Consider the following 56,576-nt stretch of genomic DNA (forward strand, 5'->3'; position numbering starts at 1 on the left):
CGGACCAGATGGTGGAGGACCTGATGCCGCTGCCCCGCCAGCTGGTGGGACACGGCGAACTGTTCATGCTCAGGGTCGCGGGCGATTCCATGGTGGACGCCGCCATCTGCGACGGGGACTGGGTTGTGGTCCGCAGGCAAAGCGACGCCGTCAACGGTGACATCGTCGCCGCGCTGCTCGACGATGAAGCCACGGTCAAGACCTTCCGGCAGCGCGACGGCCACACCTGGCTGCTCCCGCAGAACACCCAGTACGAGCCCATCCTGGGCGACCACGCTGTGGTCATGGGCAAGGTGGTTTCCGTACTCCGCTCGCTGTAGCACCGGTCGCAGTAGCCCACGTAAGCTGCGGCAAGAACTCCATTGGCCCCGGGCAGCATCAGCAGCCCGGGGCTTCGCTATGCCTGCGCGCCGGCCAGCCGTTCCAGTGCGGCGACTGCGGTCTTCCGGTCCGTCGTGGGCCAGAACGGCGGCAGCGCGGCGCGCAGGAATCCGCCATAGCGTTCCGTGGACAGCCGGGAATCCAGCACCGCAACCACCCCCTTGTCATTCGTGGACCGGATGAGCCGTCCCGCCCCCTGGGCAAGCCTGATGGCCGCGTGCGTGGCCGATACCGACATAAAGCCGTTGCCGCCGGCCTGGGCGACGGCCCGGGACCGCGCGGTCATCAGCGGATCGTCCGGCCGCGGGAAGGGAATCCTGTCGATCACCACCAGGCGGCACGATCCGCCCGGCACGTCGACGCCCTGCCACAGTGACATCGTGCCGAACAGGCAGGTGTCCGGTTCGTCGGCGAACTGCTTCACCAGCGCCGTCATGGTGGATTCGCCCTGGCAGAGAATGCTCACATCCAGCCGCATGCGCAGGGCATCTGCCGCTTCCTCCGCGGCGCGCCGGGAGGAGAACAGACAGAGTGCTCCCCCGCCGGACGCGCGAATCAGTGACTCGAGCTCGTCGAGCGCCTCTGGCGACGTGCCGCGGCCGGGCTTCGGCAGGTGGCCTGCCACGTACAGGATGCCCTGCCGGGGATAGTCGAAGGGCGAACCCACGTCGACGCCGGTCCAGCTGGGCGCGCCGTCGCCCACCAGGCCCAGGCCGCCTGCGGCGGGTTCGAAGGCGGAGCCGATGGCGAGCGTGGCCGATGTGAGCACGACAGTATGCCCGGCGAACAGGCCTTCCCGGAGCCGGCCGGCCACGCTCAGCGGCGCGATATTGATCAGTGCCGGGGCGGTCTCGTTGGGCGCCGAGTATCCCTGCTGGGGGTCAAACGTGCTGTTCCGTGAGAACCAGACCACCTCGCGGTTTTCCCGCGCGGCGATGAGCCGTTCACACAGCTCCAAAATCACCAGCAGGCGGGACCGCGCAAGCTGCCGCCCGCCGTCGGCCGTTGTGTTGCTGTCCCCCTTGGAATCAGACAGCGCCGCACGGCAGGCCTCACGAAGCTGGTCCACACAGTCCAGCTGTTCATCGTTCAGGCCGTTCGGCAGGAGGCCGCCCGGCACTCCGGCAAGCGCCACCTCGAGGTTGGCGGCCGCCGAGTTGAGGGCGTCAACGGTAATTCCCGTGTGCTTGCGGGCACCGGACGCCGCGGCATGGACCATTGCCACTGACAGCTGCCCCGATACCGCGCCCGTCACCCGGTCCTGGAGTTCGTGGGCCTCGTCCACCACCACGACATCGTATTCGGGCAGCACAGCCAGCCCTTCGAAGGCGCTGACCGCCAGCATGGCGTGGTTGGTCACCACGACGTCGGCTTCCGCGGCGTTGTGGCGGGCAAGTTCGCTGAAGCACTCTTCGGCGAGCGGGCATTTCTGCGAGCCGAGGCATTCCATGGACGTGACGGACACCTGCCGCCAGGCCCTGTCGGTCACGCCGGGAAGCAGCTCGTCACGGTCGCCGGTGGTGGTCTGTTCGGCCCATTCGCGGAGCCGGACCACCTCCTTGCCGAGCTGTGATGAAGGGCCGCCCACCGCCGCGGCGAAATGCGGGACGCTGGTGTCCTCGCCCAGGGAGAAGAGCTGGCCCTCCGAGGGTTCCTCGCTGGGAAAGCCGCCCTCCAGCTTGTGCCGGCAGACGTAGTTGGCACGGCCCTTGACCAGCGCCACCTTTACGGGCCGGTCGAGTGCCGGTTTGAGGCTTTCCAGCAGACGGGGAAGGTCCCGGCCCACGATCTGGGTCTGCAGGGCCAGGGTAGCGGTGGACACGAGCGCCGGCTTGTCGCTCTCCAGCGAGTGGGCGATGAGCGGGATCAGGTAGGCCAGCGACTTGCCGGTACCCGTGCCGGCCTGGACCAGCAGGTGGTCACCCGTTTCGATTGCGCGAGCCACCTGCCGGGCCATCTCATGCTGGCCGGTGCGGCTTTGGCCGCCCATGCCTGCCACGGCACGGTCAAGCAGCTCGACCACGCGCTGCTCGCCGGCCGTGGCATCCGCTGGGGCTGCCGCACCCGCCGCCCCGTCAGTCATCGGTGCTGAAGGATTCCAGTTCAGCCGCAAGGCCTTCCCGGACCATGACCACAGCGCGCGTGCCGCCCTCCTCGTGATCCATGCTCAGGATCTCCGCGTCGGAGTCGTGCAGCTTGCTGATCAGATCGCCGCGGTGGTACGGGACGAGGAGCTGCATCTTGACGTTCGGCCGCGGGATGGAGTCGCTGATCGCCTTGAGCAGCTCGGAGATCCCCTCGCCGGTACGTGCCGAAACCACGACGTGCCGCGGTTCGCGCTGCTTGAGCCGCTCCACCACGAAGGGGTCGGCGGCGTCGGCCTTGTTCAGGACGATGATCTCGGGCACCTTGCGGGCATCCACCTCGGCGAACACCGAGCGCACGGCCGCGATCTGGCCCTCCGGGTCCGGGTGGGACACGTCCACGACGTGCAGGATCAGGTCCGCATCCGCAACTTCCTCGAGGGTGGAGCGGAAGGCCTCCACCAGCTGGGTGGGAAGGGAGCGGACGAAGCCCACGGTGTCGGCAAGCGTGTAGCCCACGCCGTCAGCCGTCTCGGCCTTGCGGACGGTGGGGTCGAGGGTGGCGAACAGGGCGTTCTCCACCAGGACACCGGCGTCGGTCAGGCGGTTCAGCAACGAGGACTTGCCGGCGTTGGTGTATCCGGCGATGGCCACCGAGGGCACCTCATTACGACGGCGGTTGGCCCGTTTGGTCTCCCGTGCCGGCTTCATCGCGGCGATCTCGCGCCGCAGCTTGGCCATCCGGGTGCGGATCCTGCGGCGGTCCAGTTCGATCTTGGTTTCACCGGGACCACGGGAGCCCATGCCGGCGCCTGCGCCGCCCACCTGGCCACCGGCCTGGCGGGACATGGATTCACCCCAGCCGCGCAGGCGCGGGAGCAGGTATTCGAGCTGTGCCAGCTCCACCTGGGCCTTGCCTTCGCGGCTCTTGGCGTGCTGGGCGAAGATGTCGAGGATGAGCGCCGTGCGGTCGATGACCTTCACCTTGACGATGTCTTCAAGGCCACGCCGCTGGGACGGGGCGAGTTCGGCGTCCACCACCACGGTGTCGGCGCCGGTGGACATAACGACGTCCTTGAGCTCCAGGGCCTTGCCCGCCCCGAGGAATGTTCCAGGGTCCGGCTTGGCGCGCCGCTGGACGAGTCCGTCGAGGACTTCCGAGCCGGCTGTTTCCGCCAGCGCGGCGAGTTCACGCAGCGAGTTTTCGGCGTCGGCGAGCGTGCCTTCGGTCCAGAGTCCGGCGAGGACTACGCGCTCCAGGCGCAACTGCCGGTATTCGACTTCGGTGACGTCTTCAAGTTCGGTGGAAAGCCCGGCCGTGCGGCGCAGTGCCCGGCGTTCCTCGAGATCCTGCTGGTCGCCGTCGAACGCGCTGTGCTCTTCGGAGAGCTGCGAGATGGCCTGCGCCTTGCCCAGGACGCCCTGGCTGTCCGTGCGGCTGCCATTGGCAGGCGCGGCATTCTTCGCCGGGATGTCCTTGGCGAGGATCCGGTCGATAACAGCCTGGATTTCCTCAGGACTCATGTCCTGGGCGGCCGGGTCGGATCCTGGGTTTTGCTGATTCGTCATGTTCTCCTTTGAAGGTTCTGCATCTTCAGAATAGTGCTGATTGCCGCCCTTGGCTGCGGTATTCGCGCTGGGCTGACTGCGAGGGGTCATGGAGGTGCTCCTGACATGCCGGCAGCGGAAGACGCTGGACGGCGGGAAGTGGACTGATCGAGTGCTGTGTGGGCTGCGCTGGGCCGTTTGAAGCTGAGCTGTTTCAGCTGAGCTTCTTTAGGCTGCGCCATGGCGGAAGGTGGTACACCTGCATCGCGCGAGTGGGACGCCCCGGGCCGGTACCGGCGGCTGAAAGCCGCGGGCAAAGAAAGCCGGCTACTCAAAAATCAGGAACATGCCCTCTAGGATAGCAGAACACCGTTATCGCTTTTCGCATCCGCCCGGTTTCCCATCAGGCGGGCAGCCCACTAATCTGGCCAGTTATGGAGTCTGCCCATTATTTCAGCGCCTCACCTGCGGGGCCATTCACCCGCAAGCCCCTCACAGTGGAACTGGCCGGTGAAACGCGGAAGCTGCAGACCTCATCGGGCATCTTCAGCCCCGACGGCATCGACAAGGGAACGGCCATCCTCCTGGCCGAGGTTCCCCCTCCCGCACCCCAGGGGAACCTGCTCGACATCGGTTGCGGCTGGGGACCCATCGCCCTGACCATGGCGCTGCGCGCCCCGCACGCGCACGTCTACGCGGTCGACGTCAACGAGCGGTGCATCGCCCTTACCAACGGGAATGCGGAGCTGCTGGGGCTAGGCAACGTCACGGCCAGCACGCCGGACGAAGTGGACCCCGAGATTCGTTTCGACACCATCTGGTCCAACCCGCCGATCCGGATCGGCAAGGATGAACTCCACACCCTGCTGCTGCTGTGGCTGCCGAGGCTGGCGCCGGGCGGTTCTGCATGGCTGGTGGTGCAGAAGAACCTGGGCTCGGATTCACTTCAGCGCTGGCTGGCCGAGGTGCTGGATGATTCCTTCACGGTGACCCGGGAAAGCACATCCAAGTCGTTCAGGATCCTGCGGGTCAGGAAAGCGTCCCGGTAGCAACGATCGTTGCCGGGCCGCTGAGTTCAACGTGCTCGCGGCCGCCGGCAACGGTGAAGAACTTCACGCCCACGACGCCGCCCGGAACCTTTACCTGCCAGGCGTCCGGGGCGCCTTGCCCGGCCCAATGGCGGATGGCCACCGCCGCCGCACATGCGCCGGTGCCGCAGGACTGCGTTTCACCGACGCCGCGTTCGTGGACGCGCATGGTTACGGTGCCCACACCGTCGTGCACCAGAGGCTCCGCCGGAACAACGAACTCGACGTTGGTGCCATTGGCCGGGGTCGGGTCGACGTGCGGGGCGGTGAAGAGCTGGGTGTCCTGGAGTTCGGACAGCTCGGCCAGGGCGACGACGGTGTGGGGGTTACCCATGCTGACCGACAGCGCCGGCCGTGGCACCTCAAGGCCGTCGGCGGTGACCAGCGAGTCCATGGCGCGGGCCGCTGCTTCGTCCGGGAAGATGAACTCCCAGGGGCCCATGTCGACGGCGTAGCCGTCACCTGCGCGGACAATGGTCTTGACCCCGCCGCGGGTGCCGATGGTCAGCGAACCGCCGGCAGGCAGTTCCGCCAGGCCTTCGGCCAGGAGGAAGTGGACAAACACCCGCACGCCGTTGCCGCACATTTCGGACAGCGAACCGTCACCGTTGCGGTAGTCCATGAACCATTCGGCGTCGGGGTTCCCGGCAAGCAGCTGACGGCCCTCGTCCAGGAGCCGGGACGGGACGGCGCGGATCAGGCCGTCCCCGCCGATGCCGCGGTGGCGGTCACACAGCTGGGCCACCTGCTCCGCAGAGATGGCGTGCACGCCTTCCGGGTCAGCGACCAGGACGAAGTCGTTGCCAGTGCCATGGCCCTTGGAGAACCGCAGTCCGCTCAGTGTCGAACCCCCGGTGGTGGCGGCGGGCCGGACTGTTTCTGCAAGGGTCTCATTCATGATTCAAGGTTACCCGGCTGCCGTCGGCGCCAGGAAAACGGCCCGGAGCTCCCGCGCTGGCCGCGGGCGCTGGTCAGGAGGATGCCGGCAATGACAATCACACCCCCTGCTATCTGGGCCATGGAGTAGGGATGCCCGGAGAGGATCGTGAACAGGGCGGTAAAGACGGTGATGAGATTTAGGAACACACCGGCATTGCCGGCCGGGATGACTGTCAGGGCCCGGTTCCAGAGCAGGTAGGACAGCACCGACGGGAAGACCGCGATGAATGCCAGGGAGGTGATGGCGCCCTGGGTGGCTGGCAGGGCAGGACCGCCGGCGGCGAGGCTGAGCGGTGTGAGCACAACAACGGTGATCGCGGCCTGCGCGGCTGTGGCAGTTATCGGGGGCAGCGGCGGGGCCAGGCGTCCGGTGATCGTGTAGGCGGACCATGCTGCAATGGCCGCGATCATGAACAGCTCACCGGCCCCGAATCCCACCTGCAGCAGCTTGCCGGCGTCACCGTTGCTCAGAACGAGGAGCACCCCGATCAGCGCGATCAGAACGCCGCCAACAGCCCTGCCAGTCAGGCGTTCACGTAGGCACGCGGCAGCTGCCAAGGTAATGAGTGCCGGGTTGAAGGCATTGATGAGGGAGGCGCTGAATGGATCCGTGTGTTCCAGGGCCGTGTACAGAAGCAGGTTGTAGCCCAGCAGCCCGAACACGCTGAGCGCGACCAGCCACGGCCAGGCGGCCAGTACCTGGCGCCATTGCGGACGTTCCACCATCTGGGCGATGGCGAGCAGCGGAACCACGGCGAGCGACCAGCGCAGGAGGACGAGGCTAAGGGGGTCGATGCTTTCCACTGCGCCGGCCCCGACAACGTAGTTGCCGGCCCAGAACAGCGTTGCCCCCAGCAGCGAGGCGATCGCAACCGTCAGGGACCGCCGCGAAGCGCGCTTGGGTTTGGTGCCGACGGCGAGGGTCATGTGAGTCTTTCTTCCGGTGTGTTGGTGCCGGCTCAGCGGCAGAGGGCTGCTGCCTTTGCAGCCAGCCCGGGGTCCTGCCAATCCAGCCAGGTGATGCGGGGGTCGGCCCGGAACCACGTCAGCTGCCGGCGGGCAAACTGCCTGGTGGCCACGATGGTTTCCTCGGCTGCCTGCGCCACGTCCGCCTCGCCGTCGAGCACTTTAAGGAACTGGGCGTAGCCCAGTGCGCGGGGCGCGGTCTTGCCCCGGCGAAGGCCTTGGGCGTCCAGCCGTTCGACCTCCGCCAGCAGTCCCCGCTCCACCATCCGGTGGACCCGGACGGCCAGCCGGTCCCGCAGCTGCTCGCGGTCCACCTCCAGTCCGATCTGGATGGCCGGCTGATAGTACTCGCGGGTTGGCATGAAGGAGCTGAACGGGCGGCCCGTCAGCTCGAACACCTCCAGCGCGCGGATGATGCGCCGGGCGTCGCCGAGGCGCCCCGCGGAGACGGGATCCACCGCCTGGAGGCGGTCCAGCAGCGCCCCAGTCCCGGCCTCGGCGTTCTCCCGCTCAAGCCGGGCACGGATGTCCGGATTGGTCCCCGGAAAGTCCAGCACGTCAAGGGCGGCGCGCACGTAGAGGCCGGAACCGCCAGCCAGGACGGCGCGCTTTCCGCGGCGGTGGATATCGGCGACGGCGGCCCTGGCCTGCTGCTGGAAGTCGGACACCGAGGCCTCCTGCGTCACGTCCAGGACGTCCAGCAGGTGGTGCGGTACGCCCCGCTGTTCAGCCTCGGTGACTTTGGCGGTGCCGATGTCCATGCCGCGGTAGAACTGCATGGCATCGGCGTTGATCACCTCACCGTCCAGGGAAAGTGCAAGTTCGACGGCGAGGTCGGACTTCCCCGATCCGGTGGGCCCAACGACCGCTATGACGGGGGGCTGACCCGCCACCGGGTCAGCGGCCCCGCGCCGGGATCGACGGCATGCCGAGCGAGACGCCCGTCCCGCCGCCCCCGCCCGCACCGGGTGCCGCCGTACCCGGCGCAGGGGTACCGCAGGAGTCGGCCTGTGCCCTGTCCCAGGCATCGCCCGCACGGGACCGGCGCAGGGAGTAATCGGATGCGCTGGCCGGATCCGCGATCAGGTGGAAGGCGGCCGCTTCGGTGATGGTGACAGTCACGAGGTCGCCGGGCCTCGGGGCGGGAGCGCCGTCCGGAACCGTGAAGTGGACCAGGCGCTGGTCCTGGGAGCGGCCCGAGAGGCGGTGGGTTTCCTCGGACTTGCGGCCGGACTGGGCGGTGACCATGACTTCGACCTGGCGTCCCAGCTGCTTGGCGTTCTCTTCGGCAGCGATGCGGTCCTGCAGTGCGGTGAGGCGCTCAAAGCGTTCCTGCACCACGGCCTTGGGCAGCTGGTCCGGCAGGTCCGCGGCCGGGGTGCCGGGCCGCTTGGAGTACTGGAAGGTGAAGGCGGTGGCGAAGCGGGACTTTTCGACGACGTCCAGCGTTGCCTGGAAGTCCTCTTCGGTCTCCCCCGGGAACCCGACGATGATGTCCGTGGAGATCGCGGCATGCGGCATCTTGGCGCGGACCTTCTCCAGGATGCCCAGGAACTTTGCCGACCGGTAGGAGCGCTTCATGTCCCGCAGCACCTTGTCCGAGCCGGACTGGAGCGGCATGTGCAGCTGCGGCATGACGTTGGGTGTCTCGGCCATGGCATCGATGACGTCGTCGGTGAACGCGGCAGGGTGCGGACTGGTGAAGCGCACCCGTTCGAGGCCCGGGATCTCGCCGCAGGCGCGCAGCAGCTTGGAGAAGGCCTGGCGGTCCCCGAATTCCACCCCGTACGAATTGACGTTCTGCCCGAGCAGGGTCACCTCGATGGCGCCGTCGTCCACCAGCGCCTGGACCTCGGCGAGAATCTCTCCGGGCCGGCGGTCCTTCTCCTTGCCGCGCAGGGACGGGACGATGCAGAAGGTGCAGGTGTTGTTGCAGCCGACGGAAATGGATACCCAGCCGGAGTAGACGGAGTCGCGCTTGGTGGGCAGCGTGGACGGGAAGACGTCCAGGGACTCGAGGATCTCCAGTTGCGCCTCGTTGTTGTGGCGGGCCCGGTCCAGGAGAGCGGGCAGGGCGCCGACGTTGTGCGTGCCAAAGACCGCGTCAACCCAGGGCGCCTTCTTCAGGATGGTGTCGCGGTCCTTCTGCGCGAGGCAGCCGCCCACCGCGATCTGCATGCCGGGGTTTGCAGCCTTGATAGGCGCCAGCTGGCCCAGGTTGCCATAGAGCTTGTTGTCGGCGTTCTCCCGCACCGCGCACGTGTTGAAAACCACGACGTCGGCCTGGCCGCCGTCGGCCGGTATGTAGCCGGCTGCTTCGAGCATGCCCGCCATGCGCTCGGAGTCGTGGACGTTCATCTGGCAGCCGAAGGTGCGCACCTGGTAGGTGCGGTGCTCAACGGCGTCGCCGGTGGGTTCGTTCTCGGTGCCGGTTGCGGGGGAAGGATAGGTCAGACTCACCCATTAAGGGTAACGGGTGCACTCACTCCCAGTGAGCGGTGGCCTCGCTTGTGCCCTCGTAGTCCTCGGCAGTACCGGCGGCAGCGTCCAGGACCTCGCCCACGACCCGGAAGGCCTGTGCGGGCTGGTACCCCTTCCGGGCGAGCATGGAGGCAAGCCGCCGTGTGGTCTTGTCGCGTTCCGCCCGATCTGTGAGGTCCGTTCCCGGCCGCAGCTTGCGTTGCACGAGATGGCGTGCGGCGGCTTCCTCGTCCTCATCGCTCAGCTGCCGCAGTGCGGAGGCCGCCGTGTCGGCGTCAATGCCTTTTTCCGCGAGTTCGCGACGCAGCGCCCCCTTGGCCAGCCTGCGCGACTGCGACCTGCTCCGGACCCACATGTCCGCGAATTCAGCGTCGTCCACGAGCCGGACCTCTTCGAACCGGTCCAGGACGGCGGCGGCAACATCCGCCGGTACGTTGCGTTCGGCCAGCTTGCGTTCCAGCTGGAGCCGGCTCTTGGGTGACGCGGTCAGCTGGCGCAGGACGATGGCGCGTGCCACCGACGCCGGATCAGCTTCCCGGTCCTCGTCAGGCTCCGGGCCGGGTCCTGGAGTGCCGGGTCCTGGAGTGCGGTCCCCTCCGGCCTTTACGAAGGCCGAAGAGGACCGGCGTTTGTTAGAAGCCGTCAACGGCCTTCAGCTTCGGTGAGGCCTCAGCATCGGCGGCGGGCTTGGTTCCCACGCCGAGCTTTTCTTTGATGAGCCGTTCGAGTTCAGCGGCGAGTTCGGGGTTGTCGCGCAGGAAGCGGCGCGAGTTCTCCATGCCCTGGCCGAGCTGGTCGCCGTCGTACGTGAACCAGGAGCCGGACTTCTTGATGATGCCGTGCTCCACGCCCATGTCGATGATGCCGCCCTCACGGGAGATGCCCTGGCCGTAGATGATGTCGAATTCGGCGACCTTGAAGGGCGGGGCCATCTTATTCTTGACGATCTTGGCCTTGGTGCGGTTACCGACGGAGTCGGCGCCTTCCTTCAGGGTCTGGATGCGGCGGACGTCGATGCGCACGGAGGCGTAGAACTTCAGCGCTTTACCGCCGGTGGTGGTTTCCGGCGAGCCGAAGAACACGCCGATCTTTTCGCGCAGCTGGTTGATGAAGATGGCGGTGGTCTTGGTCTGGCTCAGCCGTCCGGTGATCTTTCGCAGGGCCTGGCTCATGAGGCGTGCCTGCAGGCCGACGTGGCTGTCGCCCATGTCGCCTTCGATTTCCGCGCGCGGCACCAGGGCTGCCACGGAGTCGATGACCACGATGTCCAGCGAGCCGGAACCCACCAGCATGTCCATAATCTCCAGGGCCTGCTCACCGGTGTCCGGCTGGGAGACGAGCAGGGCGTCCGTGTCCACGCCGAGCTTGGCGGCGTACTCGGGGTCAAGGGCGTGCTCGGCATCGATGAAGGCAGCGATGCCGCCATTGCGCTGGGCGTTGGCCACGGCATGCAGGGCGACCGTGGTTTTACCCGACGATTCCGGGCCATAGATTTCAATGACACGGCCCCGCGGAAGGCCTCCAATTCCCAGCGCGACGTCCAGTGCGATGGAGCCGGTGGGGATGACCTCGATGGGAGCGCGGGTTTCGTCGCCCAGCCGCATGATCGATCCCTTGCCGAACTGCTTGTCAATCTGTGCGAGCGCTGCTTCAAGCGCTTTTTCACGATCCGGGGCTGCCGCCATGGTTCACACCTCTAATGCTTTCTCGCTTTGGAGGGGCCTGTGCGGCCCTTTGTCTGTCATCACCGACGCTAGCGCCACCCGCTGACATTGTTGCCGGGCAGGCGCGCGTATGTGGATAACCCGCTGCCAAAAAGCATAGTCGCACCCGAACAGATATTCGAACAATCGGTCGGCGTGTCAGCGGCGGGGTCGAGTTTCTAGACCAGGTCTGGCCCGGACTGGCGTGGTTTGATGTCGCGGCCAAGGCGGCGCTCCTCAGGGACGTCCTGCACATCGCACACCGCCAGCCAGATGTCGCGGGGGTTGACGCCTGCGGCCAGGGCCTGGGCTGCCGTCCGGCCGCCGACTCCCGCAAGGACGAGGGAGCCGCCCAGCACGCGCGAGTAGCCGGAGCCGAATTCGTCGTCCATCAGCCGCCAGAAATCACTAATCCTCACGAAATAGAGTCTCTCACGGACGCTCGCTCTAGAATGGTTGCCATGAGCAACCCCGCTGAAGCCCCCGGAGTCGCGGTCCCCGTCGAGGACACGCTTGATACGGCACTGACCAATGTGGAGCATCAGATCAGCATTTTCTGGCGCCGGGCGCGGTCCGTCTCCCAGCAGCTTTCCCGCGAAGTCCACCCGGACATGGAGCCCGCCGCCTACGGCCTGCTCACCGTGATCCGGAAGAACGGGCCCATCCGGCTCACCGAACTTGCCTCCTGCATCGGCGTCGGCAAGCCCTCCGTCAGCCGGCAGATCGCCTTCCTTGAGAGCATCGGCCTGGTGGTAAAGGAAGCCGACCCGCTGGACGGCCGGGCCCAGACGATCCGGCTCACGGACGAGGGCGAAGCGAAGATGCACCAGGTGCAGGACGCCCGGCGGCAGGTGTTCCGCGAACGGCTGGGTGAATGGCCGGTGGAGGACCTCGAGGCACTGGCTGCCTACATGGCCAAGCTCAATGCCACCTACGAACGCGACGGCTTTCCCCGCGACGGCGCCTCCTAGCAACTAGCGACGGCAGGCCAGGAAAGGCTGGCTGCGCGCGCCCGGCCCAAATCGCAGGGCACAGTGAAATTCCAGGGCACAGCGACTCAAATCTCAGGGCACAGCGAAGGCCTCCGGCACAGTGCCGGAGGCCTTTGCTGCAGTTATGTGGTCCGGCTTACCGGATTTTACTAGCGGGCCGAGAGCAGTTCCGTGGCGAGCTCGTTGTTAAGCTCGCTGCTCAGGTCACGCTCAAGGTCACGGCCGTAGCGCTGGGAAAATTCCTGCGGGACGGTGTCCGGCACGGCAACGCCTTCAGCGACGGCCACGCGGTCGCTGACCTCGCGAAGCATGCTGGAAAGCGGAACATCCAGCGCCGAGCAAATCGAGGACAGGAGTTCCGAGGAAGCTTCCTTCTGGCCGCGTTCCACTTCACTCAGGTAACCCAGGGACACCCGGGCGCTGTGCGAAACTTCGCGGAGCGTACGCCCCTGACGCTGGCGGACATCGCGCAGGACATCACCGATTTCGTGACGAAGTACAACCATCTTGCGCTCCTTCTGTTCGCTCTTGGCCTGATCGGCGAGGCCCACGTCCTTCCAGCGGACAACGCCGTTTACGGACACGGGCTGCTTTACCATCTGTATCGCCTTGCTCCCTCATGGTTCCGGTTCACTGTGACGCAAACCGCATATGTTCTCTTCATCCTAGGCGCCTCCCTCAAGGAGAGGCGACACAATGTGACAACTATTCGGAATCGCTTTTTGTTCCCAGCAACCTTACTGTCGGTAGCTTAGCGCACTCGGCGGGCCATCCGCGGGTAAGTCGGCGGGCAGCCGGAGGGTCAGCTCAGCGCGTTCAAGGCTTCCTGCAGGCGCTCCAAAGCAGCGCCACAGGCCAGCCCGCGAATCTCTGCCCGCGTGCCCTGGAAGATGTAAGGGAAGGCATGCGCACCCTCCGCAGTAGCCACGCCCACGAAGACGGTCCCCACGGCCTTGCCGTCATGGGCGCCAGGGCCCGCCACGCCGGTGGTGGAAACGGCGAGGTCTGCGCCGCATACCCGCCGCGCCCCTTCCGCCATGGCAGCGGCCACCGCCTCGTCCACTGATCCGACCGTGTCCAGCAGCTCCTGGGGAACGCCAAGAACGTCCCGCTTCACCGTGTTGTTGTAGGAAACCACACCACCCTGCAGCATGGCCGACGCGCCGGGAGTGTCGGCCAGGACGGCGGCGACCATTCCCGCGGTCAGCGACTCCGCCGTGGCGACTGTGACGCCACGGCCTACGGCCGCCGCTACGGCCTCTCCGGCGATCCGGTGCAGATTCGTCACAGCTGGCCCTCCTGCTTGGGCGTGTCCGGGTTGGAAACGTCACTGTTGGAGGCGTCCTGGGCCCGCCTGCGGAGCCCCTCCGACCTGACCTTCAGGGCCTGGACAACGTATTCGACGCCGGTCCAGACGGTGATCAGCACGGCCGCCAGCATTACGGCAAGGGCTACCCAGGTGAGCCAGGGCGCAATGGTGGCCAGCGGCAGAAGGTAAAGGAAAATCGCGACGGTCTGCACGACGGTCTTGAGTTTGCCGCCGCGCGATGCCGGGATGACGCCATAGCGGATCACGAAGAACCGCAGCGCCGTGATTCCCCATTCCCGGACCAGGATTACCAGGGTGATCCACCAGGGCAGCTCGTTCAGGAGGGACAGCATGACCAGGGCGGATCCGGTCAGCAGCTTGTCGGCAATGGGGTCGGCGATCTTGCCGAAGTCGGTGACCAGTCCCCTGCTGCGGGCGATGTCGCCGTCGAGCTTGTCCGTGTAAATCGCGACGGCGAACGCCGCCACGGCGGCCCAGCGCCACCCGCTCGACTCGCTGTGCAGGCCCGGGGCGTCGGCGATGAGGAACCACACAAAGAAGGGCACCAGCACAATGCGGAGCATCGTGAGGATGTTGGGGAGATTCCAGATCCCGGAGCTGTTGGAGCCGGCCGCGGCCGCTTCGGTGCTAGTCACCCTTCTAGGCTACGGGACTAGCGGCCGGTGAGGGACCAGGCGTCCTCGGAGCCGTCCTCGTCGTCACCGGAACTGTCGGCGCCGTCGTAATAGTCGACGCTCTGGGTGCGGTTGTCCAGGTCGGCGGCAACGAGGTCCTCCGCGTAGCCGCCCTGGGCAATGTTGGCGTTGGCGTTGTCGCTCAGCGCCGCAGTCTGCGAATCAGCAGCGGCCGGCGCCTCCTGGCCCTTCATCGCAGCCAGCACGGCGGCGAGATCGTCCGGCTTGACCAGCACGTCGCGTGCCTTGGAGCCTTCCGACGGCCCGACGACGCCGCGCGATTCGAGCAGGTCCATGAGGCGGCCGGCCTTGGCGAACCCCACGCGGAGCTTGCGCTGCAGCATCGACGTCGAGCCGAACTGGGTGGTGACCACCAGCTCCGTGGCCTGCAGCAGCACTTCGAGGTCGTCCCCGATGTCGTCGTCGATCTGTTTCTTCTCGGCTTCGGGTGCGACGTCATCCCTGTAAACGGCCTGGAGCTGGCCCTTGACGTGCTCAACCACCTTGTGGATCTCGGATTCGCTGACCCAGGCGCCCTGCACACGCATCGCCTTGGAGGCACCCATCGGCAGGAAAAGCGCGTCACCCTGCCCGATCAGCTTCTCCGCCCCGGGCTGGTCCAGGACCACCCGGGAGTCCGTCACCGAGGACGTGGCGAACGCCATGCGCGACGGCACGTTGGCCTTGATCAGGCCGGTGACCACATCGACGGACGGGCGCTGGGTGGCGAGCACCAGGTGGATCCCGGCGGCACGGGCCAGCTGCGTGATGCGGACAATGGAATCTTCGACGTCGCGCGGTGCCACCATCATCAGGTCGGCAAGCTCGTCCACGATCACCAGGAGGTACGGGTAGGGCCGGATGACGCGCTTGGAATCCACCGGCGGCTGGACCTTGCCGGCACGCACTGCCTTGTTGAAGTCGTCGATGTGCTTGAAGCCGTAGTTGGCGAGGTCGTCATAGCGGGCGTCCATCTCACGGACCACCCACTGCAGCGCCTCCGCGGCCTTCTTGGGGTTGGTGATGATGGGCGTGATGAGGTGCGGCACGCCTTCGTAGGCGGTGAGTTCCACACGCTTGGGGTCCACCATGACCATGCGGACCTCGTCCGGGGTGGCGCGCATCAGCAGCGACGTGATCATGGAGTTCACGAAGGAGGACTTACCGGCGCCGGTGGCACCGGCCACGAGCAGGTGGGGCATTTTCGCGAGGTTGGCCACGACGTAGCCGCCCTCCACGTCCTTGCCGACGCCCATGACCATGGGATGGTCCGTGCGGCGGGCGTTCTGGCTGCGCAGCACGTCACCGAGCGATACGGTCTCACGGTCCGTGTTGGGGATCTCGATGCCGATGGCGGACTTGCCCGGGATGGGGCTGAGGATGCGCACGTCGCTCGAGGCGACAGCGTAGGAAATGTTCTTGGACAGGGCGGTGACCCGCTCCACCTTGGTGCCGGGGGCCAGCTCGATCTCGTACCGGGTCACGGTCGGGCCGCGGCTGAAGCCGGTCACCGTGGCATCGACGTTGAACTGCTGGAGCGTGTCGGTCAGGGCGGCCACGACGGCGTCGTTGGCTTCCGTGCGCTCCTTGGGAATTGAGCCGGGCGTCAGCACATCCGACGACGGCAGTGTGTAGGTGACGTCGCCGGCGAGGGACAGCTGCTCCGTGCGCTGCGGGATCGGCGTGGGCGCCGGTGCGGGCGCCACCGGCTTGGAAGGCACGTGCACCGCAGGAGCCGCCGCGGGTGCACCGGCCGCGCCGGGCATGCCCGGGGCGACGAGCGGGATGGCTTCCGTGGCGTTCTCGGCGTCGGCGCCCTTGGCGCCGAGTCCCTGGGCGGCCTTGATCTTTTCGACGGCGATCTCTGCCTGGGTGGGCCGCCGGACTCCGGGGGCCACAGCGGGCGGTTCCTTGCCGGCGGCCGGTGACGCGTCGTCGTCGTCGATTACGGCATGCTCAAAGGCTTCGTCCCCGACGTAGCCCTCCAGCCGGGGGTCGGCTTCCTCATCCTTGCCAAAGAGGCGCTTGCGTTTCTTCTTCGGTGCAGGCGGGGTGTTCTCGTACAGGTAGCTGCGGTCGTGGACGTCACCGCCGTTCTCCTGGAGGTCGATGCCCATCAGGTGCTCATAGGCAGCGCGGAGACGCCGCGGAATCGCACTGAACGGTGTGGCCGTGACAATGAGCACGGACACGAAGGCCAGCAGCCCGTACAGGACCACCGGGACAGCGGGGTGAATGGCGGCCAGCGGGGAGGCCGCGAGGAACCCCAGCATGCCTCCGGCCTGCCGCAGTCCGTCGAAGCCCGCACTGACTGTGGGCTGGCCGCCCACGATGTGGGCGATGCCGCAGCCGGCGAACGTCATGATGAGGAAGCCGATGCCCACGCGGTTGTTTCCGCGGCCGTCGACGGGCTGCCGAAACAGCCTGCAGGCGCATACGAAGAGCATGAGCGGAAGGACCAGGGACATCCAGCCGAAGGTACCGTTGACTACGGCATAGACGGCGTCCGGGAACCAGCCGCGCAGACCCCACCAGGCGAAGGTGGCGATGAAGATCGCCAGCGCCAGGTTGAACAGGGCGGCCCCGTCGCGGCGGTCTTCGGGCGCCACGTCGCTGACGTCCTGGCCGATGCGGCGCACTCCCCCGCCCACCACGTGGCCGATGCCCAGCCAGGCCCCGCCGGCCACCCGCAGCAGCCAGGGCTGCCGGTGTTCGACGGCGGGAAGCTGGCGTGTGCGGGCACTGCCGCCGGACGATCCGGCCCGGCCGGATTTGGCTGCGGACGAACCGCTGCGGCCGGTGGATGCGCCCGATTTACTGCTGGGGGTTCGTTTTGGCGCGGGGGAAGTACGAGTGGCCATATCTGCCACGGTACTCCACCGCCGCGGCAGAACCGCGGATTTCCCGGCCTGCGGGGGCTGTGTTCAGGTGCACCCAGCCCCCGGAACCGCCCTTAGGCCTCCAGGACCACCGGGATGATCATGGGGCGCCGGCGGAGCTTCCGGTTGACCCAGGTGCCGATGACGCGGCGGACGATCTGCTGCAGCTGGTGGTTGGTGTGGTCCGCGTTGCTGAGCACAGCCTCCTCCAGCGCGGCATTGATCTTGGGGATGATGTCGTCAAAGACCGAATCGTCCTCGGCGACACCGCGGGCGTGGATTTCGGGGCCGGAGACCACCTTGCCGGTGGCCCGGTTGATGACCGTGATGATGGAGATGAAGCCTTCATCGCCCAGGACGCGGCGGTCCTTAAGGTCCGCGTCGGTGATTTCGCCCACGCTGGAGCCGTCCACGTACACGAAGCCGACCTCGACCTGGCCCACGATGTCAGCCTGGTGGTCGCGGAGATCGATCACGGTGCCGTTGTCTGCCAGCAGGACGCTGGCAGTCGGTACTCCCGATTCCTCTGCGATCCTGCCGTTGGCGATCAGGTGGCGGGTTTCGCCGTGCACCGGCATGGCATTCAGCGGCTCGAGGATGTTGTAGCAGTAGAGCAACTCCCCTGCCGCGGCGTGGCCGGAGACATGGACCTTGGCGTTGCCCTTGTGGATCACGTCGGCGCCGAGCTTCAGCAGGCCGTTGATGATGCGGAAGACTGCGTTCTCGTTGCCGGGAATGAGGCTTGACGCGAGGATGACGGTGTCGCCCTGGCCCACCACCACGCGGTGATCGCCGTTGGCCATGCGGGACAGCGCGGCCATGGGCTCGCCCTGGGAACCGGTGGACATCAGCACCACCCGGTTGTCCGGCAGCGTGTCGATGTTCTTCAGGTCCACGAGGATGCCATCCGGCACGTGCAGGTAGCCGAGCTTGGCGGCGATGGCCATGTTCCGGACCATGGAACGCCCCACGAACGCGACGTTGCGGCCGTGCTTGTACGCGGCGTCGAGGACCTGCTGCACCCGGTGGACGTGCGAGGAAAACGACGCCACGATGATCCGCTTGCTGGCCTGGGCGAAGACCCGGTCCAGGGTGGGGCCGATCTCCTTCTCCGCGGTGGTGAATCCCGGGACGTCGGCGTTGGTGGAGTCGGACATGAACAGGTCCACGCCCTCTTCGCCTAGCTTGGCGAAGTGCCGGAGATCGGTGATGCGGCCGTCGAGCGGCAGCTGGTCCATCTTGAAGTCACCCGTATGCAGCACGGTGCCGCCGGCAGTGCGGATGAAGACCGCCAGGGCGTCGGGGATCGAGTGGTTGACCGCAACGAACTCGCACTGGAAGGGGCCGAACTGTTCCACCTGCCCCTCTTTGACGGACAGGGTGTAGGGCTTGATCCGGTGTTCCTGCAGCTTGGCCTCAACCAGGGCCAGGGTCAGCTGCGACCCCACGAGCGGGATGTCGCTGCGGAGCCGCAGCAGGTACGGAACGGCCCCGATGTGGTCCTCGTGGCCGTGCGTCAGGACGACGGCGGCGATGTCGTCGAGCCGGTCCTCGATGTAGGAGAAATCGGGCAGGATCAGGTCAACGCCGGGCTGGGTTTCCTCGGGGAAAAGGACGCCGCAGTCGACAACCAGCAACTTGCCGTCGATCTCGAACACAGCCATGTTCCGGCCGATTTCGCCGAGCCCGCCCAGCGGAACAATCCGCAGGGTGCCCTGGGGAAGGCGGGGAGGCGTAACGAGGCCGGGGAGGGCTACTTGGGTCATAATGCACTTCTTTCCAGACGGAAGAGTGCCGGTCTCAGTCCGTCAGGAAAAGACCAGCCCTCCTTCCGCCAAGTCCTCGCGGATGGTTTCGATCTCGGCTTCGTCCGGCTCCACGAGGGGCAAGCGGACAATCGAGTTGGGCAGGACTCCCTGCCACTTAAGAATTTGCTTCGCGGCAACGGCACCTTGGACGCGGGTCATCGTTGCGCGCACTACCGGCTCCAGCTCGAAGTTGATCTTGCGGGCGGTTCCGAGGTCGTTCGCGTTCATCGCGTCGATGAGCTCCCGGAAGCGGCGGGTGGCGACGTGCGTGGTGACACCCACGAGGCCAACGGCGCCCATGGCCATCCACTGCAGGGTCAGTCCGTCGTCGCCGGAGTAGAAGGCGAGGTCGGTCTCGGCGAGCACGCGGGTGGCTGCAGCGAAGTCGGCCTTGGCGTCCTTGACGGCAACGATGTTCGGGTGCTGGGCCAGACGGATCATGGTGTCCGGGGCGATCGCGATGGAGGACCGACCCGGGATGTCATAGAGCATGACGGGCAGGTCAGTGGCGGATGCGACGGTCTCGAAGTGGGCCCGGACGCCGGCCTGGCTGGGCTTGTTGTAGTACGGCGTGACGATCAGCAGGCCGTCGACGCCCAGCTTGGCGGCTTCCTGGGACAGGTGCACGGAGTGGGCGGTGTCGTTGGTACCGGTGCCGGCGATGACGGCGGCACGCCCGCCAACGGCTTCCATCACGGCGCGGAACATTCCGAGGTTTTCCTCGTCGGTGAGGGTGGACGTCTCGCCGGTGGTGCCCGTGACGACGAGGCCGTCGCAGCCGTCGTCAACAAGCTTGGTGGCCAGTTCCGCGGCCTGCTGGTAATCGACCTTGCCGTCCGTCGTGAACGGGGTGACCATGGCGGTCAGGAGGGTGCCCAGAGCAGGAATATTCGCGGAAGTGTCAGCCATGGGAAAAACGTTACCTTGTCACGTGCAGGTTAGGACAATGGCCGCCGCGTGATGAGCGTCAAATTGCGGCGCGGACGCCCGCGGCGGCCTGTGGAGAGGGCTGGCCGGAACCGTCCTTTCCTGCCCTTCCCAGGCGGAGTCTTCGTGCCCTTCCCAGGCGGACTCTTCCTACCACTCCCAGACGGGGTTTTCCTGCCCCTCCCAGGCGGAGTCCGCGTTACGCAGGGTCTGCCCCAGGCAGGGTCTGGGGCAGGTAGCATCTGCCTCAGGCGGGTTCTGGCCCCGAGCAGTATCGCTCCACGGCCGTTTCCCGCAGCGATTCGGCCCACAATGCGAGGCGCTGGGCGGCGCGGACGTAGTGGAACAGCTCCGTGGGCGTCAGCGCGTCGACATCCGTTTCGGACAGCCGGCGAGCCAGCTCCGCACCGGGCGCCTGCGCAGACAGCGCGACACCCTCCCGGCCCCACTGGACGTCCTCGGCCGGCTCCCCTGCCACGAGCTGCCGGAAGAGGTAGTCCACCACGCCGGGACTCATCGCCTTGAGCGGATCACCTTTGGGCGCGTCAGCCACCGGCGAGTCAGCCCTGGGCAGACCAGCCTTGGACGAATGAGCTCTGGGCGAATGAGCCTCGGACAAACCAGCCTTGGACGCATCAGCCTCGGACTGTTGGCGCCGACCGAGCGCGCGCCCTTCCAGCTGGTGATCTGCCGCACGCCCGGATGACTTCTTCATGCCGAAATTCTATTCGAACATATATTCGAATACAAGACTTCGTCAGGGCCCGATGCTGGCGGCTTCTCCGGGCACGGAGCCCAAGGTCGCCGTGCCAATGTGAGACGATCACATCATGACCTCGCGGAGCACGGCTGCATCGTCCAAAACAGCGAAGGGGCCGGCGTCAGGCGTCCGTCTTGCTGGAATAGATGCTGCCCGCGGCCTCGCCCTGCTCGGCATGATGGCCACGCACCTGCTCCCGACCTTCGAGCCCAATGCCGCCCTGACCCCGACCTGGGTGGGCCTGACGTTCTCCGGCCGCGCTGCCGCCCTGTTTGCGGTGCTGGCAGGAATCGGCCTCGCCCTCTCCACCGGCAAGCAACAGCCTCTTGACGGACCGGCACTCACGGCTGCGCGCCGCGGCATCGCGATGCGCGCCCTGGTGATCGCCGTCGTCGGGCTCGCTCTCGGCGGACTCGACGTCAACGTGGCGATAATCCTGGTGCACTATGCGGTGCTGTTTCTGTGTGTGCTGCCGTTCATCGGGCTGCAGCTGAAGGCCCTGTGCGCCTGGGCAGCGGGCTGGATCCTGCTTTCCCCGCTCATTGCCTTCCTGCTGCGGCCCTGGCTCATGGCGCCGGATCCGCCCCTGCAGCTCAACCACAACCCCGGCTGGGAAGACCTCACCACCCCGGGACAACTGCTTGGCGAACTGTTCCTGACCGGGTACTACCCGGTGTTCCAGTGGATCTCGTATCTGCTCGTGGGACTCGCCATCGGCCGGCTCGCCCTGACCAAAGCCATCGTTCCAGCGTTCCTGTTGCTCGGCGGCATCGTGGTGGCGGCCTTCGCCAAAGTCCTGGGCACCGCGGCGATGGAGCAATGGGGCGGCCGCGCCGCCCTGCAGGACATCCTCACGGACCCCAACTATCCGCTGGACAGCCTCCTGCAAGTGAATCTGGCCGGCGTCCGCCAGGAAGGGTCCTGGTGGTGGCTGGCCAGCAGTGCACCCCATTCCGGAACCACACTTGATCTGCTGCACACCAGCGGCGTGGCGGCAGCCGCCGTCGGCCTTTGCCTCCTGGTGGGCCGGCTGGGACAGTGGCTGGCTCTGGATCTGCTGCTTCCGCTGCGCGGAGCCGGCGCCATGCCGCTGACGCTGTACACCGCCCACGTGTGCGTCGTGGCGTCGTTCCACCTCAAGCCGTTGCCCGTGGGCTGGACCGAGGACGGGATGTACTTCGCGCACGCGGCGCTGGCCATCGTGATCGGGATGGTTTTCGCCGTCCTCAAATGGCGCGGTCCGCTGGAATGGCTCGGGCACGCCGCGAACCAGGTAGGACGGCACCAGCCGGCAAGGGTTCGCTAACGCAGGGCGGCCGGTCGGGAGCGTGACCAACCAACGGTGTTAGTACACCTAGCGGGCCACCGCGTCCCCGGAGGCGCGGAACAGGCGCACGGCATCGCGCATGGACGAACGTGCACGCTTCCGGTCACCGGAGGCGTCATAGGCGCAGCTGAGCCGGAACCAGGACCGCCAGTCGTCCGGTGCCGCTTCCGTTTCCGCGCGGTACTTCTCGAACTCCTGGTCCGCGGCGGCGCGGATGATCCGGCCGGCCGGCGTGCGGGGCAGGTTGTCCTCCGGCAGGCCGCCTTCGGCCTCAAGCACCCGTGCCATCTGTTCGGTCCGGGCGCCAAAGAGAAGTTCCCGGATCAGTGCCCAGGCGCCGATTACCGGCAGCACGAGATATGCAGCACCGATGGCTTTGGCTACGGGCTCGGCGTCCGTCAGCAGCAGAACGGAGCGCTGGAAGGACACCACAAGATAGAAGACCAGCAGCAGTGTGACCGCGCCCACCCAGATCTTGGTGCGGTTTGCCTTCAGCCAGCCAAGAAGCGGTTTCACTGCCTTACAGCCCCAGGTCCAGGTAACCGTCCAGACCCACCGTGAGTCCGGGATGCGCTGCAACGCTCCGCACGCCCAGAAGAACCCCTGGCATGAACGACGCCCGGTCGAAGGAATCATGGCGCAGCACCAGCTGCTCCCCCGGGCCGCCCAGCAGGACTTCCTGATGGGCCACGAGCCCGCGCAGCCGGACGCTGTGGACACGCACGCCGTCCACCTCACAGCCGCGGGCACCGGCCAGTTCGGTCGTGGTGGCGTCAGGGCTGGGACCGACGCCGGCCGCCTCGCGTTCCGCTGCCACCAGCTGCGCGGTGCGCACCGCGGTACCCGACGGCGCATCCACCTTATCCGGGTGGTGGAGTTCGATGATCTCCACAGATTCAAAGTACTTGGACGCCTTGGCGGCAAACGCCGAAGTAAGCACGGAGCCCAGGGCGAAGTTGGGTGCAATCAGCACCCCGACCTCCGGGTGGCCGGCCAGCAGGGTCTCCAGCGACTCCAGCCTGCCCAGGTCCCAGCCCGTGGTGCCCACAACGGCGTGCATGCCGTGTTCGACGGCGAAGCGGACGTTCTCCTCGGTGCTCTCCGGAACGGTGAGGTCCACGACGTACCGGGCACCGGCGTCGACCAGGGATTCGAGGGAGTCACCGCGTCCCAGCGCGGCGACGAGCTTCATGTCGGGAGCGGCCTCCACAGCTTTCACGGCCTCGGCGCCCATGCGCCCATTTGCGCCCAGAACGGCGACAGGAAGTTGTTGGGTCATGGGTTCAACACTACCGTTCGCCCGTGGGCCGGACGGAACCGGAGCACATGCGTTACCTCACGCTGAGTGTGTGCCCAGAGGCCCTTATTCCCCGGCCCCGACCCATTCCACGGTGCCGTCGCTGAAGAACTGTTCCTTCCAGATCGGCACCTGGGCCTTGACCCGGTCCACGAGCTCGGAGCACACCGCGAACGCCTGCCCGCGGTGGGCGGCGGATACAGCGCAGACGAGCGCCGGGTCACCGATTTTCAGCGGGCCCACCCGGTGCGCCACCCAGATCCGCACCGGCGGGGTCCCTCCCGCACCGTCAGGCTCCTCAGTTCCCGCCGCTTCGGCCTGTTCGGCCACCAGCTTCGCCACAAGGTCGTCCAGCACCTTCGCCGCCGTCGGGTGGGCACTGTAGCTGAGCCGGTCCACCGGCTTGCCGCCGTCGTGGTTCCGGACCACGCCGCTGAAGCTGACCACCGCGCCGGCGGTATCCGATTCCACGGCGGCGATGGCCTGGTCCACGGAGATGGGTTCGGTGCTGAGCACCGCGTGTACTACTTCGAACGATGCCTCAGTGGCCATGTCCGCCCTCCAACTGGTCGCACAGGTGCCCGATCACCGGGTCCAGGACGGACAGGCCGTCCATGACACCCTTGGGTGATCCGGGCAGGTTGATGATGAAAGTCCGGCCCGCCGAACCGGCATGCCCCCTGCTGAGCATCGCGTGAGGCGTCTTGGCCGTTCCGTATTGCCTGATGCCTTCCATGATGCCGGGAATTTCGCGGTCCAGCAGCGGCAGCGTCATCTCCGGCGTTCGGTCATCCGGGCTCAGGCCGGTGCCGCCGCTGGTGATGACGACGGCGGGTTCCTGGGTCAGGAGCGCCCGGATGGCCGCCCCCACGGGCTCGCCGTCAGGCACCACCATGACGGGATACGGCACGAAGCCGTGTTCGGTCAGCCAGTCGGTGATGACTGGTCCGGTCTCATCCCGGTAGACGCCGGAGGCCGCGCGCGTTGACGCGATGACGACGCCGGCTTTGCGCCCGTGCACCTCGCCGTGGACGTGTGCCGCCCTGGCGTTGGGGTTGGGTGTGCTCACAGGGCCCAGTCCCCGCTCTTGCCGCCGCTCTTGGCCAGCACCTTGATGTCGGTGAGGACGGCGTGCTTGTCCACGGCCTTGATCATGTCGTACACACTCAGCGCTGCCACGGAAGCGGCCGTCAGGGCCTCCATTTCGACGCCGGTCACGCCCCGGGTTTTGACGGTGGCCAGGATGTCCACGGTCTCGGTCCCGAGCTGAAAGTCGACCGTGACTTTGGAAATCGGCAGCGGGTGGCACAGCGGGATCAGTTCAGGGGTTTTCTTTGCCGCCATGATCCCTGCAACGCGGGCCACGGCCAGGGCGTCGCCCTTCGGCAGGCCGCCGGTGCCCAGCAGCGCCAGGACCTCGGCAGTACTGTGGACCGTCGCCGTGGCCGTGGCCTCGCGCGTGGTCTCCGGCTTTTCCGAGACGTCCACCATCTGGGCGGTGCCGTCGCGGCGCAGGTGCGTCAGGGCGCCGTGGTCATTTTCTGCAGTCACAGCATCCATACTTCCACTTCAGCGCCCTCGTTAAGAACGGCGGTGCCGGCAGGGACGTGCACAAGTGCGTTGGAGTGGGCCAGCGCCTGCACCAGGTGGGAGCTTTCTCCGCCCTGCAGCCGGACTGTTCCGTCGCCCTGCAGCGACCCGCGGCGGACCTGATGCTTGCCGGCCGGGGAGGACAGCGGCTGCGCCAGCCGGGCCCGGACCGCGGGCCTGGGCGCGGGTGCACCGAACAGTTCCCCGAGCACCGGCCGCAGAAACATCTCAAAGGAAACGAGGCAGCTGACGGGGTTGCCCGGAAACGCCAGGAGGGGAACGCCGTCGAACCTTCCCAGCCCTTGCGGGCCGCCTGGCTGCATGGCCACGTGCCCGAATGTTACGTCCTGGCCGTCCATGGCCTGCCGCACCACCTCGTACGCCCCCTTGCTGACTCCCCCGGTGCTGACAATGAGATCCACGGCAGAAGTGTGGCTTCGCAGCAGCGCCCGCAGGGCCTCCGGGCTGTCGGCGGAAATGCCGGCCCTCGTCACGGCCAGTCCCGCCTGCCGCAGCGCGGATTCCAGGAGGGTGCCGTTGGCATCGTAGATCTTGCCGTCGCCCAGCGGTTCCCCGGGTTCCACCACCTCATCGCCGGTGGTGACCAGCAGGACGGACAGCTGCTTGTGAACCAGGACTTCCGGCAACCCCAGCGCGGCCAGCAGGCCCAGCTGCGCCGGACCCAGGCAGGTGCCTGCGGCCAGGGCCTGCTGGCCGGCTGCGATGTCGCTTCCGACGGCGCGGACAAAGGTCCCGGCGGCCGTGGCCGGCAGTCTCACCTCGGCCTCTTCGCCGGCGGCCGGAAAGACGGAGGGTAAAGCCTGTTCAATGGGTACGACGGCGTCCGCCCCGGCGGGCAGCATGGCACCGGTCATGATGGGGACAGCGGTGCCCGGCTCCAGCGGCGCAGGACTTGCGCCCGCTGGTACCGGAGCCGCGACGCGCAGGCTCGTGCCGCCGTCGGGCACGTCCCCGGAGCGGATGGCAAAGCCATCCATCTGCGAGTTGGGAAACGGGGGGAGGCTCAGCGGCGCCGTAATGTCTTCGGCGAGGCCGCGGCCCAGGGCCTGGACCAGCGGCAGCAGCTCGGTCCGCTCCCGCGACAGCAGCGGTTCGAGGAGCTCCCTGACCGCCTGCCGGTGATCCGCGACGCTGCGGTGCGTGCTGTGGTCACCGGTGCTGTGCCCGTGCTTGCCGGCGCCCGCATCAGGGGCGGCGGCGAAGGGCTCGGCAGAAGGTACGGCAACGTCGCCGTGTGGCTGCGAATGGCTGTGCATGGTCCGGCCTTAGGTGGGCTACGTTTTCACGTCCACTCTAATGGTGTGCAGGCCCGTGGCACCGTCCGGAGCCACCGAGCGCCGTTCCTCGATCTGCACAGTGCCTTTCAGGTCCGTCGCCCGCACCTGGACCTCGTGCTCGCCGGGCTGCAGGTCAAGGCCGAGTTCCCACTGGTACCACGTGTCCACTGAGATGCCCGGGGCGAGCCGGGCCGGCTGCCAGTTCCCCCGGTCCACACGCAGCTCCACCTTCCCGACACCGGTGTGCTGTGCCCAGGCCACGCCGCCGAACATCACGTTCCCGGCCGGTACCGAGGCGCCGTTGCGCGGCACATCGATCCGGGATGACAGTTTGATGGGGCCACGCTCCGACCAGCCCCGGGGCGTCCAGTAGGCAACGTCGTCGGCGAACCTGGTGACCTTGAGTTCGGTGAGCCACTTTGTCGCGGAAACGTACCCGTACAGCCCGGGGACGATCATGCGCACGGGGAAGCCGTGTTCGAGCGGAAGCGGTTCGCCGTTCATGCCCACGGCGAGCAGCGCATCACGCCGGTCGGTGAGCACTTCCAGCGGGGTGCTCGCCGTAAACCCGTCCGAGCTCCGCGACAGGACCATGTCCGCCTCCGGTTTGGTGCCCGCCATCGCCAGCAGCTCCCGCACGGGCCAGCCCAGCCAGCGGGCGTTGCCGATCAGGTCGCCTCCCACCTCGTTGGACACGCAGGCGATGGTCACGTGCCGCTCGATCAGGGGCTTCGCCACCAGGTCCTCGAAGGTGAGCGCCACGTCGCGTTCCACCAGGCCGGTGACCTTGAGCCTCCACTCGCGGGAATCAAGCACGGGAACGGACAGTGCCGTGTCAATGCGGTAGAAGTCGGGATTCGGCGTGACCAGCGGGGCAACTCCTGCCAGTCCGATGTCGGCGCCGGCCGGAATGGGGGGTGCCGGGGATTGCGGCACGGGCAGCCGCAGGGCCCGGCGGACCTCGTTGACGCCGGCGGCTCCGCCACGCCAGCGGGTAACGACGGCGCCGCCCACCAGGACGCCGGCGGCGGTGCCTCCCAGCATTTGGAAGAAGCCACGGCGGGCCGGTGCTTCCCCGGTACCGCCGGCTTCCCCGGCACCGCCGGCACCGGCGGCAGCCAGCCGCCTGACCAGCTTGAGCAGTACGGCGATACCGATGCCGGCTGCCAGGAAGGGAAGGACGACGGCGGTTGCGGTCACCTGGGCGCGGGTCAGGACCGCGGCCAGGCCCACGATGCCGAAGACCGCAAAGACAGCGACACCCGCGAAGCGCCGGCGCAGTTCAAGGACGCCTGCCGCGGCGGCGATCACAGCGATGGTCAGCGCCATGCCGGCCAGCAGGGCGAGCTTGTCCGCCGTTCCGAAGAGGGCAACAGCCCAGTCCTTGACACCCGGCGGGACCGCATCGATGACGGCGCCGCCAAGGGCTGTCACCGTTGACAGTGAGGGACTGATGAAGCCCGCAACGAGTTCGCTGGCGATGACTCCCGTGCCTGCTGCCACCGCTCCCGCAACCGCTGCCCACAGGCGCCAGTGCCCGCCTGGCTCATGGGACCCGTTCACCCTTCCAGCATAGATTCGCCGGCGTTTTCCGGCACCGGTGTCCTCCCCGCTGTCCTCCCGCGGTCTGCCGCATTTTGCAGCCCTGCGGCCCCGCGCCAGTCACCAGGCGGGACGGATGTGATCGGCGGCCCGCGGTGGCGTAGCCTGAATTCATGAGTGTTCAGCTTGGCATCCCGCAGTTCCGTGAAGGAGGCGCACCCGTTACCGGTTCGCAGCCCCTCCCGGCTGCCGGTCCGGCCGGGGTTCCCGCCCGCCCGGCTGACGCGCCTGCCGGCCTCGCGGACCGGTACGGACGCCGGGCCACGGATATGCGGCTTTCGCTCACGGACAAGTGCAACCTGCGCTGCACCTACTGCATGCCCGCCGAGGGGCTGGAGTGGCTCGCCAAGCAGGCGGTCATGACGGCCGAGGAAATCGTCCGGATTGTGGGCGTCGGCGTGAACCTGCTGGGCGTGCGCGAACTGCGCCTGACGGGCGGCGAGCCGCTGGTGCGGGCCGACCTGGTCGACATCATTGGCGCACTGCGGCAGGCACACCCCGAACTCCCGATCTCCATGACGACGAACGGCGTGGGGCTGGACCGGAAGGCTGCCGCCCTCAAGGCCGCCGGCCTGACGCGCATCAACGTCTCCCTGGATTCGCTGCATGAGGAGACCTTTGCCAAGCTGACCCGCCGCCCGTTCCTGGACCGGGTGCTCGCCGGGGTGGATGCCGCCTGGGCTGCCGGCCTGGGCCCCGTGAAGCTCAACGCCGTCCTGATGCGGGGCATCAATGACACGGAATCGCCGTCCCTCCTGGCCTGGGCGCTGGAGCGCGGCTACGAACTACGCTTCATCGAGCAGATGCCGCTGGACGCCGACCACGGCTGGACCCGCCGGAACATGATCACCGCGGCCGAGATCCGCGAACTCCTCTCGGAGGAGTTCGTGCTGAGTCCGGACCCGCGTGCCCGCGACGGGGCACCGGCGGAACGCTTTGAAGTACGACGCCGGACGGCCGGTTCCGCTGGTCCGACCGGTGCCGCTGTGCCGGCCGGTGATTCAAACAGCCCGGTGCTGGGAACCGTGGGGATCATCGCCTCGGTCACCGAACCGTTCTGCTCCGACTGCCGGCGGACCCGCATCACGGCCGAAGGCAAGATCATGAGCTGTCTCTTCTCCCGCGAGGAGTTCGACCTGCTCGGCCTGCTGCGGCAGGGCGCCAGCGACCAGCAGCTCGCCGAACGCTGGCAGGATGCCATGTGGCTGAAGCCCAAGGCCCACGGCATGGACCACGTGGGACTCGACGCTCCGGACTTCGTCCAGCCGGACCGCAGCATGAGCGCCATCGGAGGCTAATCCTTGAACGTAAGATACTTCGCTGCCGCACGCGCCGCGGCAGGCGTGGATGAAGAGCGCTTCAAACTCCCGGCCGGATCCACGGTGGAGTCCCTGCTGGCCGCAGTACTCGACGTCGAACGCCCGGAACCTCCGGCCGGTACGCCGTCGCTGGAGAGGATCCTGGCCCGCAGCAGCTTCCTGCTGAACGAGGTGGCCGTCCGTGACCGGGCCACCGTGTTGGCCCATGGCGACGTGGTGGACGTTCTGCCGCCTTTCGCCGGCGGCTAGCCCCACCGGGTCTCCCACAACCCTCCCTCACGTTTCGTCACCTCAAACCCAACGCTCTATCACTTTTCGCCGCCTCAAGCCCAACGCACTTTCAGAAAACCCGACAGGACGTGAGGAAGCGTCTGGGAAAACCCGACAGGACGTGAGGAAGCGTCTGGGAAAACCCGACAGGATCTGAGCGTGCGGTCTGGCGTCTAGGCCTCGGAGTGGGTGGTACCGGCAGGTGCCGGGGCCTACCATGGCACTACCTCGCCGTTCACCGCGCGGATGGGCCGCGCCGGGAATCAGGCCGAGGCAGGTCAAAGGAGACCGGAAATGTTCGCCCTGCAGATTGAACACGCCGTCAAGGACTTCGACATGTGGAAGGCGGTCTTTGACCGTGACCCCGCGGACCGGGCAGGCTCCGGCGTCGTGGCTTACCGGATCGGCCGCCCCGTTGAGGACGAGAAGTACATTGTGGTGGAACTCGACTTCGAGCGCCGCGACCAGGCTGAGGCGTTCCTGGCCAAGCTGCGTTCAAGTGTGTGGGACTCCCCCGACGTCGCGCCTGCACTTGCGGGTTCCCCGCAGACCCGGGTCATCGAGCTGGTGCGCTGAGCGCACCGCCGGGTGCGGAGCTGGCTCAGGCGCGGCGGCAGACGGAGGTCAGGAATGGCTGGAAATCCTGGGCCTCCCCCAGCCGCAGCTCAGCTGTGTGAATCAGCACGCCCTGGTCAACCCGGAACGTGTGCCGGGCGGCGCCGCGGTCGCTGTGCCGCTCCACCGTGAGCGTCGAGTCGTGCCAGACACCGCGGGCCGGCGCTGCCGGTGGCCGGCCCATGCTGTCGACGTAATACCAGAGTGTTTCGTCGTGGTCGGGGTCCACGGTGAAGACCCCATGGCCCTCGAAGTGCGTGCCGTCTGGTTCGGTGTGCCGGTAGGACTGGACGACGGCGAACCCTCCGGCCGCGCGGGTGAAAGTCACCTCCGCCGCGGCGGTGCGTGCCGGACCCCACGGGGACGCGGCCAGTTCAGTGGTTCCCAGCCATCGCCCGACGAAGATCTCCAGCGCCTCGTGCGCCGTACTTGGTTGGGGCGCGGAGCCCTGCTGCGGCTGGTCCACTGTTCCCTCCGTAGGTTCAGAGCCCGAAGGTTTCCGATTCGTCAAAGGGTCCGACCACCGTCACGGTCCGGGGTGCCGCGGCCAGTTCACTGGCCAGCTCCTGGACCTGTTCCGCGGTCACGGCCTTGATGAGCCGCAGTGTCTCGTCGATGTCCTGGTATTCGCCGGAGACCAGTTCGGCACGGCCCAGCCGGGACATGCGGGAGCCGGTGTCCTCCAGGGCCAGGACGATGCCGCCGCAGAGCTGCCCCACCGCCTTGCGGAGCTCGTCGTCGGAAATGCCCCCGGCGGCGAGGTTGTCCAGTTCGGCGCCGAGGAGCTCCAGGACCTGCCGGACCTTCGTGGGCGTGCAGCCTGCGTACATGCCGAAGTATCCGGCGTCGGCGTAGGACGAGGCAAAGGAGTAGGTGGAGTACACGAGGCCGCGCTTCTCGCGGATCTCCTGGAACAGCCGTGACGACATCCCGCCACCGAGCACCGCGTTCAGCACGCTCATGACGTAGCGGCGTTCATCCGTGGCCACGATGGTGGGGCAGCCCATGATGATGTTGGCCTGCTCCACAGGCCGGGTGACCACGTGCAGCCCCGCGGTCCCGGTGATCTGTGCCCGCTCGGTGGAGCGGCGCTCCACCGGAGCCGCCCCCGGCTCAAGTGACCAGCCGGCCGAGTGGAGGGCATCCACCACAAGCCGGCAGACGACGTCGTGCTCCAGGCCGCCGGCGGCGGTGATCACCAGCTCGTCCGGGCGGTAGTAGCGGCGGTAGTGGTCCCAGACGGAGTCGCGTGCGACGGCGCGGATCGCCTCCGGAGTGCCGCCGATGGGGCGGCCGAGCGGATGCGTGCCGAGCACCGCGGCGACGAAGTGTTCGTGGGCGACGTCCGTGGGGTCGTCGCTGTCCATGGCGATTTCCTCGAGGATGACGTCCCGCTCCTGCTCCATCTCCGAAGGGTCCAGCACGGCGCCGGTGATCATGTCGGCGATGACGTCGATGGCCATGGGCAGGTCTGTGTCCAGCACGCGCGCGAAGTAGCAGGTGCTTTCCTTCGCGGTGGCGGCGTTGGATTCGCCACCTACCTCGTCAAAGGCGGAAGCGATCTCCAGGGCGGTCCGCCTCTTGGTCCCTTTGAACAGCAGATGCTCAAGAAAGTGCGTCGAGCCGTGCTGCCCTGGGGCCTCGTCGCGGGAACCGACTCCCACCCAGAACCCGATGGTGGCTGAACGCTGCCCCGGCATGGCCTCAGTTAGGACGCGCACCCCGCCGGGGAGCACCGAGCGGCGGACTTCCGAACCGCCGTCGGCTCCGTGGATCAGGGTGTCGCCGGGGTGGTTCTGCTCCAGCGGCAGGGGTACGACAGTCATCAAGGCCTTTCGGGAAGCGGAGCCAAATCTGCCTGCAATCGTACCAGCGGGCCCCGCCGTCGGCGTGGCTCCGGGGTGGGCTGTTTTGCCGCCGCAAGCGGGGTTTGGGAGCGGGTTAAAGGGGGCGGGGCCGGTGGTACAACCAACGGCCCCGCCCAAATCGGTTCCGGCAGCATGCAGCTGCCGAAGTCTGGAACTACTCGGAGGCGTCCGAGCCTTCTGCCGGAGCCGAAGCGGGAACGCGGTCGGCTTCGCCGGCGCCTTCCTCTTCAGCAACCACGGGCGACAGGGACAGCTTTCCGCGGTCGTCGATCTTGGTGATCTCGACCTGGATCTTCTGGCCCACGGAGACGACGTCTTCCACGTTGTCCACGCGCTTGCCGCCGGCGATCTTGCGCAGCTCGGAGATGTGCAGCAGGCCGTCCTTGCCCGGGGTCAGGGACACGAACGCGCCGAAGGTGGTGGTCTTGACGACCGTGCCCAGGTAGCGTTCGCCGACCTCAGGAACCTGCGGGTTGGCGATGGCGTTGATCGCGGACCGTGCTGCGTCGGCAGAAGGGCCGTCGGTGGCGCCGATGTAGACGGTGCCGTCGTCCTCAATGGAGATGTCGGCGCCGGTGTCTTCCTGGATCTGGTTGATCATCTTGCCCTTGGGGCCGATGACCTCACCGATCTTGTCCACGGGGATCTTGACGGCGATGACGCGCGGAGCGAACTCGGAGAGCTCATCCGGGGTGTCGATCGCGGCGTTGATGACCTCGAGGATGTGCAGTCGGGCCTCGCGGGCCTGCTTCAGCGCTGCTGCCAGCACGGAAGCCGGGATGCCGTCGAGCTTGGTGTCCAGCTGGATCGCCGTGACGAACTCGGAGGTACCGGCCACCTTGAAGTCCATGTCACCGAAGGCATCTTCGGCGCCGAGGATGTCGGTCAGAGCGGCGTAGCGGGTCTGGCCGTCCACCTGGTCGGAGACCAGGCCCATGGCGATGCCGGCAACAGCGGCCTTCAGCGGAACACCGGCGTTGAGCATGGACAGCGTCGAGGCGCAGACCGAGCCCATGGAGGTGGAGCCGTTGGAGCCGAGGGCTTCGGACACCTGGCGGATAGCGTACGGGAACTCCTCGCGGGACGGCAGCACAGGAACGAGCGCGCGCTCGGCCAGGGCACCGTGGCCGATTTCGCGGCGCTTCGGGGAACCGACGCGGCCGGTCTCACCGGTGGAGTACGGCGGGAAGTTGTAGTTGTGCATGTAGCGCTTACGCGTTACCGGCGACAGCGAGTCGATCTGCTGTTCCATCTTGAGCATGTTCAGCGTGGTGACGCCCATGATCTGGGTTTCGCCACGTTCGAAGATGGCCGAACCGTGCACGCGGGGCAGAACCTCGACCTCGGCGGTGAGCTGGCGGATGTCCGTCAGGCCACGGCCGTCGATGCGGATCTGGTCCTTGAGGATACGCTGGCGGACCACGTGCTTGGTCACCGAGCGGAAGGCTGCGGACAGCTCCTTCTCGCGGCCTTCGAACTGTCCGGCGAGGGAGGCAACAACCTCGTCCTTCAGCTCGTCAGCGGCGTTGTCGCGCTCCTGCTTGTCGGCGATCTGGAAGACAGTGGTGAGCTTCTCGGTGGCGGCGGCCTCGACGGCGGCGTAGACGTCGTCCTGGTAGTCCAGGAAGACAGGGAACTCGACCGTGGGCTTGGCGGCGCGGGCAGCCAGATCCTGCTGGGCTTCGCAAAGAGCCTTGATGAACGGCTTGGCAGCCTCCAGGCCCTCGGAAACGACCTCTTCGGTGGGGGCGGTGGCGCCCTGTTCCTTGATGAGGTTCCAGGAGTTGTCCGTGGCTTCGGCCTCAACCATCATGATGGCGACGTCGTCACCGGCAACGCGGCCGGCAACCACCATGTTGAACACGGAGTTCTCAAGCTGGGAGTGCTTCGGGAAGGCCACCCACTGCGAACCCTGCTCGTCGGCGACGAGGGCGACGCGGACGCCACCGATCGGGCCGGAGAACGGCAGGCCGGAGAGCTGGGTGGACATGGAGGAGGCGTTGATGGCCACGACGTCGTAAAGCTCGTCCGGGTTGATCGCCAGGACGGTGACGACGATCTGGACCTCGTTGCGCAGGCCCTTGACGAACGCGGGGCGCAGCGGGCGGTCCATCAGGCGGCAGGCCAGGATGGCTTCGGTGGAAGGGCGGCCTTCCCGGCGGAAGAACGAGCCCGGGATGCGGCCTGCGGCGTACATGCGCTCTTCGACGTCCACCGTCAGGGGGAAGAAGTCAAAGCCTTCACGCGGGTGCTTGCCGGCGGTGGTGGCGGAGAGCAGCGCGGTGTCCTCGTCGATGTACACCATGGCTGCGCCGGCTGCCTGCTTGGCAAGACGGCCGGTTTCAAAGCGGATTACCCGCTTGCCGAAGCGGCCATTGTCAATGACTGCTTCTGAGAACTGGATTTCGGGACCCTCCAAGAGAGTCACCCCCGTTTCTTTTGTAACGGAAGTCCAGCCGCATCAACCCAGTCCAGCATCTGTCTACTGGCCCTGCACCCGGTCATCGATCGAGACCCACGGGCCGGCTTCAATCAGCGAAGCTTCCCGGGGATCACTACCGAGGACCGCGAATGCGTGATGCGGTTGATCCTCCTGTTTAGTTTTTATGTACTGAAGAGGCGGCCCGTTCCGGGAGGAAAGGGCCGCCCCACACAAGACTAGCGGCGCAGGCCGAGACGCTCGATGAGCGAACGGTAGCGGGCGATGTCGGTGTTCTTCAGGTAGGTCAGCATGCGCTTGCGGCGACCAACCATGGCCAGCAGACCGCGCTGGGTGTGGAAGTCGTGCTTGTGCTCCTTCATGTGCTCAGTCAGATCCTTGATCCGCTGAGTCAGAACCGCAATCTGGACCTCCGGCGAACCGGTGTCGCCCTCGGACGTTGCGTATTCCTTGATGATGGACTGCTTTACGGCGGCGTCAAGTGCCACAATAACTCCTAGAGATGTGCCGTGAGGCCCGAGTCAGAAAATCACTGCCGGGGGTGCCGGAGCGGACTTCCACAGAAGATTCCGCATAAGACAGGACCCAGCAACCACGGACTGCAGCCGGATCCACCGCTTAGTTTACCGGCCGTATTGCAATCTTGTCGAAACGGCCACGGGGCGTCTCAGGCCTCAGGGAGCAGGTCCCGGATGGCCGCCATGCCACGGTGGAGCTCGGCAAAACCGGTGCTCAGCGGCGAAAGTCCGATCCTGATGCCCTGCGGCGCCCGGAAGTCCGGAATGACATCGCGCTCCCACAGCGCCGCGGTCACCTCACGGAAAGCGGCATGGTCAACGGTGATGTGGCCTCCGCGGCGCTCCGGATCCCGCGGCGTGGCCAGCCGCGCCCCGGCCGGCGCCAGCCAGGCGTCGTGCAGCTCCAGCGCGTAGGCAGTGAGCTGCCGCGACTTTTCCCGGATGGCGGCCATGCCGGCCTCTTCAATCAGGTCCAGGGTGCCGCGCATGGCGATCATTCCGAAGATGGCCGGCGTGCCGCTCAGGAAACCCCGGATACCGGCGGCCGGTTCATAGCCGGGTCCCATCTCGAACGCGTCCTTCCGGCCCATCCATCCCCAGATGGGCTGCGCCAGTCCGGGCAGGTGCCGGTCATTGACGTAGGCGAAGGCGGGCGATCCCGGTCCCCCGTTCAGGTATTTGTAGGTGCAGCCCGCGGCAAAGTCCACGCCCCAGGCATCCAGCTGCAGCTCCACGGACCCGGCAGAATGGCACAGGTCCCAGACCACCAGCCCGCCGGCGTCGTGCACGGCCGCAGTGATGGCGGGCAGGTCCGCGAGGTAGCCCGAGCGGTAGGCCACGTGGCTCAGGAGGACGACGGCGGTGGCCGGCCCCACAGCCTCCCTCACCTGTTCGAGGTGGACCCCTGAGGCGGGATCCGCCTCGATCCAGCGCAGGGTCAGGCCCTCCTCCTTGGCGATGCCCTCGACGAGGTACCGGTCGGTGGGAAAGTTGTCCGTGTCCACCACGATCTCCGTCCGCGCCGGATCTCCGACGGCGGCCAGGGCCGCCCGGATCAGCTTGTACAGGACCACGGTGGTGGAGTCGGCGATGATGGTCTGGCCCGCCGCGGCGCCGAGCACCGCCCGCCCCAGCTGGTCGCCGATGGCCTGGGGCAGTTCCAGCCATTCCTCATCCCAGCCCCTGATCAGGCGCCCGCCCCAGCCCTCCTCGATGAAGGCGGATATGTCTCCTGCGGTCCGTTTGAGCGGCCGGCCCAGGGAGTTGCCGTCAAGGTAGGACAGCTCGGTCTCCGCGCCGACGAACAGGTCCCGGTAACGGGCCAGCGGGTCGGCGGCATCAAGGCGGGCGGCTTTTTGCAGCAGGGCGGTCCCTGCTTCGGTAGTCACTGTCCAATCTCCGTGCGCACGGCGAACAGCTCCGGAAAGAACGTCAGCTCGAGGGCCTTTTGCAGGAACGCGACTCCGGAGGAACCGCCTGTTCCGGTTTTCATGCCGATGGTGCGCTGCACGGTCCGCAGGTGGCGGAACCGCCACAGCTGGAAGTTGTCCTCCAGGTCAACCAGCTCCTCGCAGGCCTCGTAGGCGCCCCAGTTGGCGGCGGCGTTCTCATAGATGTGTTTGAAGAGGGGCACCAGGGCTGGCTCGAACTCGTGCGCCCGGGTCACATCCCTGTTCAGCACCTCCTCGGGAACATCGAAACCCTGGCGGTGCAGGTAGGCGATGAACTCGTCGTAGATGCTGGGCGCATGCAGCAATTCCGTCAACATGGCGTGGGCCTCGGGATCGGACTCGAAGACGGGCAGCATCTTCCTGTTCTTGTTGCCCAGCACGAACTCGACGGCGCGGTACTGGCTGGACTGGAATCCGGACGAATTGCCCAGGAAGCCGCGGAATTCCGCGTACTCGGTGGGTGTCAGCGTGGCCAGCACGGACCACTGTTCAGTGAGGGTCTTCTGGATGTGCTTGACCCGCGCGATGCCTTTCAGGGCCGACCCGAGGTCGTCTTCACGCAACCACTGGGAAGCGCTGCGGAGCTCGTGGAGCACCAGTTTCAGCCAGAGCTCGGTGGTCTGGTGCTGGATGATGAACAGCAGTTCGTCGTGGTGTTCCGGGACGCTGACGGGCTGCTGGGCGCTGAGCAGCGTGGGCAACTGGAGGTAGGACGCGTAGCTCATCCGGGAGCTGAAGTCGCGCACAATCCCTTTGTCCAGTTTCCTGGTGTTCTTCTCTACCGTCACAGCGTCGCCTTCCTTGCCAATACTGTGTGCCGCGGGACCGCGTGGGGCGGGACTGCGGGGTGCGGGTCTGCGCCGTGCAGCCGGTCAGCGCTTAAACAGGATGTCGTGCGTCTGCAGGACGTCCTGGCGCATCTGCTCCACAAGGGCTTCAGGCCCACGGTACGCCACCATGCCGCGGAGCCTGGCCACGAACTCCACGACTACTGTCTGGTCATACAGATCGAAGTCCTCGATGCGTTCTTCGGGCCTGTCGATGACGTGCGCCTCCACCTGGCGGCTCACGCCGTCGAACGTGGGGTTGGAGCCAACGGAGATGGCGGCCGGCCAACGCGTTCCGGCCTCATCCACGAGCCAGCCGGCGTAGATGCCGTCGGCGGGAATCAGTCCGCTCGCATCGCTGGAGAGGTTGGCGGTGGGGAATCCCAGATCCCGGCCGCGCGCCGCGCCGTGGACCACCTCGCCCCGCATCCGGTGGGAGCGGCCCAGGACCGCGGCGGCGGTGCCGACGTCTCCCTCGCGCAATGCCTCGCGCACCCAGGTGGAGGAACAGCGGCGGTCCGTCCCGCCGTCGTCATGCAGCGGAAAACCCTCGGAGCCAAACTCGCTGATCACCAGCACTTCGAACCCGAACTTGTCCCCCAGTTCCTGCATGGTGTTCAGGTCGCCGGAGTTGCCCTTGCCGAAGCGGGTGTCGTGGCCGATGACGACGTGGCTCGCGTGGAGGCTGTCTACGAGGACCGAGCCAACGAACTCTTCGGGCGTCAGGCTGGCGAGTTCCAGGGAGTACTTCATGACCAGGATGGCGTCGAGGCCCAGTTCGCCCAGAGCCTGGAGTTTATCCTGCAGCCCCATGATCAACTCGGGGGCACTTTCCGGCCGGTGGACCACTGCCGGGTGGGGATCGAATGTCACGGCGACCGACTTGGCGTTGTTCAGCCGCGCCGTCCTGATGAGCTGGGACAGCACCTGCTGATGGCCGCGGTGGACGCCGTCGAAATTGCCGATAGTGACAACGGAAGGACCAAAGTCTTCGGGGACCTCGGTCGGATCATTCCAGATGTGGACCATCAACCTCGCCTTTTACTGCCTGCCAGAAATTGCTCCCGGCGCACTCCGGGCCGGAACTCTCTAAGGTTACCCGCAATCCCTGCCTGTCACGGACGGCAGGGACGGATGGCCGGCACGGACGGCGATGAGCGGCCGGGCGAACGGCAGTGCGGGCCTACCGCCAGCAAGTATGCCCGGTTAGGATGCAAAGGCACCGGCCCGGGCGCGTTGTCCTGGGCTTTCTCGAACGTCAAGGCAGGAACGCCCGCTTGGATGAGCGGGCCGGAAGGAGCCATGCCATGAGCGACATCCAGGAGCTTTTGGGACAGATTCCTGTCCAGCAGATCGCCTCCATGCTGGGGACAGATACGGCGTCCGCACAGGCCGCCGTCGAGGCCGCGGTGCCCACACTGCTAGCCGGAATGCAGAGCAACGTCCAGGCGCCGGACGGTGCAGCGGCGCTGGAGTCCCAGCTGGCCAGGCACCGGAACGGACTCGCTGATGGCGGCGTGGATCCGTCGCAGGTGGACACCCAGGACGGTGAAAAGATCGTTGGCCATGTCTTCGGCGGCCAGCAGGACCAGGTGGCGAACCGGCTGGCCGGAACGGCAAACCTCGGCGGAGTCGGCGGGGACCTTGTCCGCAGGCTGTTGCCGATCCTCGCCCCGATCGTCATGTCGTACCTGGCCAAGAAGGTCCTCGGCGGCGGCCAGGGTTCCGCCGGCCAGACATCCCCGGCTGGCGGGATTGACCTGGGGAGCATCCTCGGAGGAATCCTGGGCGGCGGGCTGGGGTCCGGCGGACCCGGTCCTGGCGGACCGGGCGGCGGGCACGGTTCTGGCGGCCTTGGCGACATCCTGGGCGGTATTCTCGGTGGCGGTCCGCAGCCCCGGCAGTCCCCGCCGGCAGCACAGGGCGTGGAACCAGGCACGCTGCCCGCGCCGACGGGCCCGCGGACAGTGACGCCCGGCGAGCTGATCGAGGTGGACCTGCCCGACGAGAACCGCTAGCTTCGGGATATCAGCGGGACGGAATCAAACAGCGGGGGCCGAGGGCCGCCGTCGATACAGCCAAATGAGGCCCAGGACGGGCAGGATCAGCGGAACGAAGGCATAGCCGCGGCCAAAGGCGGACCACACGGTTTCGTGGGGGAACTGCACGGCGTCGAACAGGCTCAGCGCGCCCACGATGATGACGCCGACCAGTTCCACCAGGACGGCGACCAGGGAAACCTTGAACCACGTGCGGCCAGCCTTTGCCAGCGACACGGTGGCCACGACGTAGACCACGGCGGCGAAGGCGGACAGCAGATAGGCCAGCGGGGCCTCGGAGAACTTGGTGAGGATCTGGTAGCCGGCCCGTGCGGTGGCTGAGATGGCAAAGATGGCGTAGACGGCGATGAGGAGCCGGCCGGGACCGGTGTTCCTCGTGTTGCCGGGGCGCTGGCCGGTGTGTTCGGACGTTTCAGTCACTTTACGTGCTTCTTCCACTTCAGTACCAGATCTGATTCATGCGGGCGGCCATGACGAGGGCGGTAACTCCGACGGCGGCCAGGACAAAGTTGCTCCAGCGGGTCCGTTCCAGAATGGACCAGTACACGGCCGCAACGGGCAACAGAAGTGCGGTGGCCAAATAGCCCCAAAATTCCCAGGCCTCCCCGGCGATCTGCTCCCCCGCGATGACCCGCACGATAGAGCCCAAGAGATAGATCAGCAGGGCCAGTTCGACGGCGGCCACCGAGAGGATGGTGATGTCGTTCGGGGCCTTCTTCATGATGCCCGCCGCCACGCAGATGATGGTGGACAGCAGGCCAACGCCCAGGATGATGTAGAAAAAGGCGTCCAACGCTAGGCCCGCCCGCCGCTGTCGGCACGCGAACCGTTAGGGACGCCGGCCCCTGCGTCGGAACTGCTGGATGCGCCGGAACTGTTGGAGACGCCGGGTCCCGTCCCCGGGGCGAAGACCAGCACAGGTTTGGCGAAGCTTCCGCTGTCCGCGAGTAGCGCCACCAGCGAACCGTCCGGCGCGAACGCGGCCGCGGGCTTCTCCGCCGTCGCCGCCCCCGGTGTGCCGGCAGCGGCGCCGGCCGCGATGCGCCGGCCGAAGGAAATCTCCGTGGTTTCGTCTGCACTGAGCTCGCGGTTGGGCATCAACGCCCTGGCCGCCTGGGACATTTCCAGGACTTCGAGGTCTTCGGCGAGCTGCTCGAGGGTGCGGGCCTGGTCCAGCGAGTATGGGCCCACATTGGTCCGGCGCAGCGCAGTCAGGTGGCCACCGACGCCGAGCGAATTTCCAAGGTCCCGTGCCAGGGCACGGATGTATGTGCCCGACGAGCATTCAACCGTCACGTCGATGTCCACCACATCCGTGTCGTGCCCTGCGGCGTGGTCCCGGCGGATTTCGTGAATGTCGAAGCGGTGGATGGTGACCGGCCGGGCAGCCAGCTGGACGTCTTCCCCGGAACGGACACGGGCATAGGAGCGCTCACCGTTGACCTTGATGGCACTGACGCTGCTGGGAACCTGCTGGATCTCCCCCGTCAGGGAGTCCACTCCGGAGCGGATGGCGTCCTCGGTCAGGGACGCTGCGCTGGTCCGGCTCACCACTTCGCCTTCGGCGTCATCGGTAATGGTGGATTCCCCCAGCCGGATGGTGGCCGTATAGGTCTTGGACGTGCCCACGATGTACGTCAGCAGCCGGGTGGCCTTGTTGATGCCGAGGACCAGCACGCCCGTGGCCATCGGATCCAGTGTGCCCGCGTGGCCCACTTTCCGGGTGCCGGCGATCCGCCGCATCCGTCCAACCACATCGTGGCTGGTCCATCCCTGCGGCTTGTCCACTATTACCAGTCCAGAAAGCACGCCTATCAGTATATCGGCGACGGGGAGGGGCCCTGGGCGGCGGCGCCATCGGAGCCGCCGCTGCGTCCGGCATAGGATGGCAGTCATGCCCGAGCTTTCCGCCCACATACGCGACGTCCCCGTAAACCAGATCCGCGAGATCACCGAGGCCGCGTGGCGCACCCCCGGTGCGCTGATCCTGAGTATCGGGGAGCCCGGGTTCCCGCTCCCCCGCCACGTGCTGGATGCCGGAATCGCCTGCCTTGACCGCGACGAGACCAACTACACTCCCAACGCCGGCTTTCCGGCGCTCCGCGAGGCTTTCGCCGCAAGGTTCCGCGAACTGTCGGGCGCAGACATAGGAGCGGACCGTGTTTACGTGGTTGATGGCGCACAGCAAGGCCTGCACTTTGCCATGAGCCTGCTACTGGCTCCCGGTGACGAGATCCTGATTCCCAATCCCGGCTATCCCACGTTTGCCATGACCAGCCGGCTGCTGCATGCCGTGCCCGTGCAGTATCCCCTGTATCCCGCCCACGATTTCCAGCCGCGCATCGCGGACATCGAGGCGCTCATCACGGACCGGACACGCGTGCTCGTGCTCAACTCGCCGTCGAACCCCCTGGGCGCAGTCCTCCGGGAGGACCTGACCCGGGAACTGGTGGAGCTGGCCCGCCGGCACGACCTGTGGATCATCTCGGACGAGTGCTACGAGGCCTTCACCTACGACGTTCCGCACGTGAGTCCTGCCCGGTTCGACAGCACCGTTCCCGGCGAGGCCCGCGTCTTCACATCGCTGACGCTTTCCAAGACCTATGGGCTCACCGGGCTGCGCATCGGCGCCCTGGTCTGCCCGCCCGGTCTGGAGCAGCGCATGAACAACGTCATGGAGGCCATCGTCTCCTGCGTGGCATCGCCGTCCCAGTACGCGGCGCTCGCCGCCCTGACCGGCCCCCAGGACTACGTGTCGCAGGCCCACGCGCACTACCGCGCCAACCGTGACGCCGCATCCGCTGTGCTGGCAGAGAAGGGCATTCCATTTCTCAGTGCCCAGGGCGCGTTCTACCTCTGGGCGGACGTCTCGCACGTGAGCGGCGGAAACGTCAGGGCCTGGGTGAAGCAGTTCCTCGCCGACGCCGGTGTCTCTTTTGCTCCCGGAACTGCTTTTGGTTCCATCGGCGAGGGCTGGATCCGCATAGCCCTGTGCGGGGATCAACGCGAATTGGTCGAGGGCGTGGGCCGGTTGCCCCGCAGGCATCCGGCTCCGTAGAGGGTCTCTAGTTTGCTTTGGTTTTAGTAGTCGGCAGCGGGTTTAGTAGTTGGTCCGTTCGGCGTTGCTGCGCCACGCATCGAATGGGCTGCCCGACGTCGGAACCGGAGTGTGGCTGACCGGCAGCAATTCCGGCCGGGAGCCATCGAAGTACTCATAGAAGACGGCGTCGTCAAAACCCGCCGCTGCTGCACCGTGCCTGTCGGCCGCGAAGTACACCCGGTCAATCCGCGCCCAGAGGGCGGCCGCGAGGCACAGCGGGCATGGCTCGCAGCTGGCGTAAAGGACTGCGCCACTCAGGTCGAAATTTTTCGTCTCAGCAGCGGCAGTGCGGATTGCCACCACCTCGGCATGGGCGGTGGGGTCGTTGTCCCGTGTGACGCGGTTGACCCCTTCGTGGACGGTGCCGTCGGCCGTGACCACCAGTGCGCCGAAGGGTCCGCCGCCGGCCGCGACGTTCCGTTCAGCCAGGGCCACCGCCTCGGTCAGGTAGCCGGTCACGTCTGCAGCTGATGGGTGGGCGCGCATGGTCTGATCATAGCCAGCCCGACGGGTGTGGCGGGACAGGTTTGCCCCCCGCATTCCGGGAGCCGGTGGGCAGTAGCTCACCGCCAGCCTGATTGTGAGGACAACGGATCCCTTGCATGTTCTCGCCGGCGCCCTTCATTCCCGGTGGGGGCGTGATCTGAAGTATTGGTTGCGGCGGGGTTTACGCCCCCGGTCGAGTTCTGGTGGTGGTTTGAACCAGGGGACTTCGTTGGTGACTTCGATGGTCCAGTTTTCCTTATGGATCAGGTGGTGGTGATAGCTGCAGAGGAGGACGCCGTTTGCGGTGCTGGTGGGTCCGCCGCGTGACCAGTAGGTGATGTGGTGGGCTTCGCACCAGGGTGCGGGCATGGTGCATTGCGGGAACGCGCAGCCTTGGTCGCGGGCCATGATGGCTTTGCGGATGTGGGGCGGGAAGATCCGTGAGGCGCGGCCGACGTCGAGGATGCGGCCGCCGGTGCCGAGGACGACGGGGATGAGGTCGGCGTCGCAGGCGATTTTGCGGATCGTGGCCGGGTTCACCGGCCCGCTGAACGCGAACAGGGCTGTGCCGTCGCCGGTTCGGGCGGCGTTGAGCGGACCGGCGGAGGCTGGCTGCAGATCCTGATCGCCTTGGGCCCACTGTGTGTCCAGCGCTCCTTGGAGACTGGCGGTGCTGGGCTGGCCCAGCCATTGCTCGACTCTGGCGAGCAGGTCGCGGTAGTCGATGGTGACCAGGATCTGCGGGCGGTGCCGCCGTTGGCGGGCAGGGCGTCGGTGGTGAGGGCGGTTTGGCAGGCGCCGACGAGCCCGTCGAGGCGTTTCTGCCCCTGCGACCGGTGATCCAGGTCGATTTCCGGTACACCCGGGCTGTCCCACCGGGCAAGGACAGCATCAGCATCCGCCGCCCCGCTGGTCCCGCCGCCGCCGCGCCGTCCCGCCGCCGGCGCCGTGGCTGCCATTCCCGCCATCGCCGTCGCTGCCATTCCCGTCTGCGTGTTCCGGGGCCGGGGTGCGGGGGTTGGTGGCGGTGTTCATGGCGGTGGTGAGGGTTTCGAACTGTTCGGGGGTGGCGAAGATTTCCAGGTGGTGCAGGCCGTGTTTGGGGCGGCGGATGAAGGCGCCCTGGATCTGGCGGAGCGCGGGTTCGGAGGGTTCGGGGCCGTCCTGGTCGATCGCCTCGGCCCAGTGCCGGGCGACGCGCGTGACGAAGTCGGCGTCATTGTCGATCGCCGTTTGAGTGAGTTCGTGTTCCATCGCGGCGGTGCGGGCGGGGGTGGTGAAGTGCCGGGCCCGGTCCAGGGCGAGGGTGATCGTGGTCGCGGCACGGGAGCTGACCTGGGCGGTGCTGACCGCCGTCGCGAGTTCCCCGTAGCGGGGCGGTAGCTGTTGGCCGCCGAATCCTGCCCTGGGAAGGATGGAGTCGGCCAGGGTGAGGCGGCGGCGGGCCTCGCAGGCGCTGATGCCCAGCCTGGTCCGAAGGAAATCCACGGTATTCCGGGAACCATCAGCATTGGGGTCCGCATCCGGGACGGGAACGGCGTCGGGGACCAGGGGTGCCGCGGCGGCGGTGAGGGCCGCGGTGCGGGACCTCTCCACGGCACCGGCGGCGACTACCTGCAGATGCTCCACCCTCCGGGAGAGCCGCTCCACCGCCGTCATCCCCCGAGACAGAACCCAACCCACCGGCACCGGGCCCTAAGGCCCGGTTCCCGGTGAATCCCCCCATGGCTTCCATAGACCGAGTCTGGACTGGGGGTCTGACATTTTTCGCCGCGTCATCCGGCGTCCAGCCCTCGGAAGCACTACCGTCGGGAGCCGCTCCGGTGAGCCAGCCGCCGCCGTCGATCCCTGCCACGGAGCCTGACCCACCGGCACCGGGCCCGACGGCCCGGTTCCCGGTGAATCCCCCAATGGCTTCCATAGACCTATTCTGCTCAGGGGGTCTGACAGTAATGATGAAATTGGCTTGTGCTGCCGGTGTGGCTCTGGTTCTGACTGACGCCCCCCGCGAAGGGTTTGTCTTGAAAATGATTTGTCCGGCCGTCGGCACAGGCTGCAGTAAACGCGGCGGCCAGGTGGACATGACCTCATAGGAGCCTGCTCGAAGAATCCCATTACTGTCTTGTCTGCCCACCCGGCCGGCGTGCCCCTTTGTGTCCCCACCGCACGCAACGGAAGGCAGGGCTAGCTTCATCATGGCAAACCAACATCTGAAAGTCATCGCCGGGATCGACACTCACGCCGACACCCACCACGTCGCAATCATCGACGAGACCGGCAGACACATTACGGACAAAGAGTTTCTCGCTGTGGGTTCGGGCTACCGGAGCATTGCGGCCTTCATCATCGGGTTCGGCCAGGTCATTGCCGCCGGGGTGGAAGGCACCGGCAGCTACGGTGCCGAACTCGCCCGTGTCCTGACCGGGGAAGGCATCCGGGTTCTGGAAGTCATGCGCCCGAACCGGCAGGGACGCCGGCTCAGGGGCAAATCCGATCCCCTGGACGCGTACCAGGCGGCCGAGGCTGCGCTGGCCGGCCGGAACGTTGCAACACCAAAATCCAGGGATGGCGCGGGTGGAATCCCTGCGGGTCCTGCGCGCCGAGCGGGCAACGGCCATGCGCGCCCGGGTAGCGGTCATGACCCAGATCAAAAGCATCCTCACGGCAGCACCCGAGACGCTCCGGGCCAAATACCGGCACCTGACCCGCGCCGCCATGATGGCCGCCCTGGAGAAAACCCGCCCCGCAGGGGACATGACAAAACCCGTGAACGCCACCGCGGCCGTGCTCAAACGCCTCGCCATCCGTTACCGCGCCTTGGATCAGGAAGTGGCCCGTGATCGACGCCGAGCTCGACGCGATCATCAGAATTCATGCCCCGATGCTCCGCGACGTCAGGGGCGTAGGAACGGACGTCGCCAGCCAACTGCTGGTTACCGTCGGCGATAACCCCGAACGGATCACCTCTGAAGCCAAATTCGCTGCCCTCGCGGGTGTCGCGCCGATACCGGCTTCCTCAGGAAGAACGACGCGGCACCGGCTCAGCCGCGGTGGTGACAGGCAGGCCAACAAAGCCATCCACCACGTCGCCCTGGTCCGGATGAGAACCGACGCCCGTACCAGGAACTACGTGGCTAAGCGCCAGGCCGAAGGCAAAAGCACCACCGAGATCATCCGGTGTCTCAAACGCTACATCGCCCGCGAAATCTACGACCAAATCATCCATCCGCATCCGGCACCGGACGCCGGGTCACTTCGCGTACTGCGCAAGACCAAGAACATCACCCTCCAAGCCGCAGCGGACAGCCTGCACGTCTGGCCCACCTCGCTCTCCCGCCTCGAACGCGGAATTACGCGCAACGACGAGTTCTACCAACGGTACGAAGACTGGCTCAACTCGCCGTCCGCAGAAACCGCAAAAACACCTTCTGTGTTGCGGATCCGGCCGGCTGGCGCCTAGAAGGGGCACGGACCAACGGTGACCGGGCTCGGCGCCCCGCGACCCCTGCAGTAATGACCGGGGACGCTCTGGGGTCAAGGGCGGCCGGAGGCCGTCGCGCAGCGATCGATAGACCCTTGACGCCACTAGGCAGTTCCCCGGTCACCCCTGTCACGACGCGGGGCGCCGAACCGTTGACACCAATAGGAGCATCATTATTAGTCCCCGCATTGGTGACGTCCCCGCCCAGCCGGCCACCGCCGTCGTTCCCGGAGATGGAAGCCAGCCCACCGGCACCGGGCGGCCCGGTTCCCGGTGAATCCCCCGATGGCTTCCATAGACCAAGTGTGAGCCGGGGGTCTGACGTTAATGGTCTGACATTCTTCCCCGCCGGCGCCGATGGCTCCCATAAGTCCTTGGTAAGAGCACTTGGAGAGCATCGGCCCATCGACAGGCTCCGAAGGCGGGCCTAGAATACGCGCGTCGGGGGACCCGATTTTCGGACCACATATCGGTCTCAATGTTCTGGATGCGCACCATCGACATTGGAGACGGTATGGAAAAGCAACGAGCATTTTTGGCGGCGGTCGCGGCTGCCGCACTCCTGTTGTCGGCGTCCCCGGCGGGCCATGCAGCCCCGGCCGGCGACGCGAAAGGGAGCCAGCCCGCACCGGTTGTGCTTGCGAAAGGCCTCTTGAGTCCGCTCCACCTCAGCGACGGCCAGGACGGTTCCGTGCTGGTCAGCGAGGAATTCGCGGGGCGGCTGACCAAAATCGCCCGGGACGGCAGCAAGTCGGTGGTCTACCGGGATGCAGCCTGGGATGTGGCTGGCACCGACCGCCGCGGCCGGACCATCTACATCGCCGAGAGCCAGGGCGCCGGCCCCATGGATCCGAGGCCCTTGGCCGGACACATCAGGAGCATTGACGCCGACGGCAAGCAACGTACCTTCGGCGACCTGGCCGCCCTTGAGACGAAGCACAACGCCGACGGCGGCACCAGCTTCGGTTTCAAGAATCTCCCTGCCGCCTGCGCTGCAAAACTGCCGAAGGACGTGCCCATCTCCTACAAGGGCCAGATCGATTCGCATCCCTATGGAATCGACGTCTATGGCAGCACCATCTACGTTGCCGACGCCGGAGCCAACAGCATCGTTTCGGTCGACGTGAAGTCAGGTGAGGCTGAGACGGTTGCCGTGCTGCCGGCCCGGCCGCACACCTTCACCGCCGCGGAGGCTGCGGCCCTCAAACTTCCGGGCTGCATCGTCGGGCACACCTACCGGTTCGAGCCGGTACCAACCGATGTTAAGCGCGGACCGGACGGCTGGCTGTATGTCTCCGTGCTGCCCGGCGGTCCGGAGGACCCGGCACTGGGAGCCCGCGGAGCTGTGTTCAAGATCAATCCGGACAACGGCCGCGTCAAGCTGTTTGCCGACGACGTCATGTCACCGACCGGCGTGGACATGGACGACGACGGGCACGTGTATGTCGCGTCCCTGTTCGGCAAGGGCGTGCTGAGGCTGTCTGCCCATTCCGGCAAGCAGACGGTGGTGCTTCCGGGTGTGCTCACGGCCGACGTCGACATCAGGGGCGAAACCGTCTATGCCACGGTCAATTCCCTGCCGGTTCCGAATGCGGCACCGGACGGCCGCGTCGTGAAGATGCCGCTGGACGACTGATAGAGGAGATGTTAAATGCAAGGGCGCGGCAGGACCGTAAAGATCCTGCCGCGCCCTGGGCTCTGCCTGATGGCGCAGGTTCTGCCCTGCAGACCGGGAAGGCTAGTGGTTCCGGTCCTCATCGATTGAGTCGCCGTCCACCAGATCGAGGTCCTCTTCGTCGAAGTCGTCTTCGTCGATTTCCACGTCCGGCTGGACGTCGCTCTTGTACGGGTCGGCCTCGCCCGCATGCTTGGCGTTCCGTGCCAGTTCGGCCACCTCGGCGTCGCGCTGCTTCGCCGTGCGGAGCAGCTCCTCGAGGTTGGACGCATTCACGGGGATCTGGTCCGCCACGAACTCAAGCGTGGGGGTCAGCCGGGCAGTGATGTTCCGGCCAACTTCCTGCCGAAGCACGCCCTTGGCCTTCTCCAGCCCCTTGGCGGCATCAGCCTGCACGGCCTGGTCGCCGAACACGGTGTAGTACACGGTCGCATGCTGCAGGTCGTTGGTCACCCGGGCGTCGGTAACGGTAATCCCCTCAAGCCGGGGATCCTTCACCTTCCGGCCCAAAGCCTCAGCAACAACAACCTTAATCCGCTGCGCCATCTTGGCAGCGCGTGCCGGATCAGCCATTTTTACTCCTAGAAAAATTTGAGGGTACGACGGCGGCACAATAGCTGCGTCGACCGTAGCAGTTATCTGCCACGCACCTGAGGCGAGTCTACGACGCACCCGTTGGATTTTTTGCGGCGGCGTGGGAGGGCATCCAAGGTGGCAGCAGAGGGCCCCGATGCGGGCTTGCGAGCATTGGAAGGCTGACTCCGCTGCCGAAGCTGGGTGACCGACGTCGTTAGACGTAGGCCACCCAGCGAAGGGGCGGGGCCGCCGGGAAAACCCAACGGCCCCGCACTTCGGAACGCTAAACCGCCTTAGACGCGCGGCTTCTCGCGCATCTCGAAGGTCTCGATGATGTCGCCTTCAACGATGTCGTTGTACGAGCCAAGTCCGATACCGCACTCGAAGTCCGTGCGGACCTCGGTGACGTCGTCCTTGAAGCGCTTGAGCGTCTCCACCGTGAGGTTGTCGCCGATGAGCTTGCCGCCGCGGCTGATGCGGGCCTTCGTGTTGCGTCGGATGGTACCGGTGCGAACGATGGAGCCTGCAATGTTGCCGAACTTGGAGGAACGGAACACTTCGCGGACTTCGGCCGTGCCAAGCTGGACCTCTTCGTACTCCGGCTTGAGCATGCCCTTGAGGGCCAGCTCAATGTCATCGATTGCGGAGTAGATGACGGAGTAGAAGCGCATGTCCACGCCTTCGCGGTCTGCCAGTTCGGCAACCCGCTCGGCAGGCTTGACGTTGAAGCCGATGATGACGGCGCTGTCGACGGTCGCCAGGTTGACGTCGTTCTGCGTGATCGCACCAACACCGCGGTGGATAACGCGGAGCTGGACGCCTTCGCCGACATCGATCTTGAGCAGCGCGTCTTCGAGGGCTTCCACGGCACCGGACACGTCACCCTTGAGGATGAGGTTGAGGGTGTCGATCTTGCCTTCGGCGACGGCCTGGTCGAAGTCTTCCAGGCTGATGCGCTTGCGGCGCTTGGCGAGCTGGGCGTTGCGCTCAGCGGCTTCACGCTTCTCGGCGATCTGGCGGGCGGTACGCTCGTCGGCGGTCACCAGGAAGGTGTCACCGGCGCGCGGCACGTTGGACAGGCCGAGGACCTGGACCGGGCGGGACGGCAGTGCCACGTCGAGTGCTTCGCCGTCCTCGTCGAACATGGCGCGGACGCGGCCGTGGGCCGTACCCGCCACGATCGTGTCGCCGACAGCGAGGGTACCGGACTGCACCAGGACGGTGGCCACGGAACCGCGGCCCTTGTCCAGGTTCGCTTCGATGGCGATACCGCGGGCGGCCTTGTCCGGGTTGGCCCGCAGGTCAAGCGCGGCGTCAGCGGTCAGCAGGACAGCGTCGATCAGCTCGTCAATGTTCAGGTTCTGGCGGGCAGAGACCTCAACGAACATGGTGTCGCCACCGTATTCTTCGGGAACCAGGCCGTACTCGGTGAGCTGGCCCTTGACCTTGTCCGGGTTCGCGCCTTCCTTGTCGATCTTGTTCACGGCCACGACGATCGGCACGTTGGCCGCCTGGGCGTGGTTGAGGGCTTCAACGGTCTGGGGCATCACGCCGTCGTCCGCTGCCACAACCAGGATGGCGATGTCCGTGACCTTCGCACCACGGGCACGCATGGCGGTGAACGCCTCGTGACCCGGGGTATCGATGAAGGTGATGTCGCGCAGCGCACCCTCATGCTCGTGGCTGATCTGGTAGGCACCGATGTGCTGCGTGATGCCGCCGTGCTCGCCGGCAACGACGTCAGAGTTACGGATGGCATCCAGCAGGCGCGTCTTACCGTGGTCAACGTGGCCCATGACGGTGACTACCGGAGGACGTGCCTCAAGCTCTTCGTCACCTTCGGCCTCGAGTTCGGCTTCGACGTCAATATCGAACGTGCTGAGCAGCTCGCGCTCCTCATCCTCCGGCGAAACAACCTGCAGCTTGTAGCCGAGTTCCTCGCCGAGGAGTGCAAAGGTGTCCTCGTCCAGCGACTGGGTTGCCGTTGCCATTTCACCGAGGTGGAAGAGCACGGTAACCAGCGCGGCGGGGTTCGCCTCGATCTTGTCAGCAAAGTCCGTGATGGACGAGCCACGGCGAAGCCGGATAACAGTGTTGCCGTCGCCGCGGGGTACGCTCACGCCACCCAGCGACGGTGCGCTCATCTGCTCAAGTTCCTGGCGCTTTGCGCGCTTCGACTTGCGCTGCTTGCCGCGGCCAGCGCCGCCCTTGCCGAACGCACCCTGGGTTCCACCGCGACCGCGGCCACCCTTGCCGAAGCCACCGCCGGCCGGAGCACCGCCGCCGCCACCGGGACCGCCGGTTCCGGGAGCGCCGGGACGGCCGGGGCCGCGTCCGCCGCCACCGGGACGGCCGGCACCTGCAGGTGCTGGACGCTCGGTGCGGTTAGGCATCATGCCAGGCGTGGGCCGGTTTCCGCCGGCGCCCGGACGGGGACCGCCGGGGCGGGGTCCGCCTGCACCGGCTGCCGGACGCGGACCGGGCGTAGCGCCCGGACGCGGAGCACCGGGGCGGGGTCCGCCTGCACCGGCTGCCGGACGCGGACCGCCGGGACGGTCGGCGTCAGTGCGGCCGCCGCCGGGACGGGGCATGCCCTGGGACGTGGCAAACGGGTTGTTGCCCGGGCGCGGCGGACGTTCGCCGTCTCCTCCGCGGCCGCGGGGCATGCCCTGGGACGTAGCGAAGGGGTTGTTGCCGGGGCGGGGGCCACCGGGACGCGGAGCGCCGCCCGGACGTGCGGGGGTCTCAGCCTTGGGCGCGGGACGGGCTCCCGGCTTGGCACCGGTGGAGGGTGCAGCAGGCGTTCCGGCAGCGGGAGCTGCCGGGGCGGCGGGAGCTGCAGGCGCCTCCGCCTTGGGGGCGGGTGCCGGAGCGGGCGCCGGGGCCGGAGCGGGTGCCGCAGCCTTGGGTGCAGCAGGACCGGGAGCCGGCGCGGGACGGGATTCGGCCGGCTTGGCCGGGGACTTGGGTGCAGCTACGGGCGCTTCGGACTTCGAAGCGGCGGCAGCCGGGAATGCGTTGCGGAGTTTCCGCACCACGGGGGCCTCAATGGTGGATGAGGCGGAGCGAACAAATTCGCCCAGTTCCTGCAGCTTGGTTACTGCATCTTTGGAAGTGATACCGAGCTCTTTCGCGAGCTCGTGTACGCGGACCTTGGCCACATTTCTCCTGTCTCGGTCCGCACCGAGCCAGGCACGAACCGTCTACTTCTTACTGCGGGCCCCCGCTGCTGTTACAGCTGAAAGGCCCATTGCAGAGCGCAACAAAGTTGTCATCGTTACGCACTCATCGCTGGGAACTCATCGGGTTTCCATCAGATTTCTGACCCGCTTTCAGGTTGGACGGTTGGTACTGCAGACGCCGGGACATCCGCAGCGTGCGCTCCTGCCGTTATCCGGCGTTCGACGGCGGCGGTTCCGGTTGACCCGTTGAGGGCCCTTCCGAAGGCTCGCCGCTTGACCGCCAGGGCCAGGCACGCTTCGCTGGGGTGCAGCCATGCACCCCGGCCAGCCATCCGGCGTCGTTCATCCACTACGACGGCGGACGAACCGCCGGCGTCGGAGACGAGCCGGAGTAACTCTGACCGCGGCCCCTTTTTCCGGCATCCGATGCAGGTACGCTGCGGCTGATTCCCGACATGTTGCACGTGTGCCACTTCCGAGTATCTTCCTGCCTGTACCTATCTGCCTGCCCGGCCGCCTGCCTCTGCCTTTCGGCAGGACCCGGCGCCCGAACACGCTGATGCCGGCCGCTAGGCGCGGCCAAGTTCTATTCTAGCCCCTCACGGGCCTTATACCCGAAACCGGAAACCGGAACTGCCCGCCACAGGAGCTGACAGTCCGGTCGGCATCAGGTGCTGTGCCGGATGGTTTTTCGGCCGTTCGGCCACGCCTCCTAGCCGCGGGGAGCGGCGGCGTCGGAGACGATATCGATGCGCCAGCCCGTCAGCTTGGCGGCAAGCCGGGCGTTCTGGCCTTCCTTGCCGATGGCGAGTGAGAGCTGGTAGTCCGGAACCACAACGCGGGCCGAACGGGTTGCCTCGTCGGTGATCGTGACGGAATTCACGCGCGACGGCGACAATGCGCTGGCGATGAACGTTGCCGGATCCTCGCTGAAGTCAACGATGTCGATCTTCTCGTCGTTCAGTTCGGTCATGACCGCCCGCACGCGCGAGCCCATTTCGCCGATGCACGCGCCCTTGGCGTTGATGCCCGGGGTGTTCGCCTTGACCGCAATCTTGGTGCGGTGCCCGGCCTCGCGGGCCAGGGCGACAATCTCCACGGAGCGGTCGGCGATCTCGGGGACCTCCAGTTCGAAAAGCTTCCGAACCAGGCCCGGGTGCGAACGGGACAGGGTGATGGACGGGCCCTTGGTACCGCGGTGCACGTCGATCACGTACGCGCGGAGCCGGTTCCCGTGAATGTACTTCTCCCCCGGCACCTGTTCCGGCGGCGGAAGCAGGGCCTCCACGGTGCCGAGGTTGACCTGGATCATGTGCGGGTTGTTGCCCTGCTGGATCAAACCGGCAACAAGCTCACCCTCGCGCCCCTTGAACTCGCCCAGGACGTTGTCGTCCTCAACGTCGCGCAGCCGCTGCAGGATGATCTGGCGCGCGGTGCTGGCGGCGATGCGGCCAAACCCGGCCGGCGTGTGTTCGAACTCGCCGATCGGTGCGCCGTCGTCGTCAATCTCGGTGGCCCAGATGGTCACATGGCCGCTCTTGCGGTCCAGCTCCGCCCTGGCCTTCTCAAAGGCGCCCGGCGACTTGTGGTAGGCAACGAGCAGTGCCTGCTCGATTGTGGGGATGAGGAGATCCAGCGGGATTTCGCGCTCACGCTCCAGGAGTCTCAGCGCGCTCATATCAATATCCATCAGGCCTCCTCAGAAGGTCCATTGTGCTCAGTTTCCAGACCGGCCTCGTCGAGGCGGCTGAACTCAATTTCGACTTTTCCGCTGCGGATCTTGTCGAAAGGAAGTTTTACGGGGTCGCCCTGCCTGGGCTTCATACCCTTTTTCACGGCGATTTCGGGGACGATGGTCACGCCGGCGTCGTCGACGGAACTGATCCTGCCCGTGACATTCTCATCCTGGATCACGTTCACGGTGACCATGCGGCCACGGGCGCGGTGCCAGTGCCGGGGCTCGGTCAGCGGGCGCCCCACGCCGGGCGATGAGACCTCAAGGTCATAGGGCCGGCTGTCTGTTCCGGGGTCGTTGTCCAGGATGTCGGAAAGTTCCTTGGAGATGTCCGCAATGACGTCAAGGCTCACGCCGCCCGTTTCTTCCTGCGGCAGATCCACCACTACGTGGACTATCCGGTTGGAACCTGCAATCTGGATGGCAACATCCTCCAGGTAGAGGCGGTGGGACTGGACCGCGGGCTCCAGTAGCGACCGAAGGCGTTCAGCCTCGGGATTGTGGACAGCCGCGGCTTCAGCCTTTCCCGCGCCGGTCCGGTCTGATGAAGTCGTGGCTTCTGCATTACTCACGATGCCGGCCGCCTCCCGATAGATGATGTTGTGACTACTAGCGTAGCGATTTTCCGGGCGCCTTGGTGCACGGACTTCCTCCCGGCCGTGACAACATGGTCTGTTGTGAATGACGACAGCGGGCGAAAAAGAAGGCCGGGCAATTATCTCCGGTATGCCCTGCTGGCACTCGCCGCGTTCCTGGTGCTGAGTCTCGGTTTTGCGCTGATTCCGCGGGAATCACCGGCACCTGCAGCCCCATCGTTCTCCGAGCAGGCACGCACCGCTGCCCTCGCCGAAACCCTGGATTTGAGGGCTGCCAGCCAGCAGCTCGCGAACGGATCGTCCGGTGCCCGGCGCCAGCTGTTTTCGCACGCTGTGACTTTGCTGACTACGCAGGCAAGGGCGCTCCTTCTGCCGGGCGGCGACACCTCCAGCCCTGCGGTTGGGACAGGTTCGGCGCCCGGCGCCAGTTCAGCGGCCGGCGCGTCCGGAACCGCCGGCCCGTCCGCCGGGGCGCCCGGAACCGCCAGCGCGTCCGCCGGGGCAACATCGGCACCAGCGCCCTCGGGCACGGCAGCACTGCCGGCGCTGGTCACCGCGCTGTCCAAGAGCGGCAAGGAACGCCTCCTCCACGCCGAGAAGGCCGACGGCGGGATGGCCCGCCTGCTTACGGCGGTGGGGACCGCCCAACTGCTTCAGGCGACGACCCTGGCGCAGGCTGCGGGAACGCCGCCACCGGCGCTCCCGGCGCCGTCGGCGACACAGCGCAACGCCGCCACCGCCTGTTCGGTCACCAGCCCCTCTGGCAGCGGTGCCCGGTCGCAGGATGGCGCCCAATCAAGCAGCAGTGATCAATCAAACAACAGTGACCCATCAAGCAGCAGTGGCCAATCCAGTGGCAGTGACCAGTCCGGCCAAACAACCGGTCCCGCCGACACTGCCACGCTGGCTGCCGCCCTTGGCCGGGCAGTCCGGACAGAGGTGGAAACGGTCTATGGCTACCAGGTGGCACTGACCCGCCTGGAGGGGGCCGCTGCGGAACAGGCCGCCGGACTGTTGGCCAAGCACGAGGCCGTGGTGGGCCAGGCCGAGGCGTACACGCGCGTTCACTGCGTCTCCGTTCCTCCCCGCGAACCGGGCTACACCCTGGACACCTCGTTCCTGCAGAAGCCTGCCGCTGGCTTGGCCAGCCTGGAAGCCGGAACGCTCCCGGTCTACGGCGACCTTGTGGCCCTGAGCGACGGCGAGACGCGGAAGTGGGCCGTCTCCTCGCTGGTCGCAGCCGCCCAGCGGACCATGCGCTGGGGATCCGATCCCGGCCCCGTGCCCGGCATTGTGCTGGACACCTCGCTCCTGCCGGAGCTTCCGGAGCCGGCGGCACCCTCGGCGCACCCGACCGGAGACGGCACGGCAACGCCCTAGGTTCCACTGGCTGGCGGCTGCCTCCAAGTGGTTTGCTGGAGCCATGGAGTCAGCGGACAATCCGGCATTGCCCCCTGCGGGGCAGCACGCCAATGAGCCCCACAGCAATGACATCGTGCACCGCCTGAACTGGCTGCGTGCCGGTGTCCTCGGAGCCAACGACGGGATCGTCTCGGTCGCGGCAATTGTGGTGGGCGTAGCCGGTGCCACCAGCGAGCACGGCCCCATCCTCGCGGCCGGTGCAGCCGGCCTGGTGGGCGGTGCCGTCTCGATGGCCCTGGGCGAGTACGTCTCCGTCAGCAGCCAGAGCGACAGCCAGAAGGCGATGATCGAGAAGGAACGGCGGGAACTTGCCGAGGAACCGGAAGAGGAGCTGACGGAACTCGCTGCGATCTACCGGAGCAAGGGCCTCAGCGAGGAAACGGCCCGGAACGTGGCACGGGAACTCACCGAGCACGATGCCCTGGCTGCTCACCTTTCCGCCGAGCTCAATATTGACGAAGAGGACATCGTGAGCCCTTGGCATGCCGCCTTTGCGTCAGCCATCGCGTTCACACTGGGGGCCTTGCTGCCGATGCTCGCCATCATGCTGCCTCCCGAAAACATTCGCGTTGCGGTGACCTTTGGAGCGGTCCTGCTGGCCCTGGCCGTGACGGGTGCCGTCGGCGCGTGGATTGGCGGCGGCTCAAAAATCCGGGCAGCTGCACGGGTGGTGGTGGGAGGCGGCCTTGCCCTGGCCGCGACCTTCACCATCGGCAACCTGCTGGGCGCCACCGGCATCATGTAGGGGCGCCAGAGGACCTTTCTGGCAGGAGCTGTCCCCTACCGGCCTTCCGACGCCCCCTCTACTACGCTGGAGATGTGAGCCCGCCAGCAGACGTTCCTATTCCGCCGGACCTGATGCGCCGCTATTCCCGCAACAGTGCCGGCAGGGCCTGGCTGGCGTCGTTGCCGGACATGATCCGGGGCCGGCTGGACCAGTGGCAGCTCGAGCTTGACCTGGAACCGGGAACCCTTCCGTGGAGCGGGCACGGCGGTGTTGTGGTCCCGGTCCGCGCGGCAGGAGTGGCCGCTGCATTGAAGGTGGCTTTTCCGCACGACGAAGCGCTGGTGGAGCGCCATGCACTGGCGCTGTGGGACGGCCATGGTGCAGTGCAGCTGCTTGCCTCCGACGCCGGTACGTGCTCCATGCTCCTTGAGCGGCTGGATGCCGGCAGGTCGCTGCGGACCGAGCCGATGGACACTGCCCTTGAGGTGTGGGGCAGGCTGATGCGGGAGCTGAGCCTCGTGCCCGACGGCCGGCCGCAGTGGCAGGAATTTGTG

Annotated in this window: 55 protein-coding genes and 1 pseudogene (2 of these 56 running past the window's edge); 15 read left to right on the forward strand and 41 right to left on the reverse strand. The window is 66.9% G+C overall.

Annotated features, from left to right (window positions below):
- Positions 1–320: the 3' end of a transcriptional repressor LexA gene (gene lexA / locus BWQ92_RS02670; protein WP_076803466.1), read on the forward strand. The gene continues 439 nt to the left of window position 1, outside the view; the window shows 320 of its 759 coding nt (coding positions 440–759); its start codon lies beyond the left edge, outside the window; it ends in the stop codon at positions 318–320.
- Positions 321–397: 77 nt separating this feature from the next.
- Here lexA and BWQ92_RS02675 read toward each other — a convergent pair whose 3' ends face one another.
- Positions 398–2,464 (reverse strand): ATP-dependent DNA helicase, encoded by a 2,067-nt coding sequence (locus BWQ92_RS02675; protein ID WP_076798116.1) that lies wholly within the window; start codon positions 2,462–2,464, stop codon positions 398–400.
- A complete protein-coding gene (gene hflX, locus BWQ92_RS02680; protein WP_076798117.1) occupies positions 2,457–4,034 on the reverse strand; it encodes a GTPase HflX in 1,578 nt (525 codons plus the stop codon). Before hflX ends, BWQ92_RS02675 begins: the two co-directional genes overlap by 8 nt.
- Positions 4,035–4,447: 413 nt before the next feature.
- Between hflX and BWQ92_RS02685 the strand changes: the two genes are divergently transcribed.
- Positions 4,448–5,062 carry a class I SAM-dependent methyltransferase gene (locus tag BWQ92_RS02685; RefSeq protein ID WP_076798118.1) on the forward strand — a complete coding sequence of 205 codons (615 nt, stop codon included), beginning with the start codon at positions 4,448–4,450 and terminating at the stop codon, positions 5,060–5,062.
- On the opposite strand, the gene dapF is transcribed toward BWQ92_RS02685, so the two are convergent.
- The 7 genes from dapF to BWQ92_RS02720 all read right to left on the reverse strand — a co-directional run bounded on the left by dapF (position 5,043) and on the right by BWQ92_RS02720 (position 11,609).
- Positions 5,043–5,999: a diaminopimelate epimerase gene (gene dapF / locus BWQ92_RS02690; RefSeq protein ID WP_076798119.1), complete on the reverse strand. Its 957-nt coding sequence runs from the start codon at positions 5,997–5,999 to the stop codon at positions 5,043–5,045. The two genes, BWQ92_RS02685 and dapF, sit on opposite strands and share 20 nt — an antisense overlap.
- Positions 5,996–6,967 carry a DMT family transporter gene (locus BWQ92_RS02695; protein WP_076798120.1) on the reverse strand — a complete coding sequence of 324 codons (972 nt, stop codon included), beginning with the start codon at positions 6,965–6,967 and terminating at the stop codon, positions 5,996–5,998. Before BWQ92_RS02695 ends, dapF begins: the two co-directional genes overlap by 4 nt.
- Before the next feature lie 32 nt (positions 6,968–6,999).
- On the reverse strand, positions 7,000–7,899 hold the full coding sequence (miaA, locus tag BWQ92_RS02700) for a tRNA (adenosine(37)-N6)-dimethylallyltransferase MiaA (protein ID WP_076798121.1): 900 nt from the start codon (positions 7,897–7,899) through the stop codon (positions 7,000–7,002).
- 4 nt (positions 7,900–7,903) lie between these two features.
- Positions 7,904–9,466, reverse strand: coding sequence for a tRNA (N6-isopentenyl adenosine(37)-C2)-methylthiotransferase MiaB (gene miaB / locus BWQ92_RS02705; RefSeq protein WP_076798122.1), 1,563 nt, complete (start codon positions 9,464–9,466; stop codon positions 7,904–7,906).
- Between the two features lie 22 nt (positions 9,467–9,488).
- On the reverse strand, positions 9,489–10,004 hold the full coding sequence (locus BWQ92_RS02710) for a regulatory protein RecX (RefSeq protein ID WP_076798123.1): 516 nt from the start codon (positions 10,002–10,004) through the stop codon (positions 9,489–9,491).
- Positions 10,005–10,119: 115 nt separating this feature from the next.
- On the reverse strand, positions 10,120–11,172 hold the full coding sequence (gene recA / locus BWQ92_RS02715; protein WP_076798124.1) for a recombinase RecA: 1,053 nt from the start codon (positions 11,170–11,172) through the stop codon (positions 10,120–10,122).
- A gap of 197 nt (positions 11,173–11,369) precedes the next feature.
- Complete coding sequence (locus BWQ92_RS02720) at positions 11,370–11,609, reverse strand: DUF3046 domain-containing protein (protein WP_076798125.1); 240 nt, start codon at positions 11,607–11,609, stop codon at positions 11,370–11,372.
- A 42-nt stretch (positions 11,610–11,651) separates the two neighbouring features.
- On the opposite strand from BWQ92_RS02720, the gene BWQ92_RS02725 reads away from it, so the two are divergent.
- Positions 11,652–12,161, forward strand: coding sequence for a MarR family winged helix-turn-helix transcriptional regulator (locus BWQ92_RS02725; RefSeq protein WP_076803467.1), 510 nt, complete (start codon positions 11,652–11,654; stop codon positions 12,159–12,161).
- Positions 12,162–12,331: 170 nt separating this feature from the next.
- On the opposite strand, the gene BWQ92_RS02730 is transcribed toward BWQ92_RS02725, so the two are convergent.
- The 7 genes from BWQ92_RS02730 to BWQ92_RS24150 form a co-directional block, all read right to left on the reverse strand.
- A complete protein-coding gene (locus tag BWQ92_RS02730) occupies positions 12,332–12,781 on the reverse strand; it encodes a helix-turn-helix domain-containing protein (RefSeq protein ID WP_076798126.1) in 450 nt (149 codons plus the stop codon).
- A 203-nt stretch (positions 12,782–12,984) separates the two neighbouring features.
- The gene (locus BWQ92_RS02735; RefSeq protein WP_076798127.1) at positions 12,985–13,470 is read right to left on the reverse strand and encodes a CinA family protein; all 486 of its coding nucleotides are present in this window, start codon (positions 13,468–13,470) and stop codon (positions 12,985–12,987) included.
- Positions 13,467–14,147: a CDP-diacylglycerol--glycerol-3-phosphate 3-phosphatidyltransferase gene (gene pgsA, locus BWQ92_RS02740; RefSeq protein WP_076798128.1), complete on the reverse strand. Its 681-nt coding sequence runs from the start codon at positions 14,145–14,147 to the stop codon at positions 13,467–13,469. Before pgsA ends, BWQ92_RS02735 begins: the two co-directional genes overlap by 4 nt.
- A gap of 17 nt (positions 14,148–14,164) precedes the next feature.
- Positions 14,165–17,047, reverse strand: a complete 2,883-nt coding sequence (locus BWQ92_RS02745; RefSeq protein WP_076798129.1) for an FtsK/SpoIIIE family DNA translocase — start codon at positions 17,045–17,047, stop codon at positions 14,165–14,167.
- Between the two features lie 92 nt (positions 17,048–17,139).
- Complete coding sequence (locus BWQ92_RS02750) at positions 17,140–18,831, reverse strand: ribonuclease J (protein WP_076798130.1); 1,692 nt, start codon at positions 18,829–18,831, stop codon at positions 17,140–17,142.
- A 42-nt stretch (positions 18,832–18,873) separates the two neighbouring features.
- The gene (dapA, locus tag BWQ92_RS02755; protein WP_076798131.1) at positions 18,874–19,782 is read right to left on the reverse strand and encodes a 4-hydroxy-tetrahydrodipicolinate synthase; all 909 of its coding nucleotides are present in this window, start codon (positions 19,780–19,782) and stop codon (positions 18,874–18,876) included.
- A 265-nt stretch (positions 19,783–20,047) separates the two neighbouring features.
- Positions 20,048–20,515: a hypothetical protein gene (locus BWQ92_RS24150; RefSeq protein WP_236783087.1), complete on the reverse strand. Its 468-nt coding sequence runs from the start codon at positions 20,513–20,515 to the stop codon at positions 20,048–20,050.
- 115 nt (positions 20,516–20,630) lie between these two features.
- Between BWQ92_RS24150 and BWQ92_RS02765 the strand changes: the two genes are divergently transcribed.
- Complete coding sequence (locus BWQ92_RS02765; RefSeq protein WP_076798132.1) at positions 20,631–21,866, forward strand: heparan-alpha-glucosaminide N-acetyltransferase domain-containing protein; 1,236 nt, start codon at positions 20,631–20,633, stop codon at positions 21,864–21,866.
- Between the two features lie 48 nt (positions 21,867–21,914).
- Here BWQ92_RS02765 and BWQ92_RS02770 read toward each other — a convergent pair whose 3' ends face one another.
- The 7 genes from BWQ92_RS02770 to BWQ92_RS02800 all read right to left on the reverse strand — a co-directional run bounded on the left by BWQ92_RS02770 (position 21,915) and on the right by BWQ92_RS02800 (position 27,635).
- Positions 21,915–22,403 (reverse strand): hypothetical protein, encoded by a 489-nt coding sequence (locus BWQ92_RS02770; protein ID WP_076798133.1) that lies wholly within the window; start codon positions 22,401–22,403, stop codon positions 21,915–21,917.
- Positions 22,404–22,407: 4 nt separating this feature from the next.
- On the reverse strand, positions 22,408–23,166 hold the full coding sequence (dapB, locus tag BWQ92_RS02775; RefSeq protein WP_076798134.1) for a 4-hydroxy-tetrahydrodipicolinate reductase: 759 nt from the start codon (positions 23,164–23,166) through the stop codon (positions 22,408–22,410).
- An 84-nt stretch (positions 23,167–23,250) separates the two neighbouring features.
- Complete coding sequence (locus BWQ92_RS02780) at positions 23,251–23,736, reverse strand: molybdenum cofactor biosynthesis protein MoaE (RefSeq protein ID WP_076798135.1); 486 nt, start codon at positions 23,734–23,736, stop codon at positions 23,251–23,253.
- The gene (locus BWQ92_RS02785) at positions 23,726–24,253 is read right to left on the reverse strand and encodes a MogA/MoaB family molybdenum cofactor biosynthesis protein (protein WP_076798136.1); all 528 of its coding nucleotides are present in this window, start codon (positions 24,251–24,253) and stop codon (positions 23,726–23,728) included. The genes BWQ92_RS02780 and BWQ92_RS02785 overlap by 11 nt, the downstream gene beginning before the upstream one ends.
- Positions 24,250–24,744 carry a cyclic pyranopterin monophosphate synthase MoaC gene (moaC, locus tag BWQ92_RS02790; RefSeq protein ID WP_076798137.1) on the reverse strand — a complete coding sequence of 165 codons (495 nt, stop codon included), beginning with the start codon at positions 24,742–24,744 and terminating at the stop codon, positions 24,250–24,252. The genes BWQ92_RS02785 and moaC overlap by 4 nt, the downstream gene beginning before the upstream one ends.
- Positions 24,732–26,051, reverse strand: coding sequence for a molybdopterin molybdotransferase MoeA (locus tag BWQ92_RS02795; RefSeq protein ID WP_076798138.1), 1,320 nt, complete (start codon positions 26,049–26,051; stop codon positions 24,732–24,734). The genes moaC and BWQ92_RS02795 overlap by 13 nt, the downstream gene beginning before the upstream one ends.
- Positions 26,052–26,069: 18 nt before the next feature.
- Positions 26,070–27,635, reverse strand: coding sequence for a molybdopterin-dependent oxidoreductase (locus tag BWQ92_RS02800; RefSeq protein WP_076798139.1), 1,566 nt, complete (start codon positions 27,633–27,635; stop codon positions 26,070–26,072).
- A gap of 152 nt (positions 27,636–27,787) precedes the next feature.
- Here BWQ92_RS02800 and moaA point away from each other — a divergent pair, with 152 nt between their 5' ends.
- From moaA to BWQ92_RS02815, 3 genes are all read left to right on the forward strand, one after another.
- Positions 27,788–28,972, forward strand: coding sequence for a GTP 3',8-cyclase MoaA (gene moaA, locus BWQ92_RS02805; protein ID WP_076798140.1), 1,185 nt, complete (start codon positions 27,788–27,790; stop codon positions 28,970–28,972).
- A gap of 3 nt (positions 28,973–28,975) precedes the next feature.
- Positions 28,976–29,242 carry a MoaD/ThiS family protein gene (locus BWQ92_RS02810; protein ID WP_076798141.1) on the forward strand — a complete coding sequence of 89 codons (267 nt, stop codon included), beginning with the start codon at positions 28,976–28,978 and terminating at the stop codon, positions 29,240–29,242.
- 315 nt (positions 29,243–29,557) lie between these two features.
- On the forward strand, positions 29,558–29,839 hold the full coding sequence (locus BWQ92_RS02815) for a hypothetical protein (protein WP_076798142.1): 282 nt from the start codon (positions 29,558–29,560) through the stop codon (positions 29,837–29,839).
- Between the two features lie 25 nt (positions 29,840–29,864).
- Here BWQ92_RS02815 and BWQ92_RS02820 read toward each other — a convergent pair whose 3' ends face one another.
- From BWQ92_RS02820 to BWQ92_RS02850, 7 genes are all read right to left on the reverse strand, one after another.
- Positions 29,865–30,344, reverse strand: a complete 480-nt coding sequence (locus tag BWQ92_RS02820; RefSeq protein WP_076798143.1) for a DUF1579 family protein — start codon at positions 30,342–30,344, stop codon at positions 29,865–29,867.
- A gap of 16 nt (positions 30,345–30,360) precedes the next feature.
- Positions 30,361–31,704, reverse strand: a complete 1,344-nt coding sequence (locus BWQ92_RS02825) for a M16 family metallopeptidase (protein WP_076798144.1) — start codon at positions 31,702–31,704, stop codon at positions 30,361–30,363.
- A 196-nt stretch (positions 31,705–31,900) separates the two neighbouring features.
- Entirely contained in the window at positions 31,901–34,165 is a 2,265-nt protein-coding gene (locus BWQ92_RS02830; RefSeq protein ID WP_076798145.1) for a polyribonucleotide nucleotidyltransferase, read from the reverse strand.
- 239 nt (positions 34,166–34,404) lie between these two features.
- On the reverse strand, positions 34,405–34,674 hold the full coding sequence (gene rpsO, locus BWQ92_RS02835; RefSeq protein WP_003798808.1) for a 30S ribosomal protein S15: 270 nt from the start codon (positions 34,672–34,674) through the stop codon (positions 34,405–34,407).
- Between the two features lie 179 nt (positions 34,675–34,853).
- Positions 34,854–36,092, reverse strand: coding sequence for a kynureninase (kynU, locus tag BWQ92_RS02840; protein ID WP_076798146.1), 1,239 nt, complete (start codon positions 36,090–36,092; stop codon positions 34,854–34,856).
- Complete coding sequence (gene kynA / locus BWQ92_RS02845; protein WP_076798147.1) at positions 36,089–36,943, reverse strand: tryptophan 2,3-dioxygenase; 855 nt, start codon at positions 36,941–36,943, stop codon at positions 36,089–36,091. The genes kynU and kynA overlap by 4 nt, the downstream gene beginning before the upstream one ends.
- 84 nt (positions 36,944–37,027) lie before the next feature.
- Positions 37,028–38,011 (reverse strand): bifunctional riboflavin kinase/FAD synthetase, encoded by a 984-nt coding sequence (locus BWQ92_RS02850; RefSeq protein WP_076798148.1) that lies wholly within the window; start codon positions 38,009–38,011, stop codon positions 37,028–37,030.
- Positions 38,012–38,289: 278 nt separating this feature from the next.
- On the opposite strand from BWQ92_RS02850, the gene BWQ92_RS02855 reads away from it, so the two are divergent.
- Positions 38,290–39,000, forward strand: coding sequence for a DUF937 domain-containing protein (locus BWQ92_RS02855; protein WP_076798149.1), 711 nt, complete (start codon positions 38,290–38,292; stop codon positions 38,998–39,000).
- Between the two features lie 24 nt (positions 39,001–39,024).
- On the opposite strand, the gene BWQ92_RS02860 is transcribed toward BWQ92_RS02855, so the two are convergent.
- The 3 genes from BWQ92_RS02860 to truB are packed head-to-tail and all read right to left on the reverse strand — an operon-like array spanning position 39,025 to position 40,851.
- Complete coding sequence (locus BWQ92_RS02860) at positions 39,025–39,480, reverse strand: hypothetical protein (RefSeq protein ID WP_076798150.1); 456 nt, start codon at positions 39,478–39,480, stop codon at positions 39,025–39,027.
- A gap of 1 nt (position 39,481) precedes the next feature.
- Positions 39,482–39,835 (reverse strand): hypothetical protein, encoded by a 354-nt coding sequence (locus BWQ92_RS02865; protein ID WP_076798151.1) that lies wholly within the window; start codon positions 39,833–39,835, stop codon positions 39,482–39,484.
- A 2-nt stretch (positions 39,836–39,837) separates the two neighbouring features.
- The gene (gene truB, locus BWQ92_RS02870) at positions 39,838–40,851 is read right to left on the reverse strand and encodes a tRNA pseudouridine(55) synthase TruB (protein WP_076798152.1); all 1,014 of its coding nucleotides are present in this window, start codon (positions 40,849–40,851) and stop codon (positions 39,838–39,840) included.
- Positions 40,852–40,936: 85 nt separating this feature from the next.
- Between truB and BWQ92_RS02875 the strand changes: the two genes are divergently transcribed.
- Positions 40,937–42,100, forward strand: a complete 1,164-nt coding sequence (locus BWQ92_RS02875) for a pyridoxal phosphate-dependent aminotransferase (protein ID WP_172804237.1) — start codon at positions 40,937–40,939, stop codon at positions 42,098–42,100.
- A 42-nt stretch (positions 42,101–42,142) separates the two neighbouring features.
- Here BWQ92_RS02875 and BWQ92_RS02880 read toward each other — a convergent pair whose 3' ends face one another.
- From BWQ92_RS02880 to BWQ92_RS23415, 3 genes are all read right to left on the reverse strand, one after another.
- Positions 42,143–42,628, reverse strand: a complete 486-nt coding sequence (locus BWQ92_RS02880; RefSeq protein WP_076798154.1) for a nucleoside deaminase — start codon at positions 42,626–42,628, stop codon at positions 42,143–42,145.
- A 135-nt stretch (positions 42,629–42,763) separates the two neighbouring features.
- On the reverse strand, positions 42,764–43,168 hold the full coding sequence (locus BWQ92_RS24155; protein WP_076798155.1) for an HNH endonuclease signature motif containing protein: 405 nt from the start codon (positions 43,166–43,168) through the stop codon (positions 42,764–42,766).
- A 351-nt stretch (positions 43,169–43,519) separates the two neighbouring features.
- Positions 43,520–44,287 carry a DUF222 domain-containing protein gene (locus tag BWQ92_RS23415; protein ID WP_157365088.1) on the reverse strand — a complete coding sequence of 256 codons (768 nt, stop codon included), beginning with the start codon at positions 44,285–44,287 and terminating at the stop codon, positions 43,520–43,522.
- 536 nt (positions 44,288–44,823) lie between these two features.
- Between BWQ92_RS23415 and BWQ92_RS24160 the strand changes: the two genes are divergently transcribed.
- The 3 genes and pseudogenes from BWQ92_RS24160 to BWQ92_RS02900 all read left to right on the forward strand — a co-directional run bounded on the left by BWQ92_RS24160 (position 44,824) and on the right by BWQ92_RS02900 (position 47,745).
- A complete protein-coding gene (locus BWQ92_RS24160) occupies positions 44,824–45,468 on the forward strand; it encodes an IS110 family transposase (RefSeq protein ID WP_236783088.1) in 645 nt (214 codons plus the stop codon).
- A 41-nt stretch (positions 45,469–45,509) separates the two neighbouring features.
- Positions 45,510–45,848: pseudogene (locus BWQ92_RS24675) on the forward strand (transposase); the annotation flags it as partial.
- A gap of 775 nt (positions 45,849–46,623) precedes the next feature.
- Complete coding sequence (locus tag BWQ92_RS02900) at positions 46,624–47,745, forward strand: ScyD/ScyE family protein (protein ID WP_076803469.1); 1,122 nt, start codon at positions 46,624–46,626, stop codon at positions 47,743–47,745.
- 102 nt (positions 47,746–47,847) lie between these two features.
- Here BWQ92_RS02900 and rbfA read toward each other — a convergent pair whose 3' ends face one another.
- The 5 genes from rbfA to rimP form a co-directional block, all read right to left on the reverse strand.
- A complete protein-coding gene (rbfA, locus tag BWQ92_RS02905) occupies positions 47,848–48,357 on the reverse strand; it encodes a 30S ribosome-binding factor RbfA (RefSeq protein ID WP_076798157.1) in 510 nt (169 codons plus the stop codon).
- Positions 48,358–48,653: 296 nt separating this feature from the next.
- Positions 48,654–51,521, reverse strand: a complete 2,868-nt coding sequence (infB, locus tag BWQ92_RS02910; protein WP_076798158.1) for a translation initiation factor IF-2 — start codon at positions 51,519–51,521, stop codon at positions 48,654–48,656.
- 152 nt (positions 51,522–51,673) lie between these two features.
- Positions 51,674–52,015 carry a YlxR family protein gene (locus tag BWQ92_RS02915; protein ID WP_076798159.1) on the reverse strand — a complete coding sequence of 114 codons (342 nt, stop codon included), beginning with the start codon at positions 52,013–52,015 and terminating at the stop codon, positions 51,674–51,676.
- A gap of 239 nt (positions 52,016–52,254) precedes the next feature.
- Entirely contained in the window at positions 52,255–53,232 is a 978-nt protein-coding gene (gene nusA, locus BWQ92_RS02920; RefSeq protein ID WP_076798160.1) for a transcription termination factor NusA, read from the reverse strand.
- On the reverse strand, positions 53,232–53,849 hold the full coding sequence (gene rimP / locus BWQ92_RS02925) for a ribosome maturation factor RimP (RefSeq protein ID WP_076798161.1): 618 nt from the start codon (positions 53,847–53,849) through the stop codon (positions 53,232–53,234). Before rimP ends, nusA begins: the two co-directional genes overlap by 1 nt.
- A 105-nt stretch (positions 53,850–53,954) precedes the next feature.
- Between rimP and BWQ92_RS02930 the strand changes: the two genes are divergently transcribed.
- From BWQ92_RS02930 to BWQ92_RS02940, 3 genes are all read left to right on the forward strand, one after another.
- Entirely contained in the window at positions 53,955–55,253 is a 1,299-nt protein-coding gene (locus BWQ92_RS02930) for a DUF4439 domain-containing protein (RefSeq protein ID WP_083706203.1), read from the forward strand.
- A gap of 43 nt (positions 55,254–55,296) precedes the next feature.
- Positions 55,297–56,040 carry a VIT1/CCC1 transporter family protein gene (locus BWQ92_RS02935; RefSeq protein WP_076798162.1) on the forward strand — a complete coding sequence of 248 codons (744 nt, stop codon included), beginning with the start codon at positions 55,297–55,299 and terminating at the stop codon, positions 56,038–56,040.
- Positions 56,041–56,114: 74 nt separating this feature from the next.
- Positions 56,115–56,576 carry the beginning of an aminoglycoside phosphotransferase family protein gene (locus tag BWQ92_RS02940; RefSeq protein WP_076798163.1) on the forward strand. 579 nt of this gene lie beyond the right edge of the window, so the window shows 462 of its 1,041 coding nt (coding positions 1–462); the start codon lies at positions 56,115–56,117; its stop codon lies off the right edge, out of view.

It is taken from the genome of Arthrobacter sp. QXT-31 (assembly GCF_001969265.1).
Taxonomy (GTDB): domain Bacteria; phylum Actinomycetota; class Actinomycetes; order Actinomycetales; family Micrococcaceae; genus Arthrobacter.

Coding starts and splice junctions, on each gene's coding strand:
- BWQ92_RS02675 (WP_076798116.1), bottom strand. CDS start 2,464: ATGACTGACGGGGCGGCGGGTGCGGCAGCCCCAGCGGATGCCACGGCC.
- hflX (WP_076798117.1), bottom strand. CDS start 4,034: ATGACGAATCAGCAAAACCCAGGATCCGACCCGGCCGCCCAGGACATG.
- BWQ92_RS02685 (WP_076798118.1), top strand. CDS start 4,448: ATGGAGTCTGCCCATTATTTCAGCGCCTCACCTGCGGGGCCATTCACC.
- dapF (WP_076798119.1), bottom strand. CDS start 5,999: ATGAATGAGACCCTTGCAGAAACAGTCCGGCCCGCCGCCACCACCGGG.
- BWQ92_RS02695 (WP_076798120.1), bottom strand. CDS start 6,967: ATGACCCTCGCCGTCGGCACCAAACCCAAGCGCGCTTCGCGGCGGTCC.
- recA (WP_076798124.1), bottom strand. CDS start 11,172: ATGGCGGCAGCCCCGGATCGTGAAAAAGCGCTTGAAGCAGCGCTCGCA.
- BWQ92_RS02725 (WP_076803467.1), top strand. CDS start 11,652: ATGAGCAACCCCGCTGAAGCCCCCGGAGTCGCGGTCCCCGTCGAGGAC.
- BWQ92_RS02730 (WP_076798126.1), bottom strand. CDS start 12,781: ATGGTAAAGCAGCCCGTGTCCGTAAACGGCGTTGTCCGCTGGAAGGAC.
- BWQ92_RS02745 (WP_076798129.1), bottom strand. CDS start 17,047: ATGGCCACTCGTACTTCCCCCGCGCCAAAACGAACCCCCAGCAGTAAA.
- BWQ92_RS02750 (WP_076798130.1), bottom strand. CDS start 18,831: ATGACCCAAGTAGCCCTCCCCGGCCTCGTTACGCCTCCCCGCCTTCCC.
- dapA (WP_076798131.1), bottom strand. CDS start 19,782: ATGGCTGACACTTCCGCGAATATTCCTGCTCTGGGCACCCTCCTGACC.
- BWQ92_RS24150 (WP_236783087.1), bottom strand. CDS start 20,515: ATGAAGAAGTCATCCGGGCGTGCGGCAGATCACCAGCTGGAAGGGCGC.
- BWQ92_RS02765 (WP_076798132.1), top strand. CDS start 20,631: ATGACCTCGCGGAGCACGGCTGCATCGTCCAAAACAGCGAAGGGGCCG.
- dapB (WP_076798134.1), bottom strand. CDS start 23,166: ATGACCCAACAACTTCCTGTCGCCGTTCTGGGCGCAAATGGGCGCATG.
- BWQ92_RS02780 (WP_076798135.1), bottom strand. CDS start 23,736: ATGGCCACTGAGGCATCGTTCGAAGTAGTACACGCGGTGCTCAGCACC.
- moaC (WP_076798137.1), bottom strand. CDS start 24,744: ATGGATGCTGTGACTGCAGAAAATGACCACGGCGCCCTGACGCACCTG.
- BWQ92_RS02795 (WP_076798138.1), bottom strand. CDS start 26,051: ATGCACAGCCATTCGCAGCCACACGGCGACGTTGCCGTACCTTCTGCC.
- moaA (WP_076798140.1), top strand. CDS start 27,788: ATGAGTGTTCAGCTTGGCATCCCGCAGTTCCGTGAAGGAGGCGCACCC.
- BWQ92_RS02815 (WP_076798142.1), top strand. CDS start 29,558: ATGTTCGCCCTGCAGATTGAACACGCCGTCAAGGACTTCGACATGTGG.
- BWQ92_RS02825 (WP_076798144.1), bottom strand. CDS start 31,704: ATGACTGTCGTACCCCTGCCGCTGGAGCAGAACCACCCCGGCGACACC.
- BWQ92_RS02850 (WP_076798148.1), bottom strand. CDS start 38,011: ATGGTCCACATCTGGAATGATCCGACCGAGGTCCCCGAAGACTTTGGT.
- BWQ92_RS02855 (WP_076798149.1), top strand. CDS start 38,290: ATGAGCGACATCCAGGAGCTTTTGGGACAGATTCCTGTCCAGCAGATC.
- BWQ92_RS02875 (WP_172804237.1), top strand. CDS start 40,937: ATGCCCGAGCTTTCCGCCCACATACGCGACGTCCCCGTAAACCAGATC.
- BWQ92_RS02880 (WP_076798154.1), bottom strand. CDS start 42,628: ATGCGCGCCCACCCATCAGCTGCAGACGTGACCGGCTACCTGACCGAG.
- BWQ92_RS23415 (WP_157365088.1), bottom strand. CDS start 44,287: ATGACGGCGGTGGAGCGGCTCTCCCGGAGGGTGGAGCATCTGCAGGTA.
- BWQ92_RS24160 (WP_236783088.1), top strand. CDS start 44,824: ATGGCAAACCAACATCTGAAAGTCATCGCCGGGATCGACACTCACGCC.
- BWQ92_RS02900 (WP_076803469.1), top strand. CDS start 46,624: ATGGAAAAGCAACGAGCATTTTTGGCGGCGGTCGCGGCTGCCGCACTC.
- rbfA (WP_076798157.1), bottom strand. CDS start 48,357: ATGGCTGATCCGGCACGCGCTGCCAAGATGGCGCAGCGGATTAAGGTT.
- nusA (WP_076798160.1), bottom strand. CDS start 53,232: ATGGATATTGATATGAGCGCGCTGAGACTCCTGGAGCGTGAGCGCGAA.
- BWQ92_RS02935 (WP_076798162.1), top strand. CDS start 55,297: ATGGAGTCAGCGGACAATCCGGCATTGCCCCCTGCGGGGCAGCACGCC.